The organism is Photobacterium piscicola, assembly GCF_046058925.1.
GTDB classification, from domain to species: domain Bacteria; phylum Pseudomonadota; class Gammaproteobacteria; order Enterobacterales; family Vibrionaceae; genus Photobacterium; species Photobacterium piscicola.
This window is the reverse complement of the sequence record NZ_CP175535.1, coordinates 1,268,773-1,326,443: the sequence shown is the minus strand read 5'-3', so window position 1 is coordinate 1,326,443 and position 57,671 is coordinate 1,268,773. Positions and strand designations below refer to the sequence as shown.

The following is a 57,671-nucleotide window of genomic DNA, read 5'->3' as shown; positions in this document are numbered from 1 at the left end:
GGAAAAAGTGGGTGATACAACTAATGGTAATACGGGTTGGATCCAAAGTGTCGATCGTCAAATGATAGCAAAAGCGAATACTAAGGTTTTACCTGATCAAACGACCAATACTATAAAAACTAAAGATGGTGAGAAGAGTGTAACTAAGGGTGTATTACAAACACCACAAGGTCCATTCCATTATGAAATTGTGCAATTTCAAGGCAACAACCATAATCAAAAGGTAGATAAACACCTTTTTGATGCGATGCAGAAGCAACAACTTGACATGAATCAAGCCTTTGCAAACTCTTGGAATACAATGGGTAGTCCAAATAATTTTAATACCATGCAAGCGAATATGGCGAAGTTAATCCATCAGCAACAACAGCAAATGTTAATTATGCAAAAGCAATTTCAGCAAGCTGGAATTACTTCATCAACACAACCTAAACTAAATGTTCATTTAACAACGAAAGCTGCTGTTGCAACACCAGAAGTTGTACCAGCTAAATAATATTTAGTTAATGGTATTAAAAAGCCGTGTATTTATCTCTAAATTTATAAGAGGCAAATAAGCGGCTTTTTATCTATTTTATTTTTATCTATATTAATGCTGAATATTTAAGGAGAAATCACTATTGAATGGTTTTCCTTTTAAGTTTGTTGTTACACGAATAACATTTTCATGCTCAAGTTTATGACAGCCAATAGTTGTGTTTGCTGCGTAAATATCAGCACCGCTATTCACTGAACATAATAATTGGAATACGTTGACGTCACCTTCTTTTGGTACGTAAGTTTCTGGGAAGGTAATATCATAAATACCTTTTGACTGTTTATTTACTGTTATTTGGCCTTCTGCTATATCTGGGCCTTGAGTAACATTCACATAACTCAGATCGTTATTATATCTAACGTGAACGGTTACTTCATGCGAAGTGCGTGGGTATACTTTTTGTGGCGGTTTTGGTGGGTTTTTTATATTAATGAAGTCGATTGGTTGACTGATATCAATACTTTTTATATAAGCGGTGACATTATTTTTTTCGTCAATTTTAAATCCCATCCAAGGGTAGCGATGAGTAATATCGATACTTTCATTACTGACTTTGGCAAGGATTAAAGGTTGATCTCTTACGAGATCTGCAATTCTGTCTAATGTCGCACTAATTTGTTCACCGTATTTGTTACGTTCTTCGTCCGTTGCATTAATGGCTTTATTCCACTCTGTACGTAATACTTGTTGTTCTGCTTCGGTACAGATGAATTTTCCATCAGCATTGATGATTGATTGAGATACGGCTTTATCACCAAAAAGATCCTTCATATTATCCAAATCAAATAGATCGCGTTCTATTGTGTATTGGCGTATCTTCTTTGTCTTTGGGGATTGTTTGAAAATATAACCACCTACACCTTCATTATATCGGCGGGAAGTAGATAGTTCTACATATCGAGTACCGCTACAATCAGGTGTTTTATAATAAAATGTGTTAGTAATTGCTGTGGCATCATTTATTATTGGAACGATTTCTCCTTTGCCATTAATAAATCCTTCCCAATTATCTCGATTAATATTGGCATAGCTATTATTATCATAATCTATATATGGAAAAGCATCAACATCTGATGTATAGCCAATAAAATGGCCATTATGGTCTTGATAATAATTACTATTTTCTGCACTTAATGCATGAAGTGAAAAGCTTGCTAAGCTGATATTTATAATAGTCATTAGTATCTGTTTATTTTTTTTCTTCATTATGTGTATTCTTATAGGCTGTTAAAAATAAAGTGTTATAGTCATTTAATGAGCATCGGTACGTATAATTATTATATGTCAATATATTGACGTAGTGGTTGTATTTTACTCTCATTATCTTTCTTTATATTAACAGTGTGACTATTTTTAGTTATCAAATGCTTTTGAATAATAATCAAGACGAATGCTTATGTGGGGGGAATGGGTTATTAATTACTTTATTGCCTGTCTATAATGAAGATGTTTAGTTGTAACAAATACAAGAGAATTGAAGGTTTACTATCTTTAAAGCCTCTTACTTTATATAAATATAATAGTAAGAGGCTTTATTTTTATATTAACGCTGAAGGTTTAATGAAAAATCACTATCAAAAGGTTTTCCTTTATAGTTCGTGGTTACACGAATAATATTATTATTATTTAGTTTATGACAACCGATGGTAGTGTTTGCTGCATAAATATCGGCACCGCTATTAACAGAACATAATACTTGGAAAGTATTTACACTACTTTTTTTCGATAAGTAATTTTCAGGGAATGAAATATCATAGACGCCTGTTGATTCTTTATTTACTGTTATTTGCGATACAAAAATATCAGGGCCTTGGGTAATGTTAACATAACTAAGATCGCCAGTATAACGAACGTGAGCTGTAACATTATGAGATGTACGTGGGAATGATAACTCTTCAGGTGGCACTGGTGGTGGTGTCTCTCCGAGAATCAGTTCAATACCATGGCCAAAACGAGCGGCTTTTATATAACCTATAACATTATGATTTTCTTCGATATCAAATCCCATCCAAGGGTAGCGGTTAGTCATATCGATACCATCGTCACTAACTTTTCCTAAGACTAAACGATTATTCATTGCTTCTTCAGGGATTGTGTCAATTATATAATCAACTTTCTCGCGATTCGCTTCTAGTTCTTCTGCTGGCCCATTTTCTACCAAATTTATTGCCCAATCCCACTGATCTCTAAGTTCTTGTTGGTGGGTTTTAGTACAAATAAATTTTCCATTTTCATCGATTTTTGATTGAGATACACCTTTATCACCAAACATATCATCACCCACATTATCCATACTAAAGGGTTCATGTGTGACAGTATATTGGGTTATTTTTTTTGTTGTTGGTGACTCTTTTAATATTTCAGTCTCAAACGGATCTTCGTGATAATAATGATAGAGCTTTAATTTTACATATCGAGTACCAGTACAATCTGAAGTTTGGTAATAAAAGTCATTTGTAGTGTGATCTACGTCTAAATAGTTTCTGAAAGTCATTATCTGGCCTTTTGTATTTATAAAACCATTCCAATCATCTCTAGAAATTTGAGCACGATCACCTACCTCTGTCCATGTTGGAAAAAAGTAAGGATCTGTAGTATACCCAATAAAAACTCCGTCATAATCTTGATAATAATTGCTGCTAGCTTCAAGGCTTAATGCATTAACTGAAAAGCTAGCTAAACTGATATTTATAATATTAATTAATAACTTCTTATTCATTATTTTCATTGCTTATATCCATAAAAGTAATTTAAAATAAACTATAGTTTTGTGTAACTTATTTTTAACAAATAGTATATATTAAATTTTATATCAGATGAAGGTTAATGCTATTAATTCTTTATTTAACAATGGCTTGTTATTTATTTATCTTATGGTTTAATAGAAGTAAATATTTGTTGTGAATGGTTTTTATTATATTTTTAGAATTAAATTTTAGTAATATATAATGACTAAAATTTTTATTTTTTTGAATAACGCTAGGATATTATTAATTATTATGATCACAGATATTCATTGCCATTTAGAATCGGTTGCACCTGAAAATATAGTTTCTTTTATTGCGGCGGGTAATAAAATAGGAGCGGTATCAATGACACTTAATAGCGCTCAGCAACTATTGAAATTAAAGCGACAATATCCTAATTCGATTGAATTGTTTTTAGGTATACACCCTGAAGTTACACCTGATGAAATGATGATAGAAGCAGTGATTGCGTTGATCCATCAGCATCATACTTTGTTGAGCGGTATTGGTGAGATTGGTATACCGTTCTTTTATCTTGATGATAAAACAGCAACCGAAAAGCGGCATATAAAACAGCAAGGTGCACAACTAATGGCTCGGTTTGTTGCTATAGCTGCGGACTATGACCTGCCGGTTAATTTGCATGTGGTGGAAGATGACATTGCGCTAGCACTTCCTATATTGCAGCAATATGATGTTGAAGGCGCTTTATTTCATTGGTACGAAGGTACTGCGACACAATTAGCCCTGTTACAGCAACAAGGACATTTTATTTCAGTGAGTCCGTGGATTTTTGTCGATGATCATTATTGGCAATTTGTGCAGAATATACCGCTATCGATGATGTTAGTTGAATCTGATGCGCCATGTAAATATAACGGAGAGGTTGGTGACCCGAGTATGGTGGTTGCTGTGATCGCGGCTTTGGCTAAGCACCACCAAATATCGATAGCACAATTAACAGCAATATTAACCGTTAATACTCAGCGTTATCTTCGAAAAGAGGGAAAAAAGGTGAAGATGGTTAAGTGATAACCTAAACGACAGTCTATTTTTATATAAAGCTGATTGATAACAGCGTAGGATGAAACAAATATAAAAATAGGGTGTACGTATGTGCACGTATAGAAAATTATGCAATTAACAGCAAAAGCCTCACAAAATCGTGCTTTACTTATTTCAATCCAAACACCGCAGTTTAAAGGTGATGAAGCCAAAGCATCATTGGCTGAATTAGCTCGTCTTGTTACTACGCTTGGTTTTAAAGTCGTTGGAACGCAATCACAAAAACTCAGTTCAACTCAACGTATGAATGTATTGGGTTCTGGCAAGATGGCCGAAATAGCACATCTTACAGGTAACCAAGGTTTTGTGGATGATTTTGACGATGATGACATTGTCGATGAGATGCTTTTTAGTGAACTACCGTCTGAAGATTTACCTTTTGGTAGTGCTGATGTGGTGGTATTTGATTGTGATTTAAGTCCATCACAATTGCGCAATGTTGAAAATCAACTAGGTGTCGAGGTATTTGATCGTACCGGTATTATTATTGAAATCTTTAGTCGTCATGCGCGTACTCGTACTGCACGACTACAAGTTGAAATTGCCCGCCTTAACTATTTAGCGCCGCGTTTACGTGAATCAACCAGTGGTAATAAAGAACGTCAAATGGGTAAGGGGGCAGGTGAAACCACACTTGAACTTGATCGTCGTAAAATTCGTGACCAATTAGCTGAATTAAGACGTGAATTAGTCAGTGTTCAAGATGAACTTAAAGGCCGACGTACTCAACGTTCTGAGCTTTTCTGTGTCGCGTTAGTGGGTTATACCAATGCCGGTAAGTCATCAATGATGCGTGCACTAACAGGCAGTGAAGTACTAGTTGAAAACAAATTGTTTGCTACCCTTGATACTACCGTGCGTGCATTACAACCTATAACTCAACCACGAATTCTAGTCTCTGATACGGTTGGCTTTATTAAAAAGCTTCCGCATGATTTAGTCGCGTCATTTCATTCAACATTGGCAGAAGCGCATGATGCTTCATTATTGTTATATGTGGTTGATGCTTCTGATCCTTCTTTCCGTTCACAACTTGATGTTGTACATGAAGTGCTACACGAAGTAGGTGTGGATGATATTCCTAAGCAATTGGTGTTAAATAAATCAGACCAATTGAGTGAGGAACAACAACAGGCATTGATGGTTGAGTTCCCTGATGCTGTGATGACATCAACCCGTAATCCGGCTGATATTACTAAATTACATCAATATATCGTTAATATTGCACAGAATGAGATGGTTGAAGATGAGATCATCGTGCCATACACTGCCAACGGAATTATTGGTGAAATTCGCTCAAGCATGAGTGTGACCAAAGAAGAGTATGAGTATGAGCATATTACTTTTACTGTTCGCTCAAACCCAATTAACTTAGCACGCCTTAAAAAGCAAATGCAAAATAAAGATTAATCGATAAATGCCGTAATCACTGACACTAATGATAGTGAATTGGTTGCGGCATATTAAATAAAACACAGATTTTTACCATCACGCTAATAATGGATTGATTTTCTGCTGTTGAATAATACCGCATTGCGCTAAGAGCTTTTTTTCATTGACTGTTAAGCGATGGCGGAAGAACAACAACGTGGTCAGTATATCGATCACATCATTATATTCTGTTGGGTTTAGCTGGCTCAAACTTTGTAATAGTAACGAAGAGGATTCAATATCCGTTAGCGTTATAGGTGCTTGTTTATAAATCTCATCATAGAACAACTCTAAATTCACATCACATTCTTGTTTATAGCTTTGGCGTACAGCAATACTACGAAGTAGTGCGGTACGATAAGTTATGGATACAGACCTTTGCTTATGAAGAGTGACTTGATTAAGCACATAAATTCGCGCTGAAATACGTAGCCTTACTTCGCGTAGTGCTTTTTGTTGTACCCATGCATCCCAAAATCCGGTAATTAACGTTGAGATTAACGGTATATACACTCGTACACTACTGCGTGATATTGATTTTTGCAGTACCGCTTTGATCAAAAAATTACTTAGAATATCTTTGCCAGAATAGAGAGCTACTTTGATATAGCGAAATTTACTGAGTTCTTTATAAGGTTTAATACCGTGAATATTATCAATAGGTTCTGATAGTTCCATAACGGCACGTACTAATGATGCCTTCATTTTGTCACAAAAATGGTTCTCAGCACTGGCACGATTGATTAGTAGGGCTGTGGTGATAAAACCGATTTCAAACAATAGCAGTAATTCTAAACCAATGAAGATTATATTTATTAGTAGTAATTTGACGAGGTTGTCCCACGCGAGCCAGTTTTCTCCTAATAATTCGAGGTATATTTCAAATGCCACAATAACAAAGGTGGTTATAAATCCAATAAAGAATGATAAGCCAACACAAAGTTGGCATAGTCTTTTATCTGGAATTTGCGTAAATAGTGGCTGTTTACGGCTTAAGTATTTTTCAACGCGGCAAATGCCCCATTGTTCTATTTTATGTTCAATCATAAGAGGTAAAAAGAAAGCTCATCAACGTAGTATAGAAATAACGCAACAGGGTGATCGTTGCGTATTCTAATTCGAGTTTAGTGAAAGTTGTAGTCCATTTGCAGAATTATTTATACGATCGCAATAAAGTGATTCAAGGGTAAATAATGAGGTCACTCATCAATATAAAATGAGCGATTATTAACTCATTTTTGTTCTTTATGGCTACTCTTAAAACCTAAAATAGATAACTGTTTTTTTGCCGCAGCTGGTGGAGTATGACTGCTATCGTCGTTACCTTCTTCTGCTTCAGATTGTGGTGAAACTGGCAGTAATCTAAATATCGCAAATCCACCTTCTTTGCGTACAAATGAAATTTGACGGTGTAATAGGTTATCTGTTTCTTTTGTTGCCGCTAATGTTTTGTCGTTGACCAGTGCCAGCGGGGCAATCATCGCTTGGCAATGGTAAAGTTTATAACTGTAATCATTAAAGAATCGGCAAGGTTGATCTAAGGTAAATGTTTCGCCTTCAAGTAAATGACGACTATTCTCCACCGCGTTATTAATGTCGGTGATGTTAGCGGCAAATACACAAGAAGTGGTAAAGCTGATGCCCGTAATCACTAATAAGCTGGTAGTAATTATTTTTTTCAGCATAGAGTCTTCCTATTTTTAATCTAAATTGAATGCAAAAAAGCCAATAGCAAGGAATAAAAATATTCGCTGATATTGGCTTTATTATAGACAGAGCGTCACCTAATTTAGGTTAAGCTGCTGCAAACTCATTCAGTAATTCTTTTTGACGATCACTAAGGTTGAGTGGTGTTTCAATGATGAGTTGAACGATTAAATCCCCCGTATTACCCTTACGATCGGTAACACCTTTACCTTTTAGGCGGAACTTACGGCCAGTTTGTGTGCCTTCAGGTATTTTCAAACTGATTGCGCCACCTAATGTATTGACTTCCACTTTACCGCCTAAGGCTGCGGTAACAAAATCAGTGGTTGCTTTACAAAGTAAGTTATTACCTTCGCGAGTGTAGCGTGGGTGAGGGCGAATATTCATCTGAATATAAACATCACCCTGAGGGCCTCCGTTAATACCAGGGTGACCTTTGCCACTTAATCGAATACGGCCGCCTTCCTCGATACCCGCTGGTATTTTGATGTTCAGTTTTTTATTGGTTTGAACGCTACCTTCAAATACAGGAAGATCGATAACACGTGATGCACCACTGATAGCATCTTCAAGATCGATTTCCATGGTGTATTGAAGATCTTCACCTTTTTGCGGGCGAGTTGAATGACGACCACCGAAGCCGCCTCGACCACCACGTGCATTGGAGAACATGTCACCGAAAGCACCGCCAAACATGTCTTCAAAGTCGCTGTAACCACCTTGTTGACCAAAGCCTTGATGGCCACCACGTTGACCACCGCCCATCCCTGGATTTTCAAACGCATTATGACCAAATTGATCGTAAGCAGTACGTTTTTCTTTATCCATTAGAATCTCATAAGCGGCTTTTACTTCTTTGAATTTATCAGCAGCGGTTGGATCATCCGGGTTTTTATCTGGGTGGAACTTCATTGCTAGCTTTTTATAAGCTTTTTTAATTTCTTTTTCAGATGCAGTTTTGGCGACACCAAGAACTTCATAAAAATCGCGTTTTGACATTGGTAACACCTCTTATCCCTATCGGGACAACTATCTGGAACATTCTAAATCATGTCGTTAACACATATGATAACGAAAAACAGCATCATACTTAAACAGTTAATGATCTAAAAAGGCACAGATAGTTAGCCTAATAGGATTCTCTTTATTGTAATCGTCGAAAAGGGCGAGAGATAAAGATCTCTACGCCCATAGTTTTTGTGAAGTTTTTGCTATGTGCTGTCGATTATTGATTTAGCAACTTATCGATGTCGCAACATTAACATTTACTTCATTTCTTCAAACTCAGCATCTACAACGTCATCATCTTTCGCATTTTGTTGGTTAGCGTCAGATTGTCCTTGAGGATTTGCTTGGGTTTGAGCCTGAGCATGTTCCATTATTTTTTGTGCTGCTGTCATTAACGCTTGAGTTTGTGTATCTATCGCTGCTTTATCATCGCTAGATTTCACGGCTTCAAGTGCAGTGATAGCTGCTTCAATGTTGGTTTTTTCTGCTTCAGGGAAGCTATCTCCCGCTTCAGTCATCTGCTTACGTGTGCTGTGAATCAATTGATCCGCTTGGTTACGTGCAGTCACTAATTCTTCAAACTGTTTGTCTGCGTCTTTGTTTGCTTCTGCTTCTTGTACCATCTTTTCAATTTCAGCGTCGGTTAAACCACCAGATGCTTGAATCGTGATCTTTTGTGCTTTACCTGTTGCTTTGTCTGTGGCTGATACGTTTAAAATACCATCCGCATCTAAATCAAATGTCACATCAATTTGTGGCATGCCGCGCGGTGCAGCTTGAATACCTTCAAGGTTAAACTGACCTAATGATTTATTATGTGCCGCTTGTTTACGCTCACCTTGAAGGACATGGATCGTTACTGCATTTTGATTATCTTCAGCAGTCGAGAACACTTGATTCGCTTTTGTTGGAATCGTGGTGTTCTTATCGATCAAGGTTGTCATCACGCCACCCATGGTTTCAATACCAAATGATAGTGGGGTTACATCAAGTAATAGTACATCTTTCACATCACCGGCTAACACACCCGCTTGAATGGCTGCACCCATAGCAACAGCTTCATCAGGGTTAACGTCTTTACGCGGCTCTTTACCAAAGAAATCAGTAACTACTTTTTGTACCATCGGCATCCGTGTTTGACCACCAACTAAAATCACATCAGTAATGTCACTTATAGTTAGGTTAGCGTCTTTTAATGCTGATTTTACAGGGTCTAGTGTGCCTTGTACTAGGTCTTCAACCAGTGATTCCAATTTTGCACGTGTGATCTTAACATTCAAGTGTTTAGGGCCGGTTGCATCCGCTGTGACGTAAGGCAGATTAACATCAGTCTGTTGTGCTGACGATAATTCAATCTTCGCTTTTTCAGCGGCTTCTTTTACACGTTGCATCGCTAATGGATCATTTTTAAGGTCGATACCTTGGTCTTTCTTAAACTCGCTTACAAGGTAGTTAATCAAGCGGGTATCAAAGTCTTCACCACCAAGATGGGTATCACCATTGGTTGCTAGCACTTCAAAGGTTTGCTCGCCATCAACGTTATCAATTTCGATGATAGAAATATCAAACGTACCACCCCCTAAGTCGTAAACGGCAATGACACTGTCACCGGCTTTTTTATCAAGACCATACGCTAATGCTGCCGCTGTTGGTTCATTGATAATACGCTTAACATCCAGACCTGCAATACGACCTGCATCTTTTGTTGCTTGGCGTTGAGCATCGTTAAAGTAAGCGGGAACAGTAATAACTGCACCAGTGACTTTTTCACCTAAGTATTCTTCTGCCGTTTTTTTCATTTTCTTCAATATTTCAGCAGAAACTTGTGGTGCCGCCATCTTTTGGCCTTTCGCTTCAACCCATGCGTCGCCATTATCTGCTTTTACAATTTTGTAAGGCATAATATCAAGATCACGTTGGATCTCGTCATCTTCAAAACGACGACCGATTAAACGTTTAATCGCAAATAACGTATTTTCAGGGTTAGTCACTGCCTGACGTTTTGCTGGTTGGCCGACTAAGGTTTCACCATCAGTGTAGGCAATGATTGATGCGGTGGTACGTTCGCCTTCCGCATTTTCAATAACACGTGCAGTATCGCCATCTAAAACAGCAACACAAGAGTTAGTTGTACCTAAGTCAATACCGATAATCTTACTCATATTTATAATTCCTTTGTGCGCTATATTAATTAGTTTTTCTTATTCGAACGGCGAGTTATAAGTATGCCGTTAAGATCCATGAAAATGGTTCATGTGATCCTTGGGAATAACAATAATCAATCCAGCTAAATTTTTAAGTTACCCATAATAGGGTGAATATTTACGGAGCTATTAGCGACCCGCATTAATAATGCATGATGAATAAAGCTAATAGCTCAACGTTATTACGAGAGGAGCACTTACAACTGGAGGGAGTTACTCGGCAGTTGGTGCTACTGATGCTGATTGACCAATTGCAATTTTACGTGGTTGCATTGCTTCTGGTACTTCACGGAAAAGATCAATATGTAGTAGACCATTTTCAAGATTAGCACCAACAACACTTACATAATCAGCAAGTTGGAATTTACGTTCAAAGTTACGTTCAGCAATACCCTGATAAATAAAGTTCTTGTCTTCTTCTGGTGCACGAGTACCAGTCACAACAAGCATATTCTCGTTTTGAGTAAGATCTAAACGCTCTTCAGAGAAACCAGCAACTGCCATAGTAATACGGTAGTTGTTCTCATCCGTTTGTTCGATATTGTACGGAGGGTATCCCGCAGCTTGGGTTTTAGTGTTGCTTGCTTCAACAAGGTTAAACAAGCGATCAAAACCAATAGCATGGCGGTATAGGGGAGTGAAATCTACATTACGCATAAAAACTATCCTCAATAATAAGCAATAGTCTTAGTTGTTTGTTAAGTGTGTCGTTATCGACAAGGCGACTTAACAGCAAACTAAGTGAACCAGTCCGTTATAGGATCTTGATTCGATATATAAGTGCTAATAAGGCATTCCCTAATAAGGCGAATCTTAATAGCTGTTTGAACTCCATTTGGCAGTTCGTGTAATTAATATATGCTTCCGGAGGGTTTCCGTCAACAGTTTTTAATTAGTTTTTCTAATGTTTTGTTGTAATTTATACTAACTTGCTGATTTTAAAAAACTATCAACACTAAAAAATTGTACTCTGTTTTATTACCATAGGTTATTCATTGATAATCTAACGTCATTTAACCGTATTTTTGTTGTTATCTTTATATACATAAGGGCAAAAAATTGTATTTTCAAGACCTCATCAAGCAATAATTCACTTAAATGAAATAGCGTTAATTTTCTGTTTTGCTTATCACATTGTGGGCTATTAAATAAAGGGAATATCGGTTTTTAATGGTGACTGAGAACTACGACACACTATCTATTATCGGTAAATAGACGTGTATCGGTAAATAGACGTGATCAAAATTGTGATCGTTCGCATTATTTAATGCGTGATAACGTTTACAATTGGTTACAGTATTTATCATGGAGTTACATCATGTCGTCTTACTTAGGGTTATCGAGCATAGATATAGCAGTCTTTGTTATATATGTTTTAATTATTATCGGGGTCGGGTTATTTGTTTCTCGTAATAAAAAAGGACACACAAAAACCACTGAAGATTATTTTTTAGCGGGTAAATCTTTGCCATGGTGGGCGGTGGGTTCATCACTGATTGCCGCAAATATTTCAGCAGAACAATTTATTGGAATGTCAGGTTCTGGCTACTCAATTGGATTAGCTATTGCTTCTTATGAGTGGATGGCGGCATTGACGTTAATTATTGTCGGTAAGTATTTTTTACCCGTCTTTATTAATAAAGGTATTTACACCATTCCTGAATTTGTTGAACAACGCTTTAATAAAAACTTGAAGACTATTTTAGCGGTGTTCTGGATTGCACTGTATGTGTTTGTAAATTTAACTTCGGTATTGTATTTAGGCGGGTTAGCACTACAAACTATTCTTGGTATTCCTCTGATTTACTCTATTTTAGGATTGGCTCTTTTTGCATTGGTTTACTCTATTTATGGTGGTTTATCCGCAGTCGTATGGACTGATGTTATTCAAGTGTTCTTCCTTATTGTCGGTGGCTTAATTACAACAGTGATGGCGGTATTGTATATTGGTGGCGCTGATGGGTTATTTGGTGGTTTATCTCGTATGGCTGCAGCAGCACCTGAACACTTTACAATGATCCTTGATCAAGATAACCCACAATACATGAATTTACCTGGAATCGCGGTATTAATTGGTGGTTTATGGGTTGCGAACCTTTATTACTGGGGGTTTAACCAATATATTATTCAGCGTACTTTAGCGGCTAAATCAATTGGTGAAGCTCAAAAAGGTATTGTTTTTGCAGCATTTTTGAAATTGATTGTGCCTTTCTTGGTTGTTATTCCTGGTATTGCAGCTTACGTGATTACCCATGACAGTACTTTACTTGCCGGTTTAGGTGATATTGGTCAAACTAATATCCCTAGTTTTGCACATGCAGATAAAGCTTATCCATGGTTGACGCAATTTTTACCGATTGGTCTAAAAGGCATGGTTTTTGCCGCGCTTGCCGCAGCGATAGTGTCATCACTTGCGTCAATGCTGAACTCAACCGCAACCATTTTTACGATGGATATTTATAAAGAATATATTTCACCTAATTCGAGTGATAGCCAGTTAGTGAATGTTGGCCGTGGTAGCGCAATTGTTGCCTTGGTTATTGCATGTATTGTTGCCCCAATGCTAGGTGGTATCGGACAAGCGTTTCAGTATATTCAGGAATACACTGGTTTAGTTAGCCCTGGTATCTTAGCGGTTTTCTTATTAGGTTTATTCTGGCATAAAACGAACAGCAAAGGAGCAATTGTTGGGGTGTTATTATCGATTCCATTTGCTTTATTCTTGAAGTTTATGCCTTTGAATATGCCATTCCTTGATCAGATGATGTATACCTTATTGTTTACTATGGCGGTGATAGTACTGGTAAGTTTGGGTAGTGCAACATCAGCATTAGACGATAAAGCGATTGATTTAGATCCTGATATGTTTAAAACCGATAAGATGTTTAATCTTGGTGCTTATGCCATTTTAATTATTCTTGCTGTGCTTTATTCTGTGTTCTGGTAATAACATTAGCATCATGTTAAATAAAGATAGCGAATCATTAGTTTCGCTATCTTTTTAATATCATTAATGGATACGACACTTATTTTGTTATCGATGGTAACGATTACAAAATAACAGTTAAATGACACGAGTAATTATTGATATGTCTGAAACCTTGATTCCTAATATTATTGAGTTTATGGGGACGGTTGATCCGTTTGATAAGCTAAACCCTAAAACATTACGTGATGTCGCGGGAATGATCACCATTCGTTATTTTGGTAAAGGAGAGGTGATTGATTTACAAGAAAGTGATCAACTGTATTTATTGCGAATGGGTGCTGTTGAACAACGCAATCTTGATGGTACGTTACGAGCAAAATTAGCAGCGGAAGATTTTTTTGGATTTTCTCGATTAACTCAGCAAGAGACCAATACTGCTAGTGATCCTTATACCATTACTGTTATTGAAGATGCGCTAATTTATTGTTTGTCTATTAATGCATTATTAGCCAAATTAAATGATCAACCGAATGCTTTAGCGCATTTTGCTTCACACGCACAAAGTCGCCTTCGCAGTGGATTAAATGTTGTGTGGTCACAACATGAAAAAGGGTTGTTTTTTAAACCTATCATGGACGTGCTTAATCCTCATATTGTTTTGGTTGAAAGTACTCAAACTATTCAAGCGGTTGCTAAAGCGATGCATGTGGGCACGAATTCATCTTGTGCTTTTATTATGCAGAATAATAAATTTATTGGCTTGATTACAGATAAAGACATGACGAAGCGCGTCGTTGCTGACGGTATCGCTATTAGCGAGAACATTGCTACTGTTATGACGCAGACGCCTTACAGTGTTAAACGCGACGATTTGGTGATCACGGCGGCATCGCTGATGATGCAACACGGTATAAAGAATATTCCAGTGTTAGATAATGGCGTTCCAATCGGATTAATTACCCCTTCTGATTTAGTTCAAAACCACCGTATTCAAGCGATCTTTTTAATCGATAAAATTAATAAAATTGAACGTCTTGATCAACTAGCGAAGCTTACTATTGAGCGACAGGCTATTTTTGAAGCCTTGGTTGAAGCGAAAGTGACTGTCAGTGTTATTGGTCAGGTTATGGCAATGATCATGGATGCTTATAATCGTCGGTTAGTGATGATGGCAGAGGCATATTTAGGGGCCGCGCCTTGTGAATACTGTTGGGTAGTTGCCGGTTCTCACGCCCGTAATGAAGTTCATATGTTGTCTGATCAAGATAATGCGTTGATTTTAGCAAACGACGCGACTGATGCAGATAAAGCCTATTTCCATCATTTAGCGATGTATGTCAGTAAGGGAATGGCGTTGTGTGGGTATGAGCTTTGCAGTGGTCGGTTCATGGCCGTGACGCATAAATGGTGTCAACCTCTCGCGGTATGGAAAGCGCATTATCAAAAATGGGCAGTAAACCCTGAATATGATTTATTACTAGAAATGAGTGTCTTTCTTGATATGCGCTATATCACAGGCAAGCAACAGTTGGTTGATGAGTTACAGGCATGTATGTGTAAACAGTTGGTTCGTAATGCACGTTTAATCTCAGCCTTGGCTCGTAATGCACTAGTACAGAAAACCCCGCTGAGTATTTTTAGAAATTGGGTATTAGTAAAAGAAGGCGAAAATGCCAATACACTTGATATTAAAGATGCTGCACTAAGTATTATTGTTAATCTAGTGCGTGTGCAGTATCTTCAGTTGTTATCCCAATTATACAGTGCAGAGAAAAGTGTTGTATTTAAGACTAATACTGAAGAAAGGTTGCAGGCATTGTTTGAACACAATGTCATAAATAAGGCGACGTTCAAGGATTTATTAGCAGCATTTCAATTTATTAGTCAGATTCGTTATAGCCATCAGCTGCAAGCATTACAACAAGGTAAAATACCTAATAATCATATTAACCCGAATGCATTTAACAGTTTTGAACGCACCCATCTACGGGAAACGTTTAAGTTGATTACCAGCTATCAAGAAGTCATCAAAATGAAGTTTTGTTAAGCATGAAGAATAATCATATTTTTAGCCGATCTCAGTGGTGTTTATGGTGGCAGCGCTTATTGGGAAACCCGTTAGGTGATTTGGAACAGCGACGAATAACGCTGTTACAACAGCGGCCTGACTTGCCTGATTTTATTCAAGCATTGTTTCGCGCACCATTACCGCAACCATCGACAGTGATAAACCAATGGCCATTGTTAGCGATTGATTTTGAAACTACGGGCTTTGATGCTCAGCAAGATGACATTTTATCGGTAGGCTATGTTGCTATGCAGAGTAATGCGATTGATCTGAGCACCAGTGTCAGTGAATTAATTAATTCAAGTGCAACAATTAAACCTGATAGTGTGGTGATCAATCATATTGATCATGCGCAATTATTACAAGGACAGCCACTTGATGAGGTGATGATGCGATTACTGGTGGCTTTGACTGGAAAAATAGGTATTGCTCACGGTTGTTTTATGGAACAAGGCTTTATCAGTGCGTATCTACAGCATAAATATCAATTGAATGATTGCCCACTATTGTGGCTAGACACGTTACCGCTGTATCAATCTTTATATAATAATCAAACCTCACACCAAGATGCGCGTTTAGGCAGTGCGCGGCATAAATTAGGCTTACCTGAGTATCAAGCCCATGATGCCTTGTTTGATGCTATCGCGTGTGGGGAGTTATGTATGGTGTTATTGCATAAAATTTACGGTAATAAATTGCCGACTATTGGCCAGTTGCTTAAACGTTAGTGTTATTTATTATAAGCTTTCGGTCTTAGTTTAAGGTTTAGGTGCTTTTCTTTATTTATCACTGTCGGTGTTATTCTGCATTGATCACTTAATTGCACATCTAAACAACACGCGATGCATAGATGCTCTACACTCAAATTAAAGCAATAGTGTGTTTGGTTTGCTAGTAAGGGATTGGATAGCATGGGTGTCATTATAAGACGCTATTTACCGGTAGTGATTTTATTGCTGTTTGCAGGGGTGTCGGCAGGGTTATTATTAAATAGGCCTCAACCTCAGCAGAAAATGATTGAAAAGATTGTGCCAGTACTTGATGTGATGCAAGTAAAAAAGCAGCAATTGAATTTTAACATTAACTCTTATGGAATGGTTAAACCTAAGCATCAAGCAGAGTTAGTTGCGCAAGTAAGTGGCATTGTTAACCGTTTAGATCCTGCTTTTGCGGTTGGACAATTTGTACGAAAAGGGCAAGTGTTAGCGTATTTAGACGATGATGATTACCATGCTGATCTTGCTCAGGCACAGGCAACGTTAGCCCAAGCAAAAGCGAAACTTGAACAAGAAATCGCCCATGGGATCGTAGCAAAAAAGAATTTACGTCATGTCGCTGTTGCTAAGCAATCAGCGTTAGGATTACGCATTCCACAACGAAAACAAGAACAAGCGAATGTTAAATTTGCACAAGCAGCATTAGCACGTGCCCAACGTAACGTTGCTCGTACAACTATTATTGCGCCCTTTGATGGTTTAATTACAGAGAAAGCGGTTAATATTGGCACTCATGTCAATGTTGGCGAGCAACTTGGGCGCATATTTGGTACAGATGTCGCTAGAATCCGCCTTCCTGTGACACCACAAGCTTTTTCATTCCTCGACACAAACTCACTCAATACTCGCGTTATATTAGCCTCAGAGCGCCTTGGCCAACCTTATCAACATTGGCAAGCTGACTTTATTGGTACTGAAGGGATCATCGATCAACAAAGTCGAATGGTTTATCTTATTGTTGATGTGTTTGATCCTTATCAATTACAACACCCAAGTTCGCAACGTGCTGATGTTTTAAAATTTGGGACGTTTGTTACCGCAAATGTTGCAGCAAGGCCGATTAATAATGCCGTTAAGTTACAACGTCACGTGGTGAGAAATGATCATGTGATATTGGTTGATCGCAATGGTTTAACTCAAATGCGCAAAGTCGTGGTTGCGCGTACTGATCTTGATTATGCCTACATTAGCAGTGGGTTAGAAGAAGGTGAGTTAGTGTCACTGACGTGGCCAGATAATCATTTAGATGGCAAAGAAGTAACCCCTATTTTAAATACTCCCTCTAAGACGGAACAAGCAACACTTACACTGACGCATTCTAAAGGTACTGAGAACGGAGGCTAATGAATGGAATCATCAGGAATCATTGCTTGGTTTACGCGTAATCATGTCGCCGCTAATTTGTTGATGTTGCTGGTGATGATCGGTGGTTTATTTTCAGTTAATCTTATTAATAAAGAGATATTTCCTGCCTTTGGTACTCATAAAATTACCATAACCACTCAATATACGGGAGCTGCCGCTGCCGATGTAGAACAAGGGATCATTGTTAAAATTGAACAAGCTATTGATGACCTTGTTGATATTAAGCGGGTGACGGCTGTCGCTAATCAAGGAAGTGGGGTTGTTACGGTTGAGCTTGATAATGATGCTGATCTTAATAAAGTTTTAGATGAGGTAAAACAGCGGGTTAATAATATTACGACATTTCCTGCTCAAATGGAGCCGCCCTTGATTCAACGGGCGGAATTTATGAGTAATGTGATGTTTTTATCAATATATGGTGATTTGAGTGATCGCCAACTTAAACGTTATGCTCAAGTTGTAAAAGATGAAATTATTCAGCAAACCAGTGCGACAGCGGTGACGGTAAGCGGAATAAGAAATGATGAAATAGCAATTGAAATAGCCGCACAGCAACTGCGCGATCATGGCGTTACCATTGAGCAAATAGCACAGGTATTACAGCAACGCTCATTGGACTTACCCGCCGGAGCAATTAAAGCCCAAGATGGTGATGTGTTAGTTCGTACCACAGAACAACTTTATCAAGGTGATCAATTTGCCAATATCGTTTTACGCACGAACGCGGATGGAAGTCGATTACGCCTGTCTGATATTGCCACTGTAACGGATGGTTTTGTCGAAAAATCAGTACTTAATCGATTTAATCAACAACGTGCCGCGGTGATACAAATTCGAAATCTTCCTAATCAAGACGCAACGCTCATATCCCAGCAAATCAGTGATTATGTGACGAATAAAAAGGCACAATTACCAGCGGGTATTCATATTGATAAATGGGCTGATATGTCACATTACCTTGAAGGGCGGCTTAATATGATGCTGTCTAATATGGTGTATGGCGGATTATTGGTGTTTATTATTCTCGCTATTTTTCTTGAAGTGAGATTAGCATTTTGGGTAATACTTGGGTTACCTTTTTGTTTTCTTGGCACGTTATTATTTATGCCATTTGAGATGATTAATATCTCCATTAACTTATTGTCGTTATTTGGGTTTATTCTCGTACTTGGGATCGTGGTTGATGATGCAATTGTTGTTGGAGAAAGTGTTTATTCAGAAGTAGAACAAAAAGGGCAAACAATTAATCATGTTATTCAAGGGGCGAAGCGAGTCGCTATTCCTGCAACCTTTGGGGTATTAACGACCATGGCTGCATTTGTGCCAATGCTGTTGTCAGATAGTCCTCGCACTGAATTTTTTAAGGCCATTGGATGGGTGGTTATTTTATGTTTAACTTTTTCCCTGATTGAATCTAAATTAATTTTGCCCGCCCACTTAGCCCGATCGCGTTTAGTACAACAACGATCTTGGAACAATCCTATTGTGCGAATGAAACAACGCTTTAATCAGGCGGTAAATAAGTTTATTCATGTTCATTATCGATGTTTTATTGGTTTGGCCATCGTGCATAGATATAGTGTCTTAGCGACATTTGTTGGTGTGTTGTGCTTAGCATTGGCGTTAGTGTTCAGTGGACAATTACGGTGGGTGTTCTTTCCTAAATTACCCTCTGACTATATTCAAGTCTTGGTAGAAATGAATGATTCAAATTCAAAAGCTAATAATATTAAGGTTATTAATCAATTAGAACAGGCATTGTATGCAACTGATGAAGAAATTTATCAGCAGCAGGGCATGCATGTTGTGAAGCATAGCTTTGTTAATATGCGAGACAATAACAATATGTTTGTGTTAGTTGAATTAGAAAAAAGCGAAAGTTTACCTATAAGTAGTTTTGAGATTTTAAATAAATGGAAACACCATATTCCACCATTAGTTGGCGTCAAAACTATTGCTTATGAAGCGTCTATTGACCGCCAGAAAAGTGATATTCAATACCGTTTACAAGGGGAGAATAGTCAGCAACTTTTGCAAGCAGCTACAAAATTAAAGCAGCAACTTGAACGTTATCAAGGGGTGTTTAATGTTGAAGATGATTTATCTGCGCCAACGCAAGAGATTAATATTAAGTTAACGTCAATTGGGAAAATATTAGGTTTATCCGTCGCGAATCTGACCAATCAAGTTCGACATGCTTTTCATGGTATTGAAGTTCAACGTATTTTACGCAATAACGAAGAAGTGAAAGTGATGGTACGTTATCCTGCTGATGAGCGTCGTAGTGTCGGTTATTTACAAAATATGAAAGTGGTTTTATTAAATGGTACGTTGGTGCCATTTTCTGAAGTGGCAACCATTGATTTTATTTCAGCATTAAACAGTATTAATCGGGTAGATAAACGTCGAACATTGGTCGTTAGTGCAAATGTTCACAAAGGTAAAGCTTCTCCATCTGAGATATATACCATTATAAATAAAGATTATTTACCGTTATTACGTCAGCAATATCCAGCAGTTAACATTCAACTTGATGGGCAAGCAAAAGAAGAGTCTGAAACGAAAGTTAGTCTATTTCGTGATGCGGTATTAGCACTGGTTGCTATTTTTGCATTAATGGCGATTCCATTGCGATCATACAGCCAACCGTTGATCATTATGTCAGTGATCCCCTTTGGTATTATTGGTGCCATTGCTGGACACTATTTTGCGGATATTTCACTTAATTTACTGAGTGTGTTTGGTATTTTGGCATTGTCTGGTGTAGTGGTGAATGATTCTTTAGTGCTGGTGGTATTTATTAACCGTGCTTTGGAACAAGGTACTTCTCTTTATGATGCCGTTATTGATGCAGGGTGCTGTCGTTTTCGTGCCATTGTACTAACGTCACTAACCACCTTCTTTGGCTTGGCGCCTATTTTACTTGAAACGAGCTTGCAGGCACAAATAGTGATTCCAATGGCAACATCATTGGCATTTGGAATCTTATTTGCAACAGTAGTTACTTTACTATTAGTGCCTGCTCTGTATTTAATTTTGAATGACATTAAACAAGTTTGTCGTCGTTTATTTCATTATTGGTGGCGTCCACAATTGGATAAATAATGTCTTGTTTAAAAACCAAATCCAACCCCAGCAGCAATACCTGCGTCATGTTGGCTATCATCAGAAGCGGCTAAAGTGACAATACCGTGCTGACCGACATCGAATTTTCCTCCAATAGCCATTGCCGATTGGTTATCATAATTAGCGACACCCATACCAAGAGTATAGTAATAACCTTGTCGCATTGGGATTGATGTCATCGCCATTGCACTTGCAATACCCGCATTGGCTTGATTATGTACTTTTTCAATATTGTGGGAAAGTAAGTCGACTTTTTGATCCGTATATTCATTCGCGGCAGATAACGTAGCCGCTGATTTATTATTAGTATAAGTATTGGCTTGTTGTACGGCGTTGATACTTTGCTGATGGCTGTATTTATTTGCAGTGGTGAGTGTTGTTGCGGATTTATCATTAGTATAACTATTGGCTTGTTTTACCGCATTAACACTTTGTTGCTGGCTATAATTATTCGCAGTGGTGAGTGTTGTTGCAGCTTTATTATCAGTATAAGTATTAGCTTGTTGTACTGCGTTGACACTTTGTTGATGACTATATGTTTTTGCTTCGGTTAGTGTTGAGGCTACTTTTGTATTAGTATAATTTTCTGTTGCTTTTATGCCTTTATTTAATTGACTGACATTCACCGCATCAGTACTTGCGATACCTGAATTTACATGCTCTAAACGACGTTGGATTTGATTATTACCAAAGGAGACTTGACCATCAATTGATTGTGATTGGTTACCTATTGCAATTGAACCTCGAGTACCTGTGGCATGGGCATAATTACCAATAGCAATATTGGAGGTTGATGAACGAGCGTTTGTACCTAATGCGGTAGAATAGCTACCATTAGCTTGGGCGCCAGAGCCAAAAGCAACGGCTGCATTACCAATCGCATGTGCTGTTGATCCAAAGGCTTCAGCTTGAATGCCTTTAACAATAGCCCCTGAGCCAAAAGAAGATGAACTATTACCGTGAGTATTTGCGTTTGAGCCAAAAGATGCAGATTGATCGCCGACAGCCGTTGCGGCAACACCTATTGCAACCGCAGCATCACCTTGAGCGATAGCTTGATAACCTTCAGAAACACTTGAATTACCCTGAGCACTGGCGTTAGGACCAACTGAAATAGACGTTGTACTGTTTTTTACATTGGCGTCATTACCAATAATGACATTATTTGATTGAGCCGTTGGCGTTTCAGCCATACTTGATGCAGATAAAGTAGCAAGTATTAAATAGGCTAAGTGATGTTTTTTCATAATAGAGCCCCTTGTTTCTATATAGAGATAGTAGAGCAAGAGGATGTATGAAAGTTAGTAGCAGAATTTAAATAACAGAAACCAAAACTGAACAAATCATAATCAATGGCAGAATGTGATTTTTTATGCTTTTAAAAACGGTATAAAACGTATTTAAATGGGTGCTTATGCATTTGTTGTGGGTTGATTTGTAATTTTTTCAGTATTAATAAATATTACTTGTTTCTAATTGTGGCTATTTAGTGCTCAAGGTGACTAATTGTTGTTGTTTATCTTGTTGTGATGCTGATGCTTTTTTTTCGCTGCGTTTTTATGTGATAAACACTCACTATAATCATTAAAACCTTTTTGTTGGCATTCAATAACTTTATTTTTCATTTGATTTAATTCAGTATTATTACGGACTGAATAAATATTGCCATTAGTACAAGTAATTGAAATCACACCATTGGGCTCAAAATGATAGCCTTCAATGTCACTTCCACAGGGGTTAAACCCTATATCTGCTTTTACGCTGACTTTAGTTGGAATAATTCGCACACTTTCAGTTACACATCCTACTAATAATAAACAAAACAAGGTGGTAATAATAAATTGTCTCATGTAATGAAAAGCTTTTTAAAGGTAATGAAGATGGCAATTATAAATGAAAAAAGTATGAATATCATGTTATGAAGAGCTAATTGATCACAGTAAAGCATACTAATATATTTATCAGTATGCTTTAGTCTGTTAAATAATAATTATTCTTCATCGCTATTGATGATAGTAACAGGACCATAATAGTGATGGTGATGATGGGTTGTATAATGGTGATGGTGAGTATCTTTATGTGCGGTACCAACACCACCATGGATATGATGTCCATGTGATGGTTCATGTTCACGATATTGTTGATGATCTTTGTCGTGCTTGTGTGTTTCATCATCAGAATAATGGTGTTTCATCGTTTCATGTGTTGATTCTTTTGTCTTTTGAGTTGCCATGAATACCTCTACATTATGATATGTCTGGATTTAGTAAGCGTAGTTCATTTAAAAAAAGAATCTGCATGGTTTTTTAGGCGGTTTATATTAATTGCAATATAGGATTTTGATTATATTGATTTTTTGTTTTTTCTAGTCACGATAATAGTAATGGATTAATAATAACTTAGAATAAAAATGAGAGAGGGTGGATATTATTGCTATATGGAATTAATGTTTTACATTCAAATTGTTCGCAGAGTCACACGGTAAGTGCTATAACGTTGGCTGTTTAACGATGCGGAATACAACATGAATCTCGATGAATTTAAAATATTATCAGTAGTGCTGATTTTTATAACTACTGTGCTTGCGGGATTGTATCCGTTTTTACGTAAATTTAAAACGACCCGACCATTAGAATCTCCGGCAGCAGAAGCCTTAGCATCAGGTGTTTTTCTAGGTGCAGGTCTTATTCATATGCTGGGTGATGCCTCTAAATCATTTTTAGATCATGGTATTGAATATCCAATTGCCTTTGTATTAGCCGGCAGCGTGTTCTTATTATTATTATGGTTTGAACACTTAGGTCGCCGTTTAGATGAACATGGCGACAGTAACAGTCCTGCATTCGCTATTTTAGCGATGGTCATTCTATCTATTCATTCGTTACTTGCGGGTACGGTGCTTGGATTAAGTGGTTCAATTACAATGATGGTTATGATCCTCATTGCTATTCTAGCGCATAAATGGGCAGCAAGTTTTTCACTGGCAGTGCAATTAAGTAAAAGCCGCTTGTCGTTGCGCCAATCTTTAACTATGTTTGCATTATTTACGATAATGTTGCCGCTTGGTGTGGGGTTAGGATCGGGTATTTTAGACTATACCGAAAACTATCCATTATTAGAGCCTATCTTTTATTCATTAGCTGCTGGTACATTTTTGTACCTTGGTACATTGCATGGTTTAAAACAGTCAACCATGGTTGATAAATGCTGTGATTTAAAGAATTTCACTTTTGTCGTTATCGGTTTTGTTTTAATGGCCGTGGTTGCTATTTGGGCTTGATTGTTTTATTACGCTAAATTCCACCTTATTGTCCGCGTTAGTTACTTCTAGCTAACGCGGAACTGCTTTATCTGGGTAATACCCTAACGTCATTACATCATCTTGTCTTTGAGTTAAAAACTGATGTGCTAATTATTTAAAAGTTGATCCCCCTCACGTGCAATGGGACAAATGTCCTCATCTTAGATAAAGATACCTTTTACAATTGCTTCAAATTATTAATAAGAACAAAAGGATTAACGGATGGACTTTCTTTCTTGGTTTGATATCAATAACACCCTTGTTAATTTTCCAATCGGTGACGGTTATGCAATGTCATGGATTGAAGCAATTGGTACTGTCTTTGGTCTGCTGTGTATTTGGTTTGCCAGTAAAGAAAAAACCATAAATTTCTTTTTTGGTCTTATTAATGTCACCTTGTTTTGTATTATTTTCTTTCAAATTCAATTGTATGGGTTGTTGCTATTACAAGTATTCTTCTTTGTTGCCAATATTTATGGTTGGTTCGCATGGACAAGACCAACTAGCGAGGGAGATAACTTAGAGGTTCGGTGGTTAAGTAAGCAAAAATTAGTCATGACCGTGACATTAAGTGCAATTGCGATTGGGTTACTAACGGTTTATATCAACCCCGTGTTTTTTGCTTTAGCTAATTTCGCTGTAGATATATTGAATGTTTTCGGTGCTAATTTAGCGGCTCCAACATTACAACCCGGCGCGTTCCCATTTTGGGATGCTACCATGACGGTACTGTCTATTGTGGCGCAGATTCTAATGACACGTAAGTATGTTGAAAACTGGATTGTGTGGGTAGTTATTAATATCATCAGCGTCGGTTTATATGCAGTACAAGGCGTGTATGCAATGTCTATTCAGTATGCAATTCTACTCTTTGTTGCGGCAAATGGTGCCCGTTGCTGGATTGCAATTGCGAACAGAAATAAACCACAAGCTAAGAAGGTTATCGCATGAATCAACAACCTCATTTATTAATTAGTCACGGTCAAATTGCCACGAGTATTTTAGTCTGCGGTGAGCCTGATAGAGTAAATCGAATTGCGGAACGTTTTTTAACAAATAGTGTGTTAATTGCTGAAAACCGTGAATACCGTATTATTAATGGCGACTATCAGGGTAAACCCGTTACATTGTGTAGTACGGGGATGGGCGCACCATCAATGATTATTGCTTTGGAAGAACTTAAGCGATGTGGCGCTGAATATATTATCCGTGTTGGCTCAGCAGGGGCACTGCAATCAAATATTGGTTTAGGTGAACTCATTGTTGCCGAAGGTGCAGTGCGAGATGAAGGTGGCTCTAAAGCATATATTCCAAGTGAATTTCCGGCTATTGCTGATCATCAATTGGTTCACTTATTAAAAACAGATTTATCGCAACAGAATATTAACTATCATAGTGGCATTGTACGTTCTCACGATAGTTTTTATACCGATGAAGAAGATAATATTTGTGAGTATTGGCATAAAAAAGGCGTATTAGGGGCTGATATGGAGACTTCTGCCTTATTAACGGTGGGGCGTTTACGTCAACTAAAAACAGCCGCAATTTTGAATAACGTGGTGCTTTATCAGCAGAATGTAAGTGAAGGGATTAATGCTTATGTTAATGAAGCTGAAGATATGATTAAAGGGGAACAGTTAGCTGCCCATACTGCGCTGAATGCCCTTATTAAGGTTGTTTAAGTCTATTTAATCACCAAATTAATAGCCCGGTTTTTATAAATTGGGCTATTTTAATGCGCACTATACATTTTCCTATTCAGTGCCATAAAAACCCGCTATCTTGATTTAAAATGAAACAATAGTGATATGCGCAATGCAATTGACTCCTTCCTCCTCAACCCGTTTTAGTGATTACCTAACTCAACATTATGCGAGCTTTCGCCAAGCACTATATAAGTGTCAAATCGGCAGTAAACGCTACCAAATCGGCGATGCTATCATGCAGCAAGGCCAGGATATTACTCAGTTAATGATTGTGCCTGTTGGACGAGTGTCGATGCATATTTGTGCTGTTAATGGTCGTCGTTTTCAATTAGGAGAGATGGACTGTAACTATAATGTCTTTGGTGAAATGGAGTTCTTTACTAAAACACCATGCCAATGGTCTGTTGTTGTTGAAGAAGCGATAGAAATTGACATTCTTGATATGAAAAAAGTAGAGAAATTACTGTTAGAACGCCCTGAATTTAGTTTGTTTTTTGCGTCTGCATTGGCACTTGATTACCAAGATTCGCTTGATATTTACACCTACCGTTTATTACATCCCATTACTTACAATATTGCATTTGATTTACTTCAGCACGCCCGTAATTCGATGACCCTTGGTCGATTTAATAAAGCAGATAAAGAGGCTGAACGGTTTGGTACATCAAGCCGTGTTTATCGACGCGCATTAAAGACATTGATTCAGCAAGGATTAGTTGAGAAACAAGGTTCTGAGCTTATTATTGTGGATTTGGCTGGGTTACAGAAGTTTGTAGATCACTTTGAAGATTATGAATTATCGTAAGTTGTTTCTGAGTTTTTAAAATAACAATGGCGACTGATTAAGCCGCCATTGTTTGATGTTATTACTTGATATTTATGATTACGCATAATGTTATGCGTAGATAACTTATCACGGTTCAGCTAGATTAATTTCTGTTCAGCCAATAGATCAATAAAGAACGCGTATTCAAGTGCATCTTCATGGAGAGCCTTAAAGCGACCTGATGCGCCACCATGACCCGCTTCCATATCTACTTTAAACAACAGACGGTTATCGTTCGTTTTAACATCACGCAGCTTAGCAACCCATTTCATTGGCTCGAAATACTGCACCTGCGAATCATGTAACCCCGTTGTCACCAATAGGTGAGGGTAGTCATGAGCGGTAATGTTATCGTAGGGTGAATAGCTCAACATGTAGTCGTAGTACTCTTTGTGGTTAGGATTTCCCCACTCATCATACTCGTTAGTTGTCAGCGGAATTGATTCATCGAGCATAGTGGTAACAATATCAACAAACGGTACGTGAGCTGCAACGCCACAGTAAAGCTCAGGGGCTTGGTTGATAATCGCGCCCATTAATAAACCGCCCGCAGAGCCACCAACAGCGAAGATCTTGTCTTTTGCGCCATAGCCTTGGTCTACTAATGATCGAGTAACATCAATAAAGTCATTAAAGGTGTTTTGCTTGGTGAGTTTTTTACCATCTTCATACCAAGGACGGCCCAACATTTCAGAACCACGAATATGCGCAATCGCATACACAAAACCACGATCTAATAAACTTAATCGGGTTGATGAAAAGCTTGGGTCAATGATAGCGCCGTATGATCCATAACCATATTGATACAACGGGTTAGTGCCATTTTTTTTAAAGCAATCTTTACGATAAACCAGTGATACCGGAACGGATTTACCGTCGCGAGCAGGCACCATAATACGTTCAGAACGGTAATTATTCGCGTCAAAATCACCGAGGATTTGTGCTTGCTTGAGTACTACATTACTGCCATCGTTAAGATTAAAATCGTAGTGAGTACCTGGTGTGGTCATGCTTGAGTAATACAGGCGTAATTTGTCTGAATCAATCTCTTTATTACCGTAAAGATAAAGTGTGAATGCTTCATCGTTGAAATGTAATTGTTGCTGCTGTTGAGTGTGAAGATCACGCACAGTAATGCGAGTTAAGCCATTTTCACGCTGCTGATATACTAGATAATCATTAAAGATCTCGTAATCTTCCAACATTGCGCCTTCTTGCGCAGGGATCACGTCCAGCCAATGATCTTTATTGGCGATATCAGTTGTAGCCACTTTCATTAAACGGAAGTTAACCGCTTCATAGTTAGTGTGAATATAGAACCAGTCATCAAGCTTAGAAATGCTGTATTCCAAGCCAGCTTCACGATCTAAGAACGATACAGCTTGCGCATTGGCATCGTTAGCATCAATGAAAGAAACGGCGCTAGTTTCAGTACTTGAATGCCAGATGTAAACCAGAGAGTTGTCTTTGCTTTTACCGATTGAGGTGTAAAAAGTCTGATCGGTTTCCTCAAAAATGAGCTGATCGTCAGCTTGTGGTGTACCTAAGCGGTGACGATAAACCTGATAACCTAATAAGGTTTGTGGGTCTTTGTGAATATAGTAAAACGCTTGGTTATCATTTTGCCAAGCAACAGAGCCGCTAGTACCTGTAATTTCATCAGCAAGGTACTGACCTGTGGTGAGATCTTTAATTTTAATGGTGTAAATACGACGGCTTACCGTGTCTTCACCATAAGCTAATAAGTTTTCGTTAAGGCTAATGCTGACCCTGGAAACATCATAGTAATCATGCTCAGATGCGAGTTGGTTTAGATCGAGTAAGACTTGCTTATCGGTGCCTGCAAAATCAGTAGCGCGCACTGAAATAGGGTATTCATTATCGCCAGAGACTTCACTTGAATAGTAATAACTGCCTTGCTTTACAGGGACTGTATTATCATCTTTAACAATACGTCCTTTTAGCTCATCAAATAATGTCTGCTGTAATGCAGTGGTGTGTGCCATTACTGCATCTGTGTAACTATTTTCAGCATTTAGATGCGCGATGATCTCAGGATCAGTGCGGCTGTCATCTCGCATCCAATAGTAATCATCAATACGCGTATCATTATGGATGCTCATCTCATGGGGGATTTTCTTAGCAACAGGGGCTGTCACGGCCTGAGTGTTGCTATTACCATGAGATGTCGCTGATGTTGTGTCGTTCAAAGTGTTGTCCTTTTGTGGCTACTGGGTGAGATAAACCACTGAGTAAAACCAATAGATACAGCAATATTATTTGCTTTGATGGTAATAATCTTGGGGCTATTGGTGGCTTTTTCAATCCTTCGTTTTACAAAATAGAATGACTAATGGCTACATGAATTGAAGATGCTTATTGAGAGGAGAAAGCAGAACAGTAATTGATGTTTTCATTATTGAGTTATCTAACTGAAGTTATTGGTTTTTATATGATTTATAAAAGAGGGTTACATTTATATTCTTAACATATAAGAATGAATAAAAACGGCTAATCAAGCGTGATAAAGATCACAAAAAATACAGGGTAACTATTTATGATGAAATAAGATTATGATCGAATAAATTGTTATTAAATGAAAAAAAGACGTGTTATTGCAGTAAGTGTACTGATTTTTGCTGGGCTGATTGGTGTAAGAGATCTTTATATGACGTTAGAACCTCAACATGAGGTTAACGTTAATGGTAAAACACTACATTTAGGTCAGGTATATTCTCAACATTTATTGTCGACGGTTGTTATTACGAGTAATGAAGAAACACTGCTAACGGTAACCGCACCGATTACAACGATCGTTAAACAACTCACAACCGAACTCAATAATGATGTAAATGAGGCAAATAAAACGCTTTCTGCTGGTGAAAAAATGCAGTTATCAACAGCGTATTTTAATACTAATATTACTCTTCATTTATCAACCGTAGTGACTTATAACACTCAGCATTATGCGTCAGTTTCAATGCCATTAGAGACGGTAGCCGTTAATTATACCGTTAATGATGCAGTGCAATTTAATGATATTATTGAGTTAGTGCAATGTTATCAAAAGAGTACTCAGAAGATATTTAATAATAATTGTGATTTTATAAACTAGAGAGTTACAAGCAATCATAATAGGAATCAAATACCGTTATTAAATTGATTACCAGTAAAATTGTGATGATCGTTTGATTCTGAAATTTTATGATTGTTTGTTTTTAAAGACCATAGATACTTTCATTTACTTTTGATTTTAATTTAAAGAAAATATATGAAAGTAAGTAGACGTTCATTTATCCATTATGCAGCTTCAATGTCTGTGTCTGCCGCAGCATTAACCAGTATGGGAGTGATGGGGCAACCGATAGCGCCTAAAAAGAATAATGTGTTGTTTATTGCCATTGACGATCTTAATGATTGGATTGGTGCTTTAGGTGCGCATCCACAAGCAAAAACACCTAATATTGATCGTTTGTTTCATCGTTCAACTGCGTTTATCAATGCTCATTGCCAAGTGCCTGTGTGCGGACCTTCGCGTACAGCTTTATTAACGGGAATGAGCCCAACGACAACAGGGCTATACACCAATAAAGAGCTAGGTATAAAACCATTTTCGCCTGTTGCTGAGTCTGTTTTAGGTAGTTCTCCCGTCTTACCACAGCACTTTAAAAGTAACGGCTATTACACCATGGCATCAGGGAAAATATCTCATCATGGTACTGCGGATTTTCGTCATGCAGAGCAGTGGCATGAAGAAGTGCCACTCTATGTTATCGGCCCTCGTGATGCGCATATTTTTGCCAATGGTTACGGCTATGGTTCATACGGTAAAGATGATCATAAATATTATCCATTCCCTGTTGGTGGGGGACAAATTATTCAATCTGAACACTATGGCCCAGGTACACCGGGTATGTCTTTGTGCAGTGGTGCGTTAGAACGACGGGATATTCCTAATGGCGGTGTTATGCCTGATGAATATTTTGCTGATTGGACGGTTGAACGGCTTAAGAAAACCTATGATAAGCCGTTTTTTATGGCGTGTGGCTTTATTCGTCCACATGTACCTTACACTGCCCCAAAAGAGTATTTTGATTTATTCCCACTTGATGATGTGATTGTGCCTGACACAATAAGCAAAGAAATGGCTGATGTTCCATTATACGGTAAAGCGTTAGCATTGGGGATCATTCCAAATGGTGATGCGGCAGCGGTTGAAAAAACAAAGATGCGTAAAGAGCTAGTCCAAGCTTATCTCGCCTGTATTGCTTTTGTTGATGCACAAGTGGGTAAGTTGCTTGATACCCTAGAAGCCAGCCCACATGCAAATAATACCACCGTCATCTTTTGGGGCGATCACGGCCAGAACTTTGGTGAGCACATGAATTATCGCAAGCAAACCTTATGGGGAGAATCAACGCGAGTGCCGCTATTAATCAGCGAAGCAGGGCAGAAGCAAGGTAAAATATGTCGCCAAGCGGTAAGTTTGCTTGATGTTTATCCAACTCTGGTTGAGATGTGTGGTTTACCGAACGTTGCCACTAATGAAGGTATTTCACTGGTGCCATTACTTAGAAACCCAAACTTTGATCGTAAAATTCCTGTCGTCACCACTTATGGTTATCAATGCCATGCGATTCGTGATCAGTGTTACACTTATATTCGTTATCGTGATGGGGGTGAAGAACTTTATGATCGTAGCGTTGATGCTGACGAACATCATAATTTAGCCGCCGATAAACAATACCAAGCGATTAAAACCAAGATGGCGCAGTGGTTACCCAAAAATGAAGTATTACCGTTTGGAATGAAAGACTTTGATAATGAGGGCGGTGATTTTATTACCAAGATCCTAGCTAAATTTGAAAACAACGGTATTCCAGCATACTTACAGTAATTCCAAATTATGAAAAGCCACTGTGTTGTTGACGCGGTGGCCTTTTTATTTGGTTTATTTGGGGACAGCCATAACTTTGTACATCAACAATGAGCTACTACAATTAAGCTTCAAGTTGCTTATGGTGAAACGAATGACAATCTCAAGACGAAAATTGATAGAACCTCAAATCACGCCCTTTTATCATGTGATTAATCGCTGCGTGCGTCGTGCTTATTTGTGTGGAGATGACCCATACAATGGCAAAAATTATCACCATCATCGTGATTGGATAGTAAATAAAATCAAACAATTAGCCTCTGTGTTTTGTGTTGATGTTTGTGCTTATGCGGTGATGAGTAACCATTATCATTTAGTGCTTAAAATAGATACCGAACAGCAGCAAAAGCTAACGCCAGAAGCGGTGATATCACGCTGGTTACAGTTATTTAATGGTCATCCTATTGCGGTCGATTTTTTAAAAGAGGGTCAAATTGGCTCGGATAAACAACAAGCATTATCAAATTTAGTGGCTGAATGGCAACAACGATTAGGCAGTATTAGTTGGTTTATGCGCTGTCTTAATGAAGAAATCGCGCGAAAAGCCAATAAAGAAGATCAATGTAAAGGTGCATTTTGGGAGGGGCGGTTTAAGTCTCAGGCACTACTGGATGAGAAAGCGTTATTATCTTGCATGATGTACGTTGATCTAAATCCAATTAGGGCTGGCATTACACCTTCATTAGAGCAGTCTGATTTTACCTCTATTCAACAACGTATTCGTGAACATCATCAAACGAAAATATCGACACAACAATCATCATCAAATACCTCTCGTTTTCAATTATTACCTTTTGTTGGTGCTGAACATCAAGCTAAAACCGCAGGGATAAACTTTGCTTTTACTGATTACCTTGAACTGATTGACTGGACTGGTCGGTGTATTCGACATGATAAAAAAGGCTTTATTGCACCTAATCAACCCAAGATTTTACAGCAAATGGGAATAACAGCAGATGCTTGGCTTGAGCACAGTGAACAATTTATGGAACATTATGCCAATGTAAGCGGGAAATGGTCACAGATGTGTGCATTCAAACAACGTATTGGTGGGCATTGGTGCAAAGGGAAGTCAGCGAGTCACCAGTTACATCCTAATTAGATATAGTTTCTTATTATCAGATGAAAATACCGCAATAACTGTCAGGATTGTGGGCTTTTTTGATCCTGAAATATGCTAACAGAACCGATTTAGTGATGAATTATAAACAATAAGCTGTAATTTTTAGAATTGAGAATTTATTGCTGGTGGAATGGTTTGTTTTTGGGGGGCTCTATTTAAGAGCTAATATATTTGGCTGTCCAGTATTAGCTTTATTTAAGGACAAAAATATTTGGCTGTCCAGCATAAAGCTAGCATAAAGCACATAAACAAAAGACAGCCTCTAAGATAGCAGGCTGTCTAATATTATTTTATTTTGTTGTTGAGACTAAGCCATACCGCTAACGCTTATAAACCCTGAACATATTGGGCATTAGTTGATATAGGCACTAAATTATCCAGTTCAGCTTTAGCCTCATCATTACCAGCAAGTAGTGCTTCAAAGTGTTTGATTAGTTCTACTTTGTCTTGTTCTTGCTTTGAACCTGCACCGATGTTGGTTAAATCAATAAAGAACTCGTCAAACAAATGCGAGAAATCATTCACTGCATCAAAGTTTAGGAACTGCTCATGATTGTAAATACTTGGGTAGCCACCTTTTTGTTTATCAACCGCAAATGAAATACCTTTTACATTAGTAATGGTGGTCGCTTTTTCGCATTTCAGCATACAGCCAGCTTCAATGGCCGGTTTCTTACAGCCAACGGTTTGTTGGAAGAAACATTGACGGCTGGTCATCATCAGGATTGGATGATAAATGCTGTAATAGAGCTTAAAGTTTTCTGGACGGGTAATATTTCTGATTTGACCACGGTTGATCTCGTTAGAAATAAAGGCACCAGCACAGTTTAATTCTTCTTTTAACGTAAGAAGAGCGTGTGAGTTGGTGGTATTTAAGAACGGTCCTGCCACCCACTCGATACCCATTTCATAAGCTTTATAAGCAATACCAGTATTGTTAGTTACGATACGCTTAGGTTTCACTTGCTCAAGGATTTTGACTGATTCTAAATAATCTTTACCAATTAATACTGCTGGGAACCAAGGAATCAAACGAGGGTTTTCTTGTAATAACGTAATGTGCTTAAGGCAGTTCTTTTTCAAGCTTTCAGGGAGTTTGAAGTAGATATCAGCATCTGTTACATCAGTAAGGTGTAAATCTTTTTCATTGGCAATCAGTAACGATAGTTTAGGTGTTGATGATACTTTAGCGTGTTTAGGTAAAGCGGGTACATCAACATGCTTAATTACCTCACGAGAGCCATTTAATAAGAATGCTGCTTGGTTTTTTAGATCCGTAATTTCTTTAAACGGCACCGTTAAGTTAGCATCAAAGTTGTCAAAGTTCATTGGCGCTAGATTAAACGTTGCATTATTAAAACTACGGAAGCGTTTATCTAGCGTTTCTGGTGTAATGGCAATTTCATCTGCTGTACGTAATAACGAATCAGTTTTTACTTCAAATGAGGTGTTACCCGCCATGATATTAAGTATTAGCGGGGTGTTTTCTTTGGCAGTAAAAGCCAATGTTAGAGCAACTTTATCAATGCTTAGATCTTTAATCTTATCGGCTAGTTCAGCACCTAATGCATTTTTTTCATTATAAAGATCTTGCTTTACATCATGGATTTGAACAACAGAAATGGCATTGTTTTTTTCAACCGCGTAATTAACACTGTTATCACGCGGATTATCAGTAAACATTTTCTTGTTGAGATCGCCCTGTAAAAATGAGTTAGTGAAGCTACGGTTAAAGACTTTATGTAAATTGCTGTCGTCAGCTAATAACTTACCTGATTCAATAAAGTTATTGATCTGTTTGCGCCATGTATCAACCACAGTGTAAACATAGTGAGCGCCTTTAATACGACCTTCGACTTTTAACGAATCAACCCCTGCATCGACCAGTTCAGGTAAATCAAAGTAGGCTGAATTATCTTTTAAGTTTAAAGGAAAGCGATGACCTTCAGCGGTAACTTCATATTCGTCGCGGCAAGCTTGGCTACAACGACCACGGTTACCTGAGTTACCGACACTGACTGAACTTGAGTAACATTGACCAGAGAAAGCGATACATAGCGCGCCATGGACAAAGACTTCGGTTAATACATCATGATCATGGGCGACGGTTGTTAATGCTTTAATCTCTCCAAGATTGAGCTCACGCGATAAGTTAACGCGTGTAGCGCCGATTTTGTGTAAGAATAAAATTTGACCTTCATTGTGGGTTGTTAACTGAGTAGATGCATGGATATGTAATGATGGGAAATGCTTTTTAACAATGTTGAAGATACCCAAATCTTGTACGATGATGCCATCAATGCCACTGTTAACCAGTTTATTTAGCAACCGTACTAAGCTAACAACCTCGTGTTCTAATATCACCACATTGAGGGTTAAGAAGACTTCACAATTGTGCTCATGTGCCAGTCGTAATACGCCATTTAGCTCGTCATATGAAAGATTAGAGGCGCGGTTACGGGCATTGAACATATCTAAACCACAGTAGACAGCATTTGCACCAGCAACAATCGCCGCTTTAATTGCTTCTACGTCACCACCTGGTGCCAATAATTCTATTTTTCTACTCATGCGAAATAACCCACTCAATGCTTTTCTTGTAATTTTTGAGAGGGCATTCTATCTGTATCTGTGGGGTAATACCATAAAATAGGCTTTTGTTGATATAAATCAATCAAAGAAATGTAAATGTGTGCATGTAAAGTTAGATGAGAGGGTCGTTATAACGTTACATTACAATTGTGGATGATTACAGCAACATCAAGGTTACTTATAGCTGATGAATTACAACATATGGGTGTCCAATTATCTTAATCATCTTTTGGCTGTCTAAGCTTATTTTTTATGTTTTTGATGTATCAAAATAATAAGTATTGCGATGAAATCTACGATTATTGCCATCAATAGTTGTTGGGTGTTTATTTTATCATTGTTAGGTGATTAACTTTTTTATAAATAGTATTTTGGCATTATTCATAGGAAGAAACATGCAGAATCCCGGAGAAGAGTTAGTTGGTGAGTATTTAAAACATATTCTTGGTTGTGATTTTGTTGAATACAATCTTTATACCCCTAATATTCAAGGTGAGATTGATGTTGTGGGCATCAATATTAAGGCTAAAGAAGTTTACATTTGTGAGGTAGCAACTCATTTAGTTACTGGTTTGCAATATGTTAAAAATAATCAACCGGATAATATTGAACGATTCTATAAGAAATTTGTTAAAAATATTAGATATGTAGAAGAATGTTTCCCAAACCACAAAGCAAGATTTATGCTTTGGTCACCTATTGTAAAAGATCAATCATCGAATGCTAAACATAATCAACGTAGAGATATTAAAACCATTCAAGATCAAATATTAACTGAGTTTGGGGTTGAGATTGAATCGATAGTTAATCAAAAGTATTTGAAATGTTTATTTGAATTAAGATCTTATGCTCGTAATGAAACAAAAGAATTAAAATCGCCAATAATGCGATTATTTCAAATTGAAGAGTATTTATTAAAACATATAGAGCGATTAGAGCGTTAAAAATTGTATAATAAAAATGATATTTAAATAAATTGTTGAAATAACCTCAGGCTATTTCAACAATTAATATTAGTGGTGAATTATTTCACATGTTAATCAATAACGACTAAACAGTTAGGTAATTCATTTTTTTCTTCCGTGTACGGTAGGGCGTTAGTTAATAATTTACCAGATTGCTGTAAACACTGAATAAAGCCTTCAAACGTTTTTCCTGCTTTAACATCTTTGGTGAAATCTCGGACTATGCTTTGCCATGCTTCATCACTGATACAATCATTAATGCCATAATCTGTTAAAATTTCAACATAATGCTCAGCTTCGCAAACAAAGATCATTACCCCTAAATGCTGTTTAGTACGATGAACACCATTGGCTAAAAACTGCTCACGAGCAACCAGACTTGCACGGCGATGTTTAACTACTTTTGGTAATAAACAGTACTTAATGGCTGGAATACGAAAGATCAATGTTAGAACAACAAAAGCAGCTAATTGCACTAATAGAATATCCGTTAGCTCTAACCATAATGGAGTAATGATTAACAGTGCAGGAACAAATAGCGCAATAATGGCAGCCCACAAGGTTGGAACAAAGTAATAGTCATCCGCTTTTGTTGCCATCACGGTAATTAATTCAGCATCGGTGGTTTTTTCCATATCACTGATGGTTTGGCTAATTGTTTGTAGTTGTTCATTTGTAAATAATTTCATTACCATCCTCCTGATGCACCGCCGCCGCCGAAGCCACCGCCGCCACCACTAAAACCACCACCGCTGCCGCCACTACCTCCTCCGAAACCACCGCCAAAGCCACTAGAGCCGCCACGGTGTGATCCAAAACCACCACTGGTGAAGACATCACCATCGCGGCCATAATAGGTTGAACGGTTGCGACGACGACGGCTAAAGGCAACAATTTGAATGATCACTACAAATAAAATAAACAAATAGAAATCGTAGGGTGGTTTATCTTCTGTCACAACAGGTTTGTATTCACCATGGATAGCAGCAATGATAGCTGTTACACCATTATCGATTCCCGTTGCAAACTTACCGGCTTTAAAAGCGGGTTTAATGTGATTATTTATAATATTAATCGCAATCGCATCAGGTAATGCACCCTCTAAACCATAACCGACTTCTATACGCATTTTTTTGTCATTTTTAGCGATAATTAATAATACGCCATTGTCATGTTGTTTCTGTCCAATTCCCCAAGTACGACCGAGTTGATAGCCATAATCGGCAATTGGAATGCCATTAGTTGACGGTACGGTTACTACCACCACTTGGTTGGACGATGATTTTTCTTCTGCGGCAAGCGTTTGCTCAAGTTGCTGAGTTTGAGCTTCATTTAGCATATGAGCGTCGTCGACCACTCTCCCTGTTAATTCAGGGAAAGTGATTGCAGCCAATGCACTTTGGCTGATGAACAACAAAAGCCCACAGATAAGTAGGACTTTTTTCATTTAGAATTCAACCTTAGGCGCAACATCAGCGTTAGGTGTTGTTGCTGTAAAGTTAGGTTTGATTTTTAGATCGCTATACATTGCCCAGTGCCATAAACGGCCAGGGAAAGTACGAATTTCAGTATTAAAAGCTTTTACTGCATTGATGTAATCGCGACGTGCAACAGCGATACGATTTTCTGTGCCTTCTAGCTGTGCTTGAAGTGCGATAAATTGTTGGTTAGCTTTTAGATCTGGATAGCGTTCTGATACAACCATCAATCGAGATAACGCACTGCTTAATTGACCTTGAGCGGCTTCAAATTTTTTAAAGGCTTCTGGGTTATTTAATGTTTCAGGCGTGACTTGCATCGATGAAACTTTTGATCTTGCTTCTGTCACTGCCGTCAACGTGTCTTTTTCGTGAGCAGCATAACCTTTAACCGTTGCGACTAAATTGGGGATTAAATCTGCACGACGTTGATAATTATTCTGTACTTGGGCCCAATCAGCATTGGCTTGTTCATCGAGAGTAGGGATGGTATTGATACCACAACCTGTTAATTGAGTAAGCAGTAATGCGATAAATAGATATTTGATTGATTTGAGATACTTCACCATAAGATTCCTTTTTTTATGCTTTCAAGTGATTATTATTACTCAAGTAAAGCATACATTGCACCATTGTTGGTAAATGATTACTGATAATTGTGACTAACTGATGGCAAATAGTCTTTTTTTTGTACAATGTTCGTTGGAGTAAGGAAATGGTGGGAATGTTCACATACCTTGTAAGAATGCGAGGTTTATCAACAATAACCCATGCTAATTATTAACTTCGCATGGGTATTGTGATGGAGGATAACTTAATGGTTAATCGTGAATAAGACGTACAATTAACGCCCCTGCGTCACGCAAAGCATCAGTATTGTGGCTTAATACAATGCCATCACGAGGAGCGGTATAACGTTTAATTTCATTACCAAACAGGTCATATTGTGTTGCGATAATATCGCCCTTACTTACAGGTGCTAGCATCTCAACATTTGCGAGTGTTAGCCCACCGATATCAGCGCGAATAGATGTCACGTTATCCGCTTCTATCGCACAAGGCGTCAAGGTCGCTGTTGTTAAATGGTGTTGGTTTTTAATAATTTGCATAACCCCTATAACAGCACGATTAATTAACGTTGGTTGAGTAATCTTACCACTACCCACTTCAATGGTGATCGCGCTAACGCCATGTTGATTCCAAACAGTTTCTAATACTCCCTGATCGCCAGGATCATTTAAGATCGCATCTGGTGTCATTAATCGTGCCATCGCCAGCGCTGATTCAATCCGGAAATCAGCAAACACATACAATGGGTAACAGGTTCCCGTAGTTTGAGTATGAAGATCTATCGCAATGTCGGCATTGGGTAATAATAAATATTGCCACAATTGAGCAAGGTAACGTTCAGCGGCATTACCTTGATTGTTACCGGGGAAATAGCGATTAAGATTCACAGTAGATAAATCTTGATCCGCGCCATGAAAATCACGATGGTGGTGAACAATACCCGATAGATTAATCGCTGGAACAATAATCACGCTGCCACAAATGTCAGTATGTTGTAGCTGACGGGCCAGTTGTTGCGCGGTTAAAATGCCATTGAGTTCATCACCATGAATGCCTGCGGTGATCATTACTTTCTTGCCCGCTTGCTTGCCTTTAAATACCCATACGGGTAAATGTTGATCTTGATTTAAGGCGTTAGTCGCAACGTTGAACCAAAACTGATGCTGACCAATGGCGAGATCGTCCACATTTAATGCTGAAATCACCGCAATATTATTAATAATGTCACCCGTGAGTTGGGTCGTTATTATATTGGTATTGGTATTGGTATTGGTATTGGTATTGGTATTGGTATTGGTATTGGTATTGGTATTGGTATTGGTATTGGTATTGGTCATATGATTAATTAAATCCAGCTAAGTGAGCACAAACAACCGTCACACTTGAAGTAACGAACAATAGCAACATAAAGCGCCAGCTAAAACGGATCCAATCACCCCAATCAATACGACATACCCCTAATGTTCCCATTAATGACGCTGATGTTGGTACCACGATATTGGTAAAACCATCACCTAATTGGAATGCCAGTACTGTTACTTGACGAGAAACGCCAGCAATGTCGCCCAAAGGTGCGAGTAATGGCATCGTCAGTGCGGCTTGGCCTGATCCTGATGTCACAAAGAAATTAAACACAGATTGGAAGAGGTACATAATCCAAACTGCCGCTACATCAGGAATGCCACTGATTGCACCACCTGCACTGTTTAAAATGCTATTAAGTACGCTGGGCTCATCAGCTGAACCATCACCTAGAATTAATAATACGCCTTTAGCACAACCAACAAGTAGAGCAGGAGCAAGCATGACACCAGCGCCTTCTTTAAATGAGGTTGCAATGTCATTTAAGGTTATATTATTAAGTTTAAAGATAATACCAATAATACCGGCAATAAAGCCCATAGTGAAAAATTGCGATGCAATCTCAGGAATATACCATGCATGCGCAACAACCCCCCAAACAACCCAACCTGTTGTGGTTGCAACGGTAACGATCACTAAGGTATAACCGATATTCCACTGTGATTGTTTAACTTCTGCCGTTTTATCACGTAAAAATTGATCGGTTTTAAAACTGTAAGATAATTCAGGATTGCGTTTGATTCTCGCTGCATAACGCATGGTAAAGATAACACCCATTAAAGTGAAACCTACCCATAGTGGAATACGAACCGTCATCCCTGAAAGTACAGGGATGCCTGCAATGCCCTGTGCAATAGCAACCGAGAAAGGGTTCATCCATGATGATGCAAAACCGACTTGAGTGGCGACATAAGTGACCATGACCGTTGTAATGCCATCGTAACCAAGTCGTAACATGAGTGGTGCGATAATAATTGCAAAGGCAATCGCTTCTTCACCCATACCAAAGACAGCACCGCCCAATGAAAACAAGACAAAGAGAACGGGAATGAATAAAAAGTCATTGCCTTTTGTTTTATGAATGAGTGCTAAAATACCAGCATCGATGGCGCCAGTACGCATAACAACACCAAAAGCGCCACCAATAACGAGCATGAACATGATCACGCCAACAGCTGATCCCCATTTACTGCCAGAAACTAAGCCTTCGAACATAAAGTTCATTAAGCCTATGCCACCGCCAGCACTAAAAAAACCAACTGTGTTATAAATTTTTTCACCATTAGCATCAATAGCATATTTAAAAGATGCGGGATCAATAACAGTACGTGTTTTTTCCACACCATCAGCAATAAAGCTCACTGCATGTTGAGTAAAACTGCCTGCCGGAATGAGATAAGTAAGAATAGTTGCTAATACGCCAACGATAAAAATAATGATTAATGTATCTGGTATTTGCCAGGATTTTTTAGCATCAGCTGTTTTAGAATGATCTATTGAATTGTGCAAAATATAATTCGCTATAAATTGATAAAGTATGCATAAAATATCAATTATTATTCGAATCTTATCAATTTAATATTTTTATTGTAACGATAAAAAACATTGCTCTATATATGGCGTGGTGGGATATTTATTGGCAATAAGAATAATATAAAGTTTTAATAAAGAGTATTTTATAAAAATATGTCTATTACTTAGTTTTTTATTATATATATCCTATTTTTTTCATTATATTTAACTAGAAACGGCAAATTTAATTTTGTAATCTCGGTGAAATATCACGATTATTTATGAAAGTTACAGCCAGATAAGCGTGTAGTTGTTAATTAAAGGCGATATAAACAACACGATATCCCTGTTATGGTTTTTTGTAGCGAGTGTAGAGCTATTGATTTTGTTTTTAAAGGTGGAGTAAGAATGAAAAAAATATTAATTAGCGGGTTTGAACCTTTTGGGGGGGGAGTAATTAATCCGGCATTAGAAGCAGTAAAATTATTAGATGGGGCCGCTCTTAACAACGGTAAAATTGTTGTTTGCCAAGTGCCTGTTACTCGTTTTAAAGCAACCGCAGCTGTGATTGAGGCGATTAAACACCATCAGCCAGATTATGTAATTACGGTGGGGCAAGCTGGTGGGCGAGCTGCAATTACACCAGAGCGTATTGCGATTAATATTGATGATTTTCGAATTGTTGATAACGAAGGAAATCAGCCAATTGATCAACCGATAGTTGTTGATGGGCCTGATGCTTATTTCTCTACATTACCCATTAAAGCGATTACTCATGCTTTACAACAAGAGGGGATCCCGTGTCAGGTATCAAATACAGCCGGCACTTTTGTATGTAATCATTTATTTTATGGTGTTCAGCATTATCTACGTTATACCCAGATTGGTCATGGTTTTATTCATATTCCTCTGTTGCCACAGCAAGCAACATTTGGGGATCAGCCGAGTATGTCGTTAGATCTGATCGTTGCAGGGTTAAAAATAGCCGCACAAGCGGTCATTGATAATGCTTTTGACATACCATTAAGCGGTGGCTCTATTTGTTAATGAATTAACTATAGTGGTAGATCTTCCTCAATAACATCTGGATAACGTTTCTGAATCAGTGTGACTTTATTGAGTGAATGTAAAATAGCATCAATACAAAGAGGATCAAATAACGTTCCTGAGCCATTAATTAAATACAGTTCGACATCATCTATTGACCACGGCTGTTTATAAGGACGGTGGCTTAATAGAGCATCAATAACATCAGCTACCGTAACAATGCGGGCTTCTAATGGTATATCGGTGCCTTTTAGTTTATCTGGATAACCATTACCATCATAACGTTCATGATGATGACGAATAATATTAAGGATGGTATTGAGTTCTTGGTTATTATCGTACTTAAAGGTGGTTAAAATATTCGATAAAAGCTGGCAGCCTAGATCTGGGTGCTGATTCATGACCGCTCTTTCTTCATCGGTGTAAATCTCTGTTGAATATAAAATATCTTCAGGGATTAAAGATTTTCCTATGTCATGCATATCCGAGAAATGATAAACAGATTCAACAAAATCACCATTACATTTTCCTCTTCTAGCTAAGTAAAGCCCAATTAAACGGCTATATTCAGCAACTCTTTTTAGATGATTCTGGGTTTCAGGATCTTTATGATGACTTAATAACAAAACAGTTTTTACAATCGAATGAAACGCTTTTTTATTATTAAAATTATCAGTAATAAGCAACGTGATCAAAATTGAGAAGGTGGTGAAATAATTAACTTTTTCACTAAAAAAATCTTTTACTTTAGCATTGATAAATAACACACCAATAAAGGTATCATTAGTATAAATTGGACATGCCATACTTGAAATACAATTACTTTGTAATAATCGTAAATGAATTTTTTTCACAGATGATTGATGAGAAAGCATATTATCAATAATACTTGGTTCTAATGATGAACGCATTTTGTTTAAACGCGGTGATCGACTTATTGATGAAATAAAAGTTGGAAAATTATCACCATAGTCAGGGCTACGATAAACAGAATAAAGATTATCGTCTTCATCTATTCGCGTAACTGCGATCCCAATAATTTCAGGATAAAGATTTTTAACAGAAGCTGTAAATAGATTTAAGCGTTCATTAAGAGTATGTGTTGAATTTAAAAATGAATACATCAATAAGTCCCATTCATAGCTATATGCATATTAGTTTATATTTGATCAAATATAGTATCTTGTATAGTTATTTATTGATTTTTAATTTTAGTGTTTTTTAAACGGTTATTAACAAATAAATGAATAACCAGATTAACAAGTGAATTAATATAAATTATTGCCATTTCATTATTGTTAAACTGATCATTTTTAAGTGTATAAAAAATAAAAAGCGGATCAAAAGATCCGCTTTAATAGCTGAATTCGTGTATTCATGGTTATTATTACTTTTCTATATAAGTATCAATACTTGGGCAAGAACACACTAAATTGCGATCTCCAAATACGTTATCAACTCGATTAACACTTGGCCAGTATTTGGCATTTTTAGTATGCACAGATGGGAAGCAAGCAATTTCGCGGCTATAACAATGTGTCCATTCAGCGGCTCGTAAATCAACTTGGCTGTGGGGTGCATTGACTAATGGGTTATCTTCCAAAGACCATGCTCCGGTTTGTACCTGATTAATCTCTTCGCGAATGGCAATCATCGCGTCACAAAAACGATCTAACTCGGTTAAATCTTCTGATTCTGTTGGTTCAACCATTAATGTGCCAGTAACAGGGAACGACATTGTTGGCGCATGAAAGCCGTAATCCATTAAGCGTTTAGCAATGTCTTCTTCTGATATACCAGAAGCGGCTTTAATCGGACGAATATCAATAATACATTCGTGGGCGACGCGACCTTGTGTTCCTCGATATAACACTGAGTAATGTGGACGTAAACGTTCCATCACATAGTTGGCATTTAAAATGGCTAACTCGGTCGCTTGTTTTAGCCCAGCTTCACCCATCATTGAAATATACGCATAGGAAATAGGCAGAATAGATGCTGAGCCTAGCGCTGCTGCCGATACCGCATATTGATTGTTCTGTGGCTGTTGGTTATCAATATGTCCGGGTAAGAATGGGCTAAGGTGAGATTTCACTCCGATCGGACCCACACCAGGGCCACCTCCGCCATGGGGAATACAGAAAGTTTTATGAAGGTTTAGGTGAGAAACATCTGAGCCAATAAATCCAGGGCTAGTTAATCCAACTTGCGCGTTCATGTTAGCACCATCAAGGTACACTTGACCGCCAGCAGCATGAACACGTTCGCAAACTTGTTGAACGCCTTCTTCATAGACACCATGGGTTGAAGGGTAGGTGATCATAATGCAGGATAAATTATCGCTGTGTTGATCTATTTTTGCTTGTAAATCATTGAGGTCAATATTGCCTTGTTCATCACAGGCCACCACAACCACTTTCATAGACACCATAGCTGCAGAAGCTGGATTAGTGCCATGGGCTGAGCTTGGAATTAAACACACATTACGGTGATTATCGCCATTTGCTTGGTGGTAACGCTGAATCGCAATTAGGCCTGCATATTCACCCTGAGCGCCTGAGTTAGGTTGTAGTGATACGGCATCATAGCCAGTAATAGTGCATAACATGGCTGATAGCTTTTGGGCTAATTCTTGATAGCCCAATGTTTGAGAATTAGGTGCAAAAGGGTGTAATTGACCAAATTCAGGCCACGTGACAGGGATCATTTCAGCGGCGGCATTAAGTTTCATGGTGCAACTACCGAGCGGGATCATGCCGTGGGTCAGTGAATAATCTTTATTTTCAAGTTGCTTCATGTATCGCATCATGTTGGTTTCACTATGATAGCGATGAAAAATAGGGTGCGTTAGGTAATCACTTTGGCGTTGGCAACGCGTTGGAATTGCAGCAAATTCGTCATCGGCAATTAGGCTACTGTAATGATCAATCGATAAGGCTTTGCCAGTTAATAATGTGAGTAACACTTCAATGTCATCGGCTGATGTGGTTTCATCAATACTAATGCCGAGTTTATGCTCATATTTACGAAGGTTAATACCGGCATCTAATGCTTGTTGATAGAGGTTATCTGTGTTCTCAGCGGTGAGTAAAGTCAGGGTATCAAAAAAGGTGTTATTTTCAATGATAAAGCCATTATCACGTAAACCTGCGGCTAATATAGCGGTAAGGTGATGTACCCGCCGTCCTATTTTTTTAAGGCCTTCAGGTCCATGATATAACGCATAAAAAGCCGCCATGTTGGCAAGTAAGGCTTGGGCAGTACAAATATTAGAGGTCGCTTTTTCACGGCGAATATGTTGTTCACGGGTTTGCATTGCCATTCGAAGTGCACGGTTACCTTTGGCATCTTTAGATACCCCAATCACACGGCCTGGCATAGTACGTTTGTACTGATCTTTGGTTGCCATAAAGCCAGCATGTGGTCCACCAAACCCCATTGGAACACCAAAACGTTGTGCGCTGCCAATCACCACATCGGCACCCATTTCACTGGGTGGGGTTAATAGCGTTAATGCAAGTAAATCACTGGCAACGGTAATTAAGGTTTTGTTGTTATGTGCGGTGGCAATAATATCGGTTAAATCATCAATTTGACCGTTGGTGGCGGGGTATTGTAATAAACCACCAAAGACATTGTGATCATTTAATTGTTGAGGTTCGCCAATAATGATTTCTACCCCAATAAAGTGCGCCCGTGTTTTAACAACATCAATAGTTTGCGGATGAACATTAGCGGCAATGAAAAATTGCGTGCTTTTACTTTTACCAGCACGAAGGCACAGTGTCATTGCTTCTGCGGCGGCGGTTGCTTCATCAAGTAGTGAAGCATTCGCCAGATCCATGCCCGTCATATCCATGACTAATTGCTGAAAATTAAGCAATGACTCTAAGCGGCCTTGTGAAATTTCAGGTTGATAAGGAGTATAAGCGGTGTACCAACCTGGATTTTCTAGAATATTGCGTAAAATTACATTTGGCGTATGGGTATTATAATATCCCTGTCCAATATAGCTTTTATTAACAATGTTTTTAGCCGCAATTTGCTTGAGTGATGCAAGCATATTCGCTTCGCTTTGAGCGGGTGGTAATGTTAATGGCTGGGGTAATGCAATGGCCACTGGCAGAGTTTGCTGAATGAGCTGTTCTATACTAGATGCGCCAATTGTCGCTAACATTTGCTGTTGTTGCGATAAGTTTGGACCATTATGGCGCTGAGCAAAATGAGTATCATCACTGAGAGCATTGAGCAGTGTGGTAGAAGTCATCTTTCTTTCCTTGATGTTAGTCTTCAGCAATGGAAGCAAGGTAAGTATCGCTGTCTATTAACTCGCTAAGTTGCGATAGATCGTCTACTTTAATTTTAGCAATCCAACCTTCACCATACGGGTCGTCATTAATCAGTTCAGGGCTATCATCAAGTGAGCTATTGGTTTCAATGATTTGACCACTCACTGGCGCATAAATATCAGATGCAGCTTTAACTGACTCGACTAATGAAAAAGTAGAACCAGCATCTGCGGCATCACCAATATCGGGTAAATCAACAAAAACGACATCGCCTAACAATTTCTGGGCATGATCTGAAATGCCCATTGTAATTGTGCCGTCACCATTATCACGTACCCATTCATGGCTAGTTGTAAATTTTAATGTCGTTTCCATGTATATACTCCTTACGTGGAATGTTTTATGAGCAAGATAGTTAATTTATCGTCTTATTGTTCGTTTAAGAATCTGCAATGTTAATTTATTGATATGAATACTACGTATTCGTTTGCGTATTGTCATGCCTATTTAACAATATTGCGGATTCGATCAAGATCTCTACCATTAGTTTTTCTGTTCTGGTGGTGTTTTTGGTAGGGTGAAATAATCATTGTTTAACTGCTGTTGCTTATTGGGAGTCAATCACTATGTCTCAACCTTTATTATGTACTCCGCTGCATGATCTACATGTCAATATGGGGGCGAAAATGGTGCCATTTGCTGGGTATGAAATGCCAGTACAATATGCATTAGGCGTTAAAAAAGAGCATTTACATTGTCGTGCAGAGGCCGGATTGTTTGATGTTTCTCATATGGGGCAGTTACGGTTACGTGGTAAAAATGCAGCTAAAATGCTCGAAATGTTAGTGCCTGTTGATATTGTCGATTTACCTGAAGGAAAGCAGCGTTATGCTTTTTTTACCAATGAAGCAGGGGGCATTGAAGATGACTTGATGGTAACGAATTTTGGCGATCATTTATTCATTGTGGTCAATGCAGCCTGCAAAACAGAAGATATCGCACACTTACAGGCACATTTATTAGCTGATGTAGAACTTGAAGTTATACACGATCGAGCACTGCTGGCATTACAAGGGCCAAAAGCGGTGGATGTTTTAGCAACATTAGCACCTCAAGTACGTGACATGGTATTTATGGATGCTGTGCGTATACCGTTATTAGGTCAAGAATGCTATATCAGCCGTTCAGGTTATACGGGTGAAGATGGTTTTGAAATTTCAGTGTCCACCTCACATGCAACCAGGTTAGCAGCCACATTACTTGAAGATAAACACGTTGAATGGATTGGACTCGGTGCTCGCGATTCACTGCGTTTAGAATGTGGATTGTGTTTATATGGTCATGATCTTGATAAAACGACCACGCCAATAGAAGCCAGTTTATTGTGGGGGATCAGCAAAGTACGCCGTACAGAAGGTGAACGCGCTGGTGGGTTTATTGGCGCTGATGTTATTCTTTCCCAAATTGAAATAAAAGCTGTAGATCGTAAGCGAATAGGGTTGATTGGCCAAACAAAGGCACCAGTACGAGAAGGAAGTCTATTATTTAATGCCGATGGTGAGCAGGTCGGGGTTGTGACCAGTGGTAGTTTTGGCCCTTCAGTATCTATTCCTGTTGCGATGGCGTATGTAACACCGCATTATAGTGCTATTGATACAGTATTATTTGCCGAAGTACGTGGAAAAAGATTGCCGATGACGGTAGCAAAAATGCCCTTTGTTGCTCAACGTTATTTTCGAGGTAAATAAGGTTTATGATTAATAAGAATAAGAGTTGAGAAAACGTCTTATTGAGGCGTATTAGGTACGCCTCATTATTGAGCTAAGCAACATTTATAATATTTTTTATACTTTATAAGTATTGTTAATATCTTTATAGACAGATCTAAACATTAATTGAAAACCTTCTTTTGTCAGTTCCTTTGCTTCAATTTTTGCAGCTGTTAATCGTCGGTAACATTCTGCTAATGCCTTAATAAACACATCTTTTTCTTTTGGAGTTAGGTGCTGGATATCCATCTTTCAAATCTTCTTTTAAGGGTATTGCGCTCTATATCTGAAATAAATTTTTGATAGTTGGATATAGAATTAAGTCATAGTATTTTATTGCTTAGTAACTGTAATAATATGAACTTCACGGAGTATATGCTATTTAGATTTGTTCTGATAGAGGCTGATTTCAACAATATTAGAGAATGAATTGTTAATAATTTTAATTTATTATTTAGTTTGATAGGTGTCTTTTTAAATACAATGTCTCACTTATTGTTACAATTAATAAAAATAAGAAAGACATTGTAGTGGATTTGTTTAACGCTGTTATATTCGTCTAATCTGCTAGTTATTGCTGCATAAAAAAGTGTACATAAATTCAGTTATTTTAGTCATGTCATCAATAGTAATAAATTCTTCAGTTGTATGAACTTTACTCATTCCCGTCGATAGATTGACTGTTTTTAAGCCTTTGCTATTAAATACGTTAGCATCACTACCACCACCGGTTGACTTTGTGAATGGAGTTAGACCGTTTGATTTAAATGCCGCCATAATACTTTGTACGTGCGGGTCATTATCTTCAATGTGATAAGCGTTGTAAGAACGACTTGATTCAATATTGATTTGAGCACCATGCTTGGTCGCAGCGTGTTCAAATGTCTCAATCATGTGTGCTGTTTGGTGTTCAAGCTTAGTATCATTTAAAGAACGTGCTTCTGCAGCAAGGAACAGTGAAGGCATTACAATATTGGTTACTTGTCCACCTTGAACGACACCAATGTTAGCTGTTGTTTCTTCATCAATACGTGATAAGCGCATATTAGTAATAGCATCTGCAGCAACGGTAAGTGCATTAATGCCTTCTTCTGGCGCTAAACCAGCATGAGCGGGTTTACCTGTAATAGTGATTTTTAAGCTCTGCTGACCTGGAGCTGTCGTAACAATTGCACCAATAGCGCCGCCTGAATCTAAAACAATCGCTTTATTAGCCGTAATATAGCTCATATCAAATAGTTTTGAGCCTTGCAGACCACCTTCTTCATGCACAGTGAAAGCCAGTTCAATTGTTTTGTGATCACGGTTATCAGCTTGAATGCAACGTACCGCTTCCATTATTGCTGCAATGCCTGACTTATCATCACCACCGAGAATGGTGTTGCCTTTTGAGCGAATAACGCCATTCTCAATAATCGGTTCAATATCATTACCTGGATTTACCGTATCCATATGACAACTAAGCGCAATAGTGTCGTTAATGCTGCCATCTAAACGCGCATAGATATTAAAGCCATTAGAGATTGCTTCTGGTACGGGAAGGCGATGAACACTGAAACCTAATTCACCTAATTGTTCTGCCAGTGTTTCGGCAATAGCTTTCTCATTACGTGATTCGCTATTGATTTTTATCAGTTCAATGAAATGGTTAATAAGGCGTTGCTGATTGATTGTAGACATAATTTAGCTTCAAGTGGACATTAGATGTTATGACTGTAAACGTAAACTGGCGACTATGGCTTGGGGCTAAATCAAATTAAGTGAGAATTTATTAATAACAATATCTAATTATGTTAGCGGTATCTTGTTTTAAGGGAAGGATTTAGGTGCGAGGGAGCGCAAAAGAGGTGAGTGGATACGGAATGATACAATGGACTTGTTATTAGCAATAAAAAACCACCGCTATTATTAGTAACGGTGGTTTTTGGTACTATCTACAAGCGAGATAGCAAAGATCCGTTAAGGATTAACCCCAAACGATCAGGCTGTAGTTCTTCTTACCACGACGGATAAGTGTGTAACGACCAAACAGTTTGTCAGCATCGTTAAACTTATAGTAAGCATCACTTACTTTCTCGCCATTAACCATGATAGCGTTTGACTCGATGTGAGTTTTAGCTTGGCTACGAGATGTTGCAAGTTCAGCGTTAACAAGCACTTGTTGAAGATCATCCTCATTAGATGCTTGTGCAGTTGGCATGCCATCTTGCGCTAGTTGTGCAAAATCAGACTCTGATAAGTGCTCAAGGTCATTTTCAAATAGGCAGCGGGTGATGTTTTGTGCTGCTTCTAATTGTGCTTGACCGTGTACAAGTGCTGTTGCTTTTTCTGCAAGAATACGTTGTGCTTGAGGTGCTTTGCCGCTATTACGGTCATCTTCTTCGATCTGTTGAATTTCTTCTTCAGAAAGGAAAGTAAAGAAACGTAAGAAACGGTATACGTCAGCATCAGCAGTGTTCATCCAGAATTGGTAGAACTTGTATGGGCTAGTTTTGCTTGGGTCTAACCAAACAGCGCCGCCTTCAGTTTTACCAAACTTAGTACCATCAGACTTAGTGATTAGCGGTACAGTCATACCGAACACTTGCTGCTGGTTCATACGACGAGTTAGGTCGATACCTGCTGTGATGTTACCCCATTGGTCAGAACCACCAATTTGAAGTTCCATACCCATGTCTTTGTTCATACTTGCAAAGTCGTAAGACTGTAGCAAGCTGTAAGCGAACTCAGTAAAAGAGATACCTACTTCATCACGGTTAATACGTTGTTTAACAGATTCTTTACTGATCATTTGGTTAACAGAGAAGTGTTTACCAATATCACGTAAGAATGTTAGTACATCCATATTACCGAACCAGTCATGGTTGTTCACCATACGAGCAGGGTTAGTTGCGTTGTCAAAATCTAGGAAAGGAGAAACTTGACGTTGGATTTTAGTCACCCAATCAGCAACAATATCTAAAGTGTTAAGTGAACGCTCAGTCGCTTTGAAGCTTGGATCACCAATCATACCGGTAGCGCCGCCAACCAAGGCTACTGGATTATGACCCGCTTCTTGGAAGCGCTTAAGGCAAAGTAGAGGTACCAGATGACCTAGGTGCAAACTATCTGCCGTTGGATCAAAGCCGCAATATAATGTAATCGGACCTTTTGCTAAACGTTCGCTTAAAGCTTCTTCATCCGTAATTTGAGCGATCAGACCGCGATCTTTAAGCTCCTGAATTAAATTCAAATGATTCATGTGTTCTCCAATAATCATTTTATTTACGTTTAATTAAAAATAGGTACGGCATTATTCAATGTCAGTATCTGGTTTATTATGACTTGTAGACCAATAAATCCTACAACAAACAACGCCATATTATTTGTTGCTACATTATATTCAATTTGATGTTGTTTACCACGAAGTTTTCTAAGGGCAAGCACAGGAAAAAGAATTGCTAGGATTGTTAAGAAAATTGCTGCGGCACCTAAAGCTGGGACAAAGCCATTAGGATACACAAGAGTGAAAACCAAGGGTGGCAAGTAGCAAAGTACAGCAGTCATTAATCTGTCTGTTGTATTATTACCACGTTTGAAGGTACTTGCCAATGAATCAAATAACCCTAATGAAACACATAGATAGGAAGTGAACATCGCGATGGACGAGAATGCACCAATTAGGTAAATAATGTTGTTATTTTGAATAAATATTTGCATTTGTTGAAGCATTACACCAACACTTGAACCGTGTTGTGCAACATATTGAAAACTATGGTTACCAAATCGAGGTAATGAACCTAGCATGCTGATTTCCCATATAATATAAACAATCAATGGGATTAAACCACCCGCAACAAAAATATTACGTAATGTTTTTGGTTTATCACGACCAATATATTTCACCATGCTGGGCACACTGCCATGAAAACCAAAAGCAGTAATAAAGACAGGAATAGCGGCAAAAGCATATTTAACTGAATCGTGGTGACTGACTAAAAAGTGACCATGAAGATAAGGAATTATCGTAATAACAAGAATAAAGAAAATAACAATATTACTGGTAAATAAGACACGATTAGCAATATCTACCGCTTTAGTACTAATAAATACAATAGTTGCAATGATTAAAGTAAATATAATTGCGATAGTATGAGAAGGTAGAGTTATATTAAAATAATCACTGAAATCATTTTTATATATAGAAGAGGCACCCGCAATATAAGCACAAGATAATGCATAAAGTAATAATAATAGCGATATGTTAATCACCCATTTGCCTGGTTTTCCAAATAAATCATAGGCAATTGCTTCAAGTCCAGTTCCTTCTGGGTAGTTAAGACAGATCTCTAATAACATTAGCCCTGTATAGGTCATGGTAGCCCATAAAAAAGCCAATAATAAAATGGTATTATAAATGCCCAACCCAGCAGAAATTAAGGGTAAAGCAAGCATTCCTGCGCCAAGCATTGTTCCGGAAATAAGCAGTGTCGCGCCAATAGATTTTACATTCATGACGTTTCTCCTGTAAATATACTGAATCGTTACCTAGGTTTTAGGTAATAATAAAATTAACCATCAATAATAAATAATCGACGGTAATTAATAGAAATATGGATTGCTTTCATTATTATAAAAACGCCAGTCATGAAGACTGGCGTTGGATTCCTTATTAAGCAGCAGTGTGTGCTAATTTCTGTTTGTTTTCTTCATCAATAATTTCACTAAGAAGGCTTGTGAATACATCGCGAAGGTTATTCCAGTAATTATTAAAACGAATTTCATCACGTAGGAAGTGAGTCATTACCGCTGAACGAAGAATATAAACAGAACCGACAGTGTTCCACTCATTTTCACTAAAGCCACGGTTTTCAGCATAGATACGTGGAGTTTGACCATATTCTTCTTCTGATAGAGAAGTAGAAGAGGTTAAGAAGTCTTTAGTGTAGGTACGACCTGTTGCGTAAGAACATAATTCGTAAATGCGTTGGTTAAGTTTATTGTGAGCTTCTAAGCTGTCATTACCAATTTCTTTGAAAGTAAAATCAACCATATGAAAGTCAGGGTGCATAAGAGGGCGAACCTCAAAGCGACGGCCATCAACAACAAAAGGTTCTGCTGTAGCAAGTTTTTTCGCAAACCAATCAGCGGTCACAATACCACGACCAATAACATGGCCGTAGCCACTGATATTTAGTGGAACAAGACGGTGTGCAGCCCAAACTGCTGCTGCCGTTGCACCTGCTTTAGAGCCTTCCATAATAGAAGATCCAAGCACGACTTGTTTATTTTCTTCATTATCATCGTCAGCTTCTTCAAAAACATAAGCTGCGTGGTAAGAGATCAAATCAACAATACGCTTATCTTTCATCGCAACAGCGCCAGCCGCATATTGAATGAAACCCACTTTATGTGGATCGACAGTGATAGAATCTGCTTCAGACATTGCCGCAAATGCATCATAAACGGCACGCTTAGGCCATACTACACCTTCTGGAATCACATCATCGTTACGATAACGTTCAATCAGTGCATCGTATTCCATGAATTGATTGTTATCATCAAGGAACATTGAGCGTACATAACCGCCGTATGCTGCATCAATATGAACGTAGAAAGAAGCACCATATTTTTGTTCACATTCTTGACGAAGTTTCATCACTTCATGAACTGCATCAATAGAACCTTCTTCGGTTGTACCGACAACAGATACCATACCAAGAATAGGTGTACCTTCTTCCATAAGCTTAAAGGTGACTTCACGCATTTTTTCAACGTCAGTACGGTAGTTACCATCAACATCTAGGGGAACAATGTGCTCTTGACCTAGGCCAAGGACATCCATTGCTTTCATCCAAGAGTAGTGTTTAGAACGAGGTACTAAGAACTTACCTAGTTTACCTGCATCAACCCCGACACCACGAGCTGTTAACGCCCTTACTTCTTCAAAAATACCGCGTTTTTTCAATTCATCAGTTAGATCAAGAATATCTTTAGACTTCATGTTAAGTAACTGATGTTCAGTCATGCCAGCGACAAGATCTTTTGATTTTTCACAAGCGGCAATAGCAAGAGGCATGGTTTTAAGGTTACGTGCAACCCAAACACCTTCATAGTTAGCAACCGTACCACCAGAAGTAATGTGTGCCCAAGATTTGTTAACATCGTAGCCAAACATGCGGCATAGGTCATGACCTGCAGCTAACTCAAGTTCTGTTGTCACAGGAGAAGCTTCGTGTGCACAGTTATTTGGGTTGTAAAGCATGGTCATCACGTATGCAAGGTTTGACACCATTAACGTATCAGCGTTCATGTGGCCAAGGTAACGAGGTGAGAACCAAGGCACTGACTGTGTTTTAAGGCGTGCTGATAAATCTTGTAGAATACCTTCTGTACGGTAAAGCGTATCGCGAAAATCTGGTTGGTGTTGAGTCACCGGTGTCATTAATGGTGCATCTTCTGGATGGAAGTCTGAACGCCAGTGCATATGTTCACTGATTGCATAATCCATCATTTCTTTGAAAAATACTTGGTTTTCTGATTTTGGACCTAAAAATAGGGCATCCACGTTCATTTTGTCGCTCATAATAAAACCTATTTACTTATCAATAAACGCAACTCAAAAGACCGTTTATCAGTCGTAATGAATATCTTGTTTTAGTAGTTAATTTAATAATTTTTGGTCTGAGACCGCTAAATCGATTGTGATAAGAGGAACAGCCATTGCTGATAAATATGAATGGTGATGGCTGTTCTCTTTATTTCCTGCGATAGCGTCGATAAACGTTAAGGAGGTTTAACTTAATTAGTGTGCTTTAACAGCGGCTTTAGCTAATTCTGCTTTGTTTGAGCGTTTACCCCATGCGTATACAATAATTGGGATAATAATCATGATAACTAAGCCAAAGAACTGGAAGTTAAAGTAGTCATGTGCTGTACCTACATAACTTGATGGTGGTTGGAAACCGAAGTAACCAGCTAATAGACATGTTGCGATACCAAGACCTGAACAAATCCACATACCGATATTGCCACCAGGAACCGTAAAGCTACGTTTGATATCAGGGCGTTTGTAACGTAAGTAGATAGCAGCAGAGAACATCAATAGGTAAGCAACGATGTAAACAAGAGACGTTAGACCCAATAGCATAAAGTAGAATGAATCTACGTTAGGCATTACACAGATAAGCACACCAACAATTGAGATTAGGATAGCTTGTAGGTAAATAAGGTTAACAGGTACGCCTTCTTTGTTAGTTTTTTGCAGTACTTTTGGTAGAGCGCCAGCGTTAGCTGTTGCTTGTAGACCACGAACAGGACCTAGCACCCAAGAGTTAACTTGACCCGCTAGACCGATAGCCATACAAATTGCCATAATAGGTGTTAACCAGCCTAGATCCCACATATTAAAGTACGTTTGGAAAGCTTGGATAAGACCCGCTGTCATTGAGATGTGCTTAGTTGGAATACCAATGAAGATAGCAAATGAACCAACAACAGACACGATAACAACAAACAGTGCGACTAAGAAAACTGCAATAGGGTAGTTGCGTTCAGCATTTTTAACATGAGATACGTTAGATGCTGATACTTCCATCCCCATTACTACGAATACGAAGCCAATAAACAGTGCCCAAGTACCTTTGTCTGAAAAATCAGGAATAAGGTTAGCTGTAGTTAATGAAAGATCAGTAACAATAGGGTGACCGCCAACAAGGTAAGCGACAGCACATGCTACAAGGACGAAGAATGGTAAAAACACACCCAAGATTACACAAAGAGTGGATACCCAACCTAGTGTTTTAACACCACGCATATTACCTAGCGTACATGCCCAATAAACTACTAAGATGACGGCAAGAATGTACATCTTGTTTTGTGCTAATGCAGGATCAAAAGCATACGCAAATATTGCACCGACAATCATCAGAATTGATGTCATGCCGAAAACCATTTGAATCCATTGCATCCATACTGCAACGAAACCCATACGTTCGCCAAATGCTTCACGAACCCAAATAAAAATACCACCATCTTCAGGCCAAGCTGTTGCAAGCTCTGCCGAAACAAGTGCCGTTGGAATCATGAAACAAATTGCTGCAGCTAGCGTTAAGAATATCGTCATCATTCCGGGCTGAGCTGTCATTGGGAGTGTACGTACACTCATAACAACCGCAGCGGTAATCATAACGAAACTAAATACGCCAATTTTAGCGGGTGAAGAATTGGAGTTAGCCATTATAGACCTCAAAATCTGTCAGTTAAGCAGTAAAGACTTAAAAAACGATACTCTGTAAGCTAATAAAAATATCGATATTTAAACTGTCTGTCCGTAAAAATCGATTTTATCTTAATGATCGATTTTGCATTTGTGAAGTGAATTAGCCGCACAAATAGTGATAGTTTAATTTGCATTTTTAAGCATTTGTGGTTGTGACTGTTGAGGTATATCGCAGCATGCTTTTATGGTATTAGCGCGGGAATAATCATGCGTTAACGTAATAGGCGGAAAATAAGAAGCAGAATAATACTTGCTGTAAATGCGCTAATAGTCGCAATGAATAGCGTAATTGCAGGAGATAAAATATACAGGGAAATATAATGGCTATTGGTATCACTGATAATGTTGATAACATAAGGCATTGTAATTGAAAAACATATACAAGTTAGCCATGAAAAAAAGAGTACCCAAGCAGAGTATGATCGAATTTCTGTAAGGACTTTGTTATGGAAATATTCATATTGCTTAATAACATAATGAAATCCAAATAGTGGAACTAATGCCCACAAAATGATGGATAGGCTAAATATACCGTGTTGGTTATGCCAATTGAACATGATGATATTAATGATAAATATGCTAAAAATAGAATAAATACGGTAATTCATAAATAATAGTTAGTTAGACATCAGTGTCGAGTATTATATTTTTTATACGACATAAATAACGCTATATTGCTCATGAAAAAGCACGAAAGCGACTATTTCTAAATATTGTGGTTATAAATATAATATTTAGAGTATTTTAGTCTACATATAGTATATTAAGATGTCGCTATGGTATTAAAGTGTGTCGTAATGAATAGTTTAAGCTCTTAATTTTAAAGGCTTGTGTTCATCTCTGCATCATAAACTATCATTGTTGATTGAAAAGCTTGAGTGTTGTAGATAATTAACTATCTGTATTGAATGGTGCATTAATGCGCTACTAAATGGACGAGTTGAATTTTACGTGATTAGTTATTCACTTTA

The 57,671-nt window shown here is 38.1% G+C and carries 44 protein-coding genes (1 of these 44 running past the window's edge); 18 read left to right on the top strand and 26 right to left on the bottom strand.

What is annotated here, in order from left to right; all coding sequences use genetic code 11:
• Positions 1-496, top strand: partial view of an SH3 domain-containing protein gene (locus ACJZU6_RS20535; protein ID WP_408901267.1) — the 3' portion only. It extends 182 nt beyond the left edge of the window; only the last 496 of its 678 coding nucleotides appear in the window; its start codon lies beyond the left edge, outside the window; the stop codon is at positions 494-496.
• 93 nt (positions 497-589) lie between these two features.
• Here ACJZU6_RS20535 and ACJZU6_RS20530 read toward each other — a convergent pair whose 3' ends face one another.
• Positions 590-1,717 (bottom strand): hypothetical protein, encoded by a 1,128-nt coding sequence (locus ACJZU6_RS20530; protein ID WP_408901266.1) that lies wholly within the window; start codon positions 1,715-1,717, stop codon positions 590-592.
• A gap of 364 nt (positions 1,718-2,081) precedes the next feature.
• On the bottom strand, positions 2,082-3,266 hold the full coding sequence (locus ACJZU6_RS20525) for a hypothetical protein (RefSeq protein ID WP_080155737.1): 1,185 nt from the start codon (positions 3,264-3,266) through the stop codon (positions 2,082-2,084).
• 271 nt (positions 3,267-3,537) lie between these two features.
• Here ACJZU6_RS20525 and ACJZU6_RS20520 point away from each other — a divergent pair, with 271 nt between their 5' ends.
• A complete protein-coding gene (locus tag ACJZU6_RS20520; protein WP_080155738.1) occupies positions 3,538-4,317 on the top strand; it encodes a TatD family hydrolase in 780 nt (259 codons plus the stop codon).
• 102 nt (positions 4,318-4,419) lie between these two features.
• Entirely contained in the window at positions 4,420-5,760 is a 1,341-nt protein-coding gene (gene hflX / locus ACJZU6_RS20515; protein ID WP_408901265.1) for a GTPase HflX, read from the top strand.
• 78 nt (positions 5,761-5,838) lie between these two features.
• Here the strand turns inward: hflX and ACJZU6_RS20510 are convergent, their stop codons facing one another.
• From ACJZU6_RS20510 to ACJZU6_RS20490, 5 genes are all read right to left on the bottom strand, one after another.
• Positions 5,839-6,828, bottom strand: a complete 990-nt coding sequence (locus ACJZU6_RS20510; protein WP_408901264.1) for an LBF_2804 family protein — start codon at positions 6,826-6,828, stop codon at positions 5,839-5,841.
• A gap of 185 nt (positions 6,829-7,013) precedes the next feature.
• On the bottom strand, positions 7,014-7,466 hold the full coding sequence (locus ACJZU6_RS20505) for a hypothetical protein (protein WP_408901263.1): 453 nt from the start codon (positions 7,464-7,466) through the stop codon (positions 7,014-7,016).
• A gap of 109 nt (positions 7,467-7,575) precedes the next feature.
• On the bottom strand, positions 7,576-8,487 hold the full coding sequence (locus ACJZU6_RS20500; RefSeq protein ID WP_107276274.1) for a DnaJ C-terminal domain-containing protein: 912 nt from the start codon (positions 8,485-8,487) through the stop codon (positions 7,576-7,578).
• Between the two features lie 266 nt (positions 8,488-8,753).
• Positions 8,754-10,658 carry a molecular chaperone DnaK gene (gene dnaK / locus ACJZU6_RS20495; protein ID WP_408901262.1) on the bottom strand — a complete coding sequence of 635 codons (1,905 nt, stop codon included), beginning with the start codon at positions 10,656-10,658 and terminating at the stop codon, positions 8,754-8,756.
• A 255-nt stretch (positions 10,659-10,913) separates the two neighbouring features.
• Positions 10,914-11,357: an Hsp20 family protein gene (locus tag ACJZU6_RS20490; RefSeq protein WP_045028746.1), complete on the bottom strand. Its 444-nt coding sequence runs from the start codon at positions 11,355-11,357 to the stop codon at positions 10,914-10,916.
• Positions 11,358-12,018: 661 nt separating this feature from the next.
• Here ACJZU6_RS20490 and ACJZU6_RS20485 point away from each other — a divergent pair.
• From ACJZU6_RS20485 to ACJZU6_RS20465, 5 genes are all read left to right on the top strand, one after another.
• Positions 12,019-13,647, top strand: coding sequence for a sodium/sugar symporter (locus ACJZU6_RS20485; RefSeq protein WP_107276276.1), 1,629 nt, complete (start codon positions 12,019-12,021; stop codon positions 13,645-13,647).
• 121 nt (positions 13,648-13,768) lie between these two features.
• Positions 13,769-15,676: a DUF294 nucleotidyltransferase-like domain-containing protein gene (locus ACJZU6_RS20480; RefSeq protein ID WP_408901261.1), complete on the top strand. Its 1,908-nt coding sequence runs from the start codon at positions 13,769-13,771 to the stop codon at positions 15,674-15,676.
• 2 nt (positions 15,677-15,678) lie between these two features.
• Positions 15,679-16,425: a 3'-5' exonuclease gene (locus ACJZU6_RS20475; RefSeq protein WP_408901260.1), complete on the top strand. Its 747-nt coding sequence runs from the start codon at positions 15,679-15,681 to the stop codon at positions 16,423-16,425.
• Positions 16,426-16,608: 183 nt separating this feature from the next.
• Positions 16,609-17,817, top strand: a complete 1,209-nt coding sequence (locus tag ACJZU6_RS20470) for an efflux RND transporter periplasmic adaptor subunit (protein WP_408901259.1) — start codon at positions 16,609-16,611, stop codon at positions 17,815-17,817.
• Between the two features lie 3 nt (positions 17,818-17,820).
• On the top strand, positions 17,821-20,943 hold the full coding sequence (locus tag ACJZU6_RS20465) for an efflux RND transporter permease subunit (protein WP_408901258.1): 3,123 nt from the start codon (positions 17,821-17,823) through the stop codon (positions 20,941-20,943).
• An 8-nt stretch (positions 20,944-20,951) separates the two neighbouring features.
• Here ACJZU6_RS20465 and ACJZU6_RS20460 read toward each other — a convergent pair whose 3' ends face one another.
• From ACJZU6_RS20460 to ACJZU6_RS20450, 3 genes are all read right to left on the bottom strand, one after another.
• Positions 20,952-22,211 (bottom strand): YadA-like family protein, encoded by a 1,260-nt coding sequence (locus tag ACJZU6_RS20460; protein WP_408901257.1) that lies wholly within the window; start codon positions 22,209-22,211, stop codon positions 20,952-20,954.
• 255 nt (positions 22,212-22,466) lie between these two features.
• A complete protein-coding gene (locus ACJZU6_RS20455) occupies positions 22,467-22,814 on the bottom strand; it encodes a hypothetical protein (protein WP_408901256.1) in 348 nt (115 codons plus the stop codon).
• Between the two features lie 140 nt (positions 22,815-22,954).
• Positions 22,955-23,197: a hypothetical protein gene (locus tag ACJZU6_RS20450; protein ID WP_408901255.1), complete on the bottom strand. Its 243-nt coding sequence runs from the start codon at positions 23,195-23,197 to the stop codon at positions 22,955-22,957.
• A gap of 291 nt (positions 23,198-23,488) precedes the next feature.
• On the opposite strand from ACJZU6_RS20450, the gene ACJZU6_RS20445 reads away from it, so the two are divergent.
• From ACJZU6_RS20445 to ACJZU6_RS20430, 4 genes are all read left to right on the top strand, one after another.
• Positions 23,489-24,244, top strand: a complete 756-nt coding sequence (locus ACJZU6_RS20445; protein ID WP_080155750.1) for a ZIP family metal transporter — start codon at positions 23,489-23,491, stop codon at positions 24,242-24,244.
• Between the two features lie 243 nt (positions 24,245-24,487).
• Positions 24,488-25,216 (top strand): nicotinamide riboside transporter PnuC, encoded by a 729-nt coding sequence (pnuC, locus tag ACJZU6_RS20440; protein WP_107276282.1) that lies wholly within the window; start codon positions 24,488-24,490, stop codon positions 25,214-25,216.
• Positions 25,213-25,947, top strand: a complete 735-nt coding sequence (locus ACJZU6_RS20435; RefSeq protein WP_408901254.1) for a nucleoside phosphorylase — start codon at positions 25,213-25,215, stop codon at positions 25,945-25,947. Before pnuC ends, ACJZU6_RS20435 begins: the two co-directional genes overlap by 4 nt.
• 133 nt (positions 25,948-26,080) lie before the next feature.
• Entirely contained in the window at positions 26,081-26,776 is a 696-nt protein-coding gene (locus tag ACJZU6_RS20430; protein WP_408901253.1) for a Crp/Fnr family transcriptional regulator, read from the top strand.
• A gap of 119 nt (positions 26,777-26,895) precedes the next feature.
• Here ACJZU6_RS20430 and ACJZU6_RS20425 read toward each other — a convergent pair whose 3' ends face one another.
• Positions 26,896-29,007: a S9 family peptidase gene (locus ACJZU6_RS20425; protein WP_408901252.1), complete on the bottom strand. Its 2,112-nt coding sequence runs from the start codon at positions 29,005-29,007 to the stop codon at positions 26,896-26,898.
• Between the two features lie 386 nt (positions 29,008-29,393).
• Here ACJZU6_RS20425 and ACJZU6_RS20420 point away from each other — a divergent pair, with 386 nt between their 5' ends.
• The 3 genes from ACJZU6_RS20420 (at position 29,394) to ACJZU6_RS20410 (ending at position 32,835) form a co-directional block, all read left to right on the top strand.
• Positions 29,394-29,912, top strand: a complete 519-nt coding sequence (locus ACJZU6_RS20420; protein WP_408901251.1) for a hypothetical protein — start codon at positions 29,394-29,396, stop codon at positions 29,910-29,912.
• A gap of 156 nt (positions 29,913-30,068) precedes the next feature.
• Positions 30,069-31,694 carry a sulfatase gene (locus tag ACJZU6_RS20415; RefSeq protein ID WP_408901250.1) on the top strand — a complete coding sequence of 542 codons (1,626 nt, stop codon included), beginning with the start codon at positions 30,069-30,071 and terminating at the stop codon, positions 31,692-31,694.
• A gap of 133 nt (positions 31,695-31,827) precedes the next feature.
• Positions 31,828-32,835: a transposase gene (locus tag ACJZU6_RS20410; RefSeq protein ID WP_408901249.1), complete on the top strand. Its 1,008-nt coding sequence runs from the start codon at positions 31,828-31,830 to the stop codon at positions 32,833-32,835.
• A gap of 348 nt (positions 32,836-33,183) precedes the next feature.
• Here the strand turns inward: ACJZU6_RS20410 and ACJZU6_RS20405 are convergent, their stop codons facing one another.
• Positions 33,184-35,427 (bottom strand): peptidase U32 family protein, encoded by a 2,244-nt coding sequence (locus tag ACJZU6_RS20405; protein WP_408901248.1) that lies wholly within the window; start codon positions 35,425-35,427, stop codon positions 33,184-33,186.
• 416 nt (positions 35,428-35,843) lie between these two features.
• On the opposite strand from ACJZU6_RS20405, the gene ACJZU6_RS20400 reads away from it, so the two are divergent.
• Positions 35,844-36,392 (top strand): hypothetical protein, encoded by a 549-nt coding sequence (locus ACJZU6_RS20400; RefSeq protein ID WP_408901247.1) that lies wholly within the window; start codon positions 35,844-35,846, stop codon positions 36,390-36,392.
• Between the two features lie 92 nt (positions 36,393-36,484).
• Here ACJZU6_RS20400 and ACJZU6_RS20395 read toward each other — a convergent pair whose 3' ends face one another.
• The 5 genes from ACJZU6_RS20395 to yfcC all read right to left on the bottom strand — a co-directional run bounded on the left by ACJZU6_RS20395 (position 36,485) and on the right by yfcC (position 41,278).
• Positions 36,485-37,102, bottom strand: a complete 618-nt coding sequence (locus tag ACJZU6_RS20395; RefSeq protein WP_045037716.1) for a TPM domain-containing protein — start codon at positions 37,100-37,102, stop codon at positions 36,485-36,487.
• Entirely contained in the window at positions 37,102-37,860 is a 759-nt protein-coding gene (locus ACJZU6_RS20390; RefSeq protein ID WP_327767323.1) for a TPM domain-containing protein, read from the bottom strand. The genes ACJZU6_RS20395 and ACJZU6_RS20390 overlap by 1 nt, the downstream gene beginning before the upstream one ends.
• Positions 37,861-38,460: a LemA family protein gene (locus ACJZU6_RS20385; RefSeq protein WP_080155760.1), complete on the bottom strand. Its 600-nt coding sequence runs from the start codon at positions 38,458-38,460 to the stop codon at positions 37,861-37,863.
• Positions 38,461-38,712: 252 nt separating this feature from the next.
• On the bottom strand, positions 38,713-39,708 hold the full coding sequence (locus ACJZU6_RS20380) for a succinylglutamate desuccinylase/aspartoacylase family protein (protein ID WP_408901527.1): 996 nt from the start codon (positions 39,706-39,708) through the stop codon (positions 38,713-38,715).
• Positions 39,709-39,802: 94 nt separating this feature from the next.
• Positions 39,803-41,278 (bottom strand): putative basic amino acid antiporter YfcC, encoded by a 1,476-nt coding sequence (gene yfcC / locus ACJZU6_RS20375; protein ID WP_408901526.1) that lies wholly within the window; start codon positions 41,276-41,278, stop codon positions 39,803-39,805.
• A gap of 465 nt (positions 41,279-41,743) precedes the next feature.
• Here yfcC and pcp point away from each other — a divergent pair, with 465 nt between their 5' ends.
• Positions 41,744-42,382 carry a pyroglutamyl-peptidase I gene (pcp, locus tag ACJZU6_RS20370; RefSeq protein ID WP_408901246.1) on the top strand — a complete coding sequence of 213 codons (639 nt, stop codon included), beginning with the start codon at positions 41,744-41,746 and terminating at the stop codon, positions 42,380-42,382.
• Between the two features lie 8 nt (positions 42,383-42,390).
• On the opposite strand, the gene ACJZU6_RS20365 is transcribed toward pcp, so the two are convergent.
• From ACJZU6_RS20365 to gcvH, 3 genes are all read right to left on the bottom strand, one after another.
• Positions 42,391-43,506 (bottom strand): HD domain-containing phosphohydrolase, encoded by a 1,116-nt coding sequence (locus ACJZU6_RS20365; protein ID WP_408901245.1) that lies wholly within the window; start codon positions 43,504-43,506, stop codon positions 42,391-42,393.
• A 263-nt stretch (positions 43,507-43,769) separates the two neighbouring features.
• Positions 43,770-46,649 carry an aminomethyl-transferring glycine dehydrogenase gene (gene gcvP / locus ACJZU6_RS20360; RefSeq protein ID WP_408901244.1) on the bottom strand — a complete coding sequence of 960 codons (2,880 nt, stop codon included), beginning with the start codon at positions 46,647-46,649 and terminating at the stop codon, positions 43,770-43,772.
• Between the two features lie 16 nt (positions 46,650-46,665).
• Positions 46,666-47,046 (bottom strand): glycine cleavage system protein GcvH, encoded by a 381-nt coding sequence (gene gcvH, locus ACJZU6_RS20355; protein ID WP_080155765.1) that lies wholly within the window; start codon positions 47,044-47,046, stop codon positions 46,666-46,668.
• 251 nt (positions 47,047-47,297) lie between these two features.
• On the opposite strand from gcvH, the gene gcvT reads away from it, so the two are divergent.
• The gene (gene gcvT, locus ACJZU6_RS20350) at positions 47,298-48,419 is read left to right on the top strand and encodes a glycine cleavage system aminomethyltransferase GcvT (protein WP_408901243.1); all 1,122 of its coding nucleotides are present in this window, start codon (positions 47,298-47,300) and stop codon (positions 48,417-48,419) included.
• Between the two features lie 96 nt (positions 48,420-48,515).
• On the opposite strand, the gene ACJZU6_RS20345 is transcribed toward gcvT, so the two are convergent.
• The 6 genes from ACJZU6_RS20345 to ACJZU6_RS20320 all read right to left on the bottom strand — a co-directional run bounded on the left by ACJZU6_RS20345 (position 48,516) and on the right by ACJZU6_RS20320 (position 56,658).
• Positions 48,516-48,689 carry a hypothetical protein gene (locus ACJZU6_RS20345; protein ID WP_162841588.1) on the bottom strand — a complete coding sequence of 58 codons (174 nt, stop codon included), beginning with the start codon at positions 48,687-48,689 and terminating at the stop codon, positions 48,516-48,518.
• A 318-nt stretch (positions 48,690-49,007) separates the two neighbouring features.
• A complete protein-coding gene (locus ACJZU6_RS20340) occupies positions 49,008-50,120 on the bottom strand; it encodes a M20/M25/M40 family metallo-hydrolase (RefSeq protein ID WP_408901242.1) in 1,113 nt (370 codons plus the stop codon).
• A gap of 286 nt (positions 50,121-50,406) precedes the next feature.
• Entirely contained in the window at positions 50,407-51,681 is a 1,275-nt protein-coding gene (tyrS, locus tag ACJZU6_RS20335) for a tyrosine--tRNA ligase (RefSeq protein ID WP_080155768.1), read from the bottom strand.
• Positions 51,682-51,710: 29 nt separating this feature from the next.
• Positions 51,711-52,934 (bottom strand): amino acid permease, encoded by a 1,224-nt coding sequence (locus tag ACJZU6_RS20330; RefSeq protein WP_107276295.1) that lies wholly within the window; start codon positions 52,932-52,934, stop codon positions 51,711-51,713.
• A 157-nt stretch (positions 52,935-53,091) separates the two neighbouring features.
• Complete coding sequence (locus tag ACJZU6_RS20325; protein WP_408901241.1) at positions 53,092-55,005, bottom strand: pyridoxal phosphate-dependent decarboxylase family protein; 1,914 nt, start codon at positions 55,003-55,005, stop codon at positions 53,092-53,094.
• Positions 55,006-55,224: 219 nt separating this feature from the next.
• The gene (locus ACJZU6_RS20320; RefSeq protein ID WP_080155771.1) at positions 55,225-56,658 is read right to left on the bottom strand and encodes an amino acid permease; all 1,434 of its coding nucleotides are present in this window, start codon (positions 56,656-56,658) and stop codon (positions 55,225-55,227) included.
• Positions 56,659-57,671 lie beyond the last annotated feature (1,013 nt).

Coding starts and splice junctions, on each gene's coding strand:
- ACJZU6_RS20345 (WP_162841588.1), bottom strand. CDS start 48,689: ATGGATATCCAGCACCTAACTCCAAAAGAAAAAGATGTGTTTATTAAG.
- ACJZU6_RS20450 (WP_408901255.1), bottom strand. CDS start 23,197: ATGGCAACTCAAAAGACAAAAGAATCAACACATGAAACGATGAAACAC.
- ACJZU6_RS20500 (WP_107276274.1), bottom strand. CDS start 8,487: ATGTCAAAACGCGATTTTTATGAAGTTCTTGGTGTCGCCAAAACTGCA.
- ACJZU6_RS20395 (WP_045037716.1), bottom strand. CDS start 37,102: ATGAAATTATTTACAAATGAACAACTACAAACAATTAGCCAAACCATC.
- ACJZU6_RS20475 (WP_408901260.1), top strand. CDS start 15,679: ATGAAGAATAATCATATTTTTAGCCGATCTCAGTGGTGTTTATGGTGG.
- ACJZU6_RS20365 (WP_408901245.1), bottom strand. CDS start 43,506: ATGTATTCATTTTTAAATTCAACACATACTCTTAATGAACGCTTAAAT.
- ACJZU6_RS20445 (WP_080155750.1), top strand. CDS start 23,489: ATGAATCTCGATGAATTTAAAATATTATCAGTAGTGCTGATTTTTATA.
- ACJZU6_RS20435 (WP_408901254.1), top strand. CDS start 25,213: ATGAATCAACAACCTCATTTATTAATTAGTCACGGTCAAATTGCCACG.
- ACJZU6_RS20485 (WP_107276276.1), top strand. CDS start 12,019: ATGTCGTCTTACTTAGGGTTATCGAGCATAGATATAGCAGTCTTTGTT.
- ACJZU6_RS20330 (WP_107276295.1), bottom strand. CDS start 52,934: ATGAATGTAAAATCTATTGGCGCGACACTGCTTATTTCCGGAACAATG.
- gcvH (WP_080155765.1), bottom strand. CDS start 47,046: ATGGAAACGACATTAAAATTTACAACTAGCCATGAATGGGTACGTGAT.
- ACJZU6_RS20415 (WP_408901250.1), top strand. CDS start 30,069: ATGAAAGTAAGTAGACGTTCATTTATCCATTATGCAGCTTCAATGTCT.
- hflX (WP_408901265.1), top strand. CDS start 4,420: ATGCAATTAACAGCAAAAGCCTCACAAAATCGTGCTTTACTTATTTCA.
- ACJZU6_RS20325 (WP_408901241.1), bottom strand. CDS start 55,005: ATGAGCGACAAAATGAACGTGGATGCCCTATTTTTAGGTCCAAAATCA.
- ACJZU6_RS20460 (WP_408901257.1), bottom strand. CDS start 22,211: ATGAAAAAACATCACTTAGCCTATTTAATACTTGCTACTTTATCTGCA.
- ACJZU6_RS20510 (WP_408901264.1), bottom strand. CDS start 6,828: ATGATTGAACATAAAATAGAACAATGGGGCATTTGCCGCGTTGAAAAA.
- ACJZU6_RS20505 (WP_408901263.1), bottom strand. CDS start 7,466: ATGCTGAAAAAAATAATTACTACCAGCTTATTAGTGATTACGGGCATC.
- ACJZU6_RS20420 (WP_408901251.1), top strand. CDS start 29,394: ATGAAAAAAAGACGTGTTATTGCAGTAAGTGTACTGATTTTTGCTGGG.
- ACJZU6_RS20405 (WP_408901248.1), bottom strand. CDS start 35,427: ATGAGTAGAAAAATAGAATTATTGGCACCAGGTGGTGACGTAGAAGCA.
- gcvP (WP_408901244.1), bottom strand. CDS start 46,649: ATGACTTCTACCACACTGCTCAATGCTCTCAGTGATGATACTCATTTT.
- gcvT (WP_408901243.1), top strand. CDS start 47,298: ATGTCTCAACCTTTATTATGTACTCCGCTGCATGATCTACATGTCAAT.
- ACJZU6_RS20400 (WP_408901247.1), top strand. CDS start 35,844: ATGCAGAATCCCGGAGAAGAGTTAGTTGGTGAGTATTTAAAACATATT.
- tyrS (WP_080155768.1), bottom strand. CDS start 51,681: ATGAATCATTTGAATTTAATTCAGGAGCTTAAAGATCGCGGTCTGATC.
- ACJZU6_RS20410 (WP_408901249.1), top strand. CDS start 31,828: ATGACAATCTCAAGACGAAAATTGATAGAACCTCAAATCACGCCCTTT.
- ACJZU6_RS20390 (WP_327767323.1), bottom strand. CDS start 37,860: ATGAAAAAAGTCCTACTTATCTGTGGGCTTTTGTTGTTCATCAGCCAA.
- ACJZU6_RS20490 (WP_045028746.1), bottom strand. CDS start 11,357: ATGCGTAATGTAGATTTCACTCCCCTATACCGCCATGCTATTGGTTTT.
- pcp (WP_408901246.1), top strand. CDS start 41,744: ATGAAAAAAATATTAATTAGCGGGTTTGAACCTTTTGGGGGGGGAGTA.
- ACJZU6_RS20340 (WP_408901242.1), bottom strand. CDS start 50,120: ATGTCTACAATCAATCAGCAACGCCTTATTAACCATTTCATTGAACTG.
- dnaK (WP_408901262.1), bottom strand. CDS start 10,658: ATGAGTAAGATTATCGGTATTGACTTAGGTACAACTAACTCTTGTGTT.
- ACJZU6_RS20470 (WP_408901259.1), top strand. CDS start 16,609: ATGGGTGTCATTATAAGACGCTATTTACCGGTAGTGATTTTATTGCTG.
- ACJZU6_RS20525 (WP_080155737.1), bottom strand. CDS start 3,266: ATGAAAATAATGAATAAGAAGTTATTAATTAATATTATAAATATCAGT.
- pnuC (WP_107276282.1), top strand. CDS start 24,488: ATGGACTTTCTTTCTTGGTTTGATATCAATAACACCCTTGTTAATTTT.
- ACJZU6_RS20465 (WP_408901258.1), top strand. CDS start 17,821: ATGGAATCATCAGGAATCATTGCTTGGTTTACGCGTAATCATGTCGCC.
- ACJZU6_RS20480 (WP_408901261.1), top strand. CDS start 13,769: ATGACACGAGTAATTATTGATATGTCTGAAACCTTGATTCCTAATATT.
- ACJZU6_RS20385 (WP_080155760.1), bottom strand. CDS start 38,460: ATGGTGAAGTATCTCAAATCAATCAAATATCTATTTATCGCATTACTG.
- ACJZU6_RS20320 (WP_080155771.1), bottom strand. CDS start 56,658: ATGGCTAACTCCAATTCTTCACCCGCTAAAATTGGCGTATTTAGTTTC.
- ACJZU6_RS20430 (WP_408901253.1), top strand. CDS start 26,081: ATGCAATTGACTCCTTCCTCCTCAACCCGTTTTAGTGATTACCTAACT.
- ACJZU6_RS20520 (WP_080155738.1), top strand. CDS start 3,538: ATGATCACAGATATTCATTGCCATTTAGAATCGGTTGCACCTGAAAAT.
- ACJZU6_RS20530 (WP_408901266.1), bottom strand. CDS start 1,717: ATGACTATTATAAATATCAGCTTAGCAAGCTTTTCACTTCATGCATTA.
- ACJZU6_RS20455 (WP_408901256.1), bottom strand. CDS start 22,814: ATGAGACAATTTATTATTACCACCTTGTTTTGTTTATTATTAGTAGGA.